Source organism: Roseovarius salinarum, from assembly GCF_002834145.1.
Lineage (GTDB): Bacteria > Pseudomonadota > Alphaproteobacteria > Rhodobacterales > Rhodobacteraceae > Roseovarius > Roseovarius salinarum.
The window spans coordinates 1-56024 of sequence record NZ_PHNT01000009.1 but is presented as its reverse complement, the minus strand read 5'-3'; the positions used below and the strand labels follow the sequence as shown (position 1 = coordinate 56024).

Sequence of the window (56024 nt, the reverse complement as noted above, 5' to 3'; positions counted from 1 at the left end):
TTGAGCAGGTATTGCAGCACCGTTTTCGCGCCCGTGTTATGTCAGGGGTCCGGGGTCATCAAATATGGCATGACGAAAGCCTTCGAAATCGACGCCTTGCACACCTTGGTGGCAGGCACAGAAGCAGGCAGCTTCGCCCGGGCGGCCGTTCAACTCGGCCGGTCGCACTCGGCGGTGTCGATGCGGCTCAAGAAGCTTGAGCAGCAAGCGAACACGCCATTGTTCCTGAGAAAGGGGCGCGGGCCGTCGGAGCTGCCGTCGCGCCCGAGACGGTGCGGCTCGACCGGCCGCCGCTTCCACGCTTGGAACTGCGGATGCTCGGCTCGCCGGACAACTCTCTGCCGGTGCGGGACGTGATGGCGGCACTGCACGGCGCGACATCCAGGCAGCTGGCCATGTCGGGAGCCATGGCATGACCATCCAGCGCCCCCGGATCGAGCTTTGGTTCGAATTCGCCAGCACGTATTCCTACCTCACGGTCATGCGCGCCGGGCCGCTGCTCGAACAGGCCGGGGTCGAACTGCTCTGGCGACCGTTCCTTCTGGGGCCGATATTCCAGGACAAGGGGATGCCGACATCCCCCTTCGTGATCGACCCGGTCAAGGGCGCCTACATGTGGCGCGACGTGGCGCGCCGGGCCGAACGATACGGGCTCGCCTTCCGGCGCCCGCCCAGCTTTCCCGCGAACGGCCTGTCGGCCGCGCGCATCATGACGGCCGCCCTGAACGAACCGTGGTGCGGGAACTTCGCGCGCGCGGTGTTTCGCGCGCAGTTCCAGCGGGGCGAGGACATTTCCGATCCCGGTGTGTTGGAAACGGCGATCACGGATTGCGGGCAGACCGCGACGCCCTGGCTGGAAAAGGCCACGACAGCGCCCGTCAAGGCACGGCTGCGGGAGCTGACGAACAAGGCGCGGGAACACGGAATTTTCGGCGCACCCAGTTTCGTGGTCAGCGGCGAGCTTTTCTGGGGAGATGACCGGCTGGAGGATGCAATTGAACATGCCACGCGCGCCAAGCCGTACCCTTGAGGGTCAATTGGTCCCGCGGCAACGGAAACCGGGGCGGGGATGTTTGCCGGAAACGACCGGCGCAGCAATCGACCGAACCCCGTCGAATGGCGGTTTCATGCGCGATACCTTCGAAACCGGGGTATTAGGTGCGCTTGGCCCCTCGCCTTGCCCATCGCCATGCCGGCCACTTTCAGTCGCCGGTGCACGCCGGTGTGGATGGCGTCCCCCCCCGGGGACCGATGACAAGGGTGTCGTTGCCGGTGTTTCGGGGGCGACGCACGCCTTCACGGTCCCGGGCTCAGAGCGCTACAATGCGCGCGGCGCCGATGCGCGCCGGGCCGGCCGGCGGCCCGGACAGGAACCGGCAGGAAGGAGGCAGACGGCATGACACTCACCCGACGGGCCACGATCCGGGGCGCCCTGGCCTCCATCGTCGTGCCCGGTGCCGCCCTCGCCGCGGACCCCACGCTGCGCACCATCCCCTCGAGCGGGGCACGCGTGCCCGCGGTGGGGCTGGGCAGCTGGATCACCTTCAACGTCGGCAACGACCCGGTCCTGCTGGACGCCTGTGCCGATGTCATCGCCGCCTTCGTCGACGAGGGCGGCGGCATGATCGATTCCTCGCCGATGTACGGCTCGTCGCAGGACACGATCGGCCACGGGCTGGAAAGGCTGGGATATCCCGGCACGGTTTTCGCCACCGACAAGGTCTGGACGAGCGCGGCCGACCGCGGCCCGGCCCAGATCGCACGGACGCGCGCGGCCTGGGGCGTGGACGGCTTCGACCTGTTGCAGGTGCACAACCTCGTCGCTTGGGAGGCGCACCTCGAGACGTTGTTCGAGATGAAGCAGGCCGGTCGGCTGGGCCACGTCGGCCTGACCACGTCGCACGGGCGGCGCCATGACCTTCTTGAACGGCTGATGCGCGACCACCCGTTGGATTTCGTGCAACTCACCTACAACCTGGCCGACCGCGCGGCGGAGGACCGGCTTCTGCCGCTGGCGCAAGAAAGGGGCATCGCCGTCATCGCGAACCGCCCGTTCCGGCGCGGCGCGCTGCCGCGCGCGCTGGAGGGGCGGCCGTTGCCCGATGTGGCCGCCGACCTCGGGGTGCGCACCTGGCCGCAGCTGCTGCTCAAGTTCATCATTTCACACCCGGCGCTGACGGTGGCCATTCCCGCCACCACGAAGGTCGCGCATGTGCGCGAAAACAAGGCGGCCGCGCGGGGGGCGTTGCCGGACGCGCGCATGCGCCGGCGCATCGTCGCCCACTTCGAAAACCTGTGACGGAGGCGTCGCTCGATTACGCGCTGTCCGACCTGCTGCTGTTTTCCGAGCGGGTCTACTGGCGGCTGTTCGTGCTTGAGAACGCGGCGCTGTGGCCCCTGCCCCTGATCGCGCCCGCCGCGATCGTCGCGGCGGTTCTGCTGCAGGTCCGCCGTCCCCCGACCGGCGTGCGCCTCCTGGCCGCGCTGCTCGCGCTGGGGTGGATATCGGTCGGGCTGAGTTTTGTCTGGTATCGGTACGCGCCCGTGAACTGGGCGATGGGTTACGTGGCACCCCTGTTCGCGGTGCAGGCCGCGCTTCTGACAGATCTGGCCGTGCGCGGACGCGTGCGCATGGCGCACAACCGCGTCCGCCGGGCGGCCGGGCGTGGCCTGGTCGTGGCGGCCGCGCTGGCCTACCCGGCCCTGTCGCTCGTCCAGGGCCGCGCGCTTGCCGGCGCAGAGGTGGCCGGGATCGCGCCCGATCCCACGGCTGCCGCGACGCTCGGCCTGGCGTTGCTGGCCCGCGACAGCTGGCGCGGACGGGCCGTGTGCGCGATCTCGCTTGCCTGGCTGGGTCAAAGCGCGCTGACGCTTTACGCCCTGGGCGGCCCGACCGCCATACCACCGGCACTGGCCATGCTGACGGCGCTGGCCGGGGTGATCGCGGACCGGGCACCCCCCGCCCGTTCGCGTTAGCGCCGCCACGACCTTTCGCCCGCCGAACCCGGCGCCGGCGGATCCCGCGCCGTTGACGGTGCCCGGAAACGCGCAACATTTGAGCCTGCGGCGTGCCCGGTTGCGTTTCGCGGTCGATTCCGGATTGCGGCCATGCCACGATCCGACGAAGATCGCGCCGCGAGTCCGCGCGCCGTTCCGCCGCGGTTTTCAACCGGATCTGTCAGGGCATGGCCCGGGAGGCCACGTGTCGAGACGCCAGGACGCAAACGGGCACGCAGAGCCCGCAGAGCCGCTGCGCTTCGAGGATGACCCGGGGGCGTCACACTCCGCGTGGATCGCTCTCGCGCTCGTCGGGCTGGTGGTGGGCTGGTTCGCAAGCGGGATGCTGATGCAGGACGACGCGCCGGGCACGCCGGCCAAGGCGCGTGAGAGCGCGCCGGTGCAGGTGGGTGTCGCGCCCTCGGCGGCCGAGACGGTCGCCGATGTCCTGGTGGTCGAGGGTCAGGCCATGCCCGACCGCAACACCGCGGTTCTGGCCGAGGCGCCCGGCAAGCTCGTCGAGGTGCCCGTGCGCAAGGGCGCGACGCTGCGCACCGGCGACATCATCGCGCGCCTGGACGCGACGGAGCGCGAGGCCGCCGTGCGCCGCGCCGAGGCCGAGGTTGACCGCGCGTCGCGCGCGTTCCGCAATGCCAAGACGCTGCTCGACCGCGGGGTCGGCACGGTTGACAGGGTCGCCAGCACGCGCGCCGCCTTGGCCGCCGCCGAAGCGCAGCTTGCCGCCGCCAAGGAGGCACTCGATGACACGACGATCCGCGCGCCCTTCGGCGGACGCCTCGAGGACCTCTCGATCAACGCCGGTGAATACGTGACGGCCGGCGCGTCGGTTGCGCGGATCGTGGACAACGCCCCGCTGACCGTGCGCGCGCGCGTCGCCCAGCAATCCGTGGAACAGGTCGGCGCCGGCCAGACGGCGCATGTCGCCTTCATCACCGGCGAGGAGCGGACCGGCACCGTGACCTTCGTGGGCGCGAATGCCGACCCGGGAACGCGCACCTTCCCGATGGAGGTGGAGGTCGCCAACGATGGCGGCAAGATCCCGTCGGGGGTGAGCGCTGAAATCCGGATCGAGACCGGCAAGACGAAGGCACACCGTGTCTCTCCGGCCCTTCTCGCGCTCGACGAGCGCGGCGCGCTCGGCCTCAAGACCGTCGATGACGACAACCGCGTGGCGTTCTACGAGGTCGATGTCATCAAGGCCGGCACGGACGGGGTCTGGGTGACCGGCCTGCCCGGGTCGGTGCGGATCATCACCGTCGGGCAAGGCTTCGTGCGCCGCGGCGAGCGGGTCGCCCCCCGCCCCGACGCGCGCGCCGGGCCCGCGAACGGCGCCGGGTCGCCATGAAGAGCCTGATCGACGCCGCCTTCTCGCGCAGCCGGGCGGTGCTGCTCGGCCTGGTGCTGCTGCTGGCCGTGGGGGCGGCGGCCTACCGCGGCATTCCCAAGGAGGCCGCGCCCGAGGTCCAGATCCCCGTCGCGATCGTGACCACCTCGCTCGAAGGGATCTCGCCGGCCGACAGCGAACGGCTGCTGATCCGCCCGCTGGAGGCCGAGCTCGCCGCGCTGGCGGGCCTCGACGAGATGACCGCGCAGGCCGGCGAGGGCTTCGCCTCGGTGGTGCTGGAGTTCGAGCCCGGCTCGGATGCCGAGGTCGCGCTGGACCGCGTGCGCGAGGCGGTCGACCGGGCCCGGAGCGAGCTGCCGTCGGATGCGCGCACCCCGGTGGTGCAGGAAATCAACACGGCGTTGTTCCCGGTACTGACGGCGGTGCTGTCCGGGCCGGTGCCCGAGCGCGCGCTGAACGGGATTGCCGACGATCTAAAGGCGCGGTTCGAGGCGCTCGAGGGCGTGCTGGAGGTCGATATCGCCGGCGCGCGCACCGAGGTGCTGGAGGTGCTGATCGACCCGACCGTCTTCGAGACATACGGCCTGTCCTTCGAGGAGCTGATCGCGCAGGTCGCCCGCAACAACCGGCTGATCGCCGCGGGCGCCATCGACACCCGCGCCGGACGCATCGTGCTCAAGGTGCCGGGGCTGATCGAGGATATCGACGACGTCATGGAGATGCCGCTGAAGGTCCGCGGCGATGCGGTCGTCACCTTCGGCGACGTCGCCGCGCTGCGCCGCAGTTACGAGGACCCGCAGGAATTCGCACGCTACGACGGACAGCCCGCGCTTGTGCTCGAGGTCACCAAACGGGTGGGTGCCAACATCATCGAGACGGTCGATGCCGTGCGGGCCGAGGCCGCGGCGGCCGCATCCGAATGGCCCGAGACGGTGCGCATCGCCTATCCCCAGGACCAGAGCACCGAGGTGGAGGACACGCTCAGCGAGCTCGAGACGAACGTGATCGCGGCCATCCTTCTGGTGATGATCGTCATCATCTGGGCGCTCGGCGTGCGCTCGGCGCTGCTCGTGGGGCTGGCCATCCCGGGCGCGTTCCTGTCTGGCGTGGCCGCGCTGTGGGCGATGGGGCACACGATGAACATCATCGTTCTGTTCTCGCTGATCCTCGTGGTGGGCATGCTGGTGGACGGCGCCATCGTCGTCGTGGAATACGCCGACCGCAAGCTGGAGGGCGCAGCGACCCCGCGGCAGGCCTACGCGGCCGCCGCCAAGCGGATGGCCTGGCCGATCATCGCGTCCGTGAGCACCACGCTGTCGGTCTTCGTGCCGCTGCTGTTCTGGAGCGGCGTGGTCGGGGAGTTCATGAAGTACCTGCCGATCACGGTCATCCTGACGCTGGCCGCGTCGCTCCTGATGGCGCTGGTCTTCGTGCCCGTCGTCGGCGGTGCGCTTGGGCGTCGGCGCCCGCAAACCGCGCATGCCAAGCGGGTGCTGCACGAATCCGAGCGCGGCGACCCCCGGCGCCTGCGGGGTGCGGCCGGCGTCTATGCCCGCTTTCTGGGGCGGGCGCTGTCGCGGCCGCTGACCGTCGTGCTGGTGTCCGTCGCGGCGCTTCTGGCCGCGCTCACCGCCTATGCCCAGCACGGCACCGGGATCGCTTTCTTCCCCGAGATCGAACCCGAGACACTGATCGTCGAGGTCCGCTCGCGCGACAACTCCTCGGTCTACGAACGCGACGACATCGTCCGACGCGTCGAGCGGCGGCTGGCAGGTCGGGAGGATGTCGAAAGCATCTATGCCCGCACCCTCCTGGGCGCCGAGGACGCCGAGGTGATCGGGCGCCTCACGCTGGAGCTGACGGAATGGGACACCCGCGCCCCGGCCAAGCGGATCGGGGAGGAAATCCGGACCGCCATGGCCGACATCGCGGGGATCGAGGTCCAGGTGCGCACGCCGAACATGGGGCCCACGCCCGGCAAGCCGGTGAACCTCGAACTGCGATCGGACGACGCGCAGGTGCGCGACGCCGCGGTCGAGGCCGTCCACGCCATGATGGACCGGATCGGCGGCTTCACCGACGTCACCGACACCCGCCCCCTTCCCGGCGTGGAGTGGCGCATCGACGTCGACCGGTCCGAGGCATCGCGCTTCGGCGCGGATGTCAGCCTGCTCGGGCAGGCCGTGCAGCTTCTCACGCAGGGCGTCGAGATCGCCGAGTACCGCCCCGAGGACGCCGACGCGCCGGTGCCGATCCGGGTGCGCTTCCCGGCGCCCGAGCGCACGCTGGCGGACCTCGGCGGCCTGCGCGTGCCGACGCGTGCCGGCCCCGTGCCCATCGGGAACTTCGTCCAACTGGAACCGGCCCCGCGCAGCGGCACGATACGCCGGGTCGACCAGACCCGCGCCGCGATCGTCGAGGCCGATGTCGCGCCCGGCCTTCTGGTCAACGACCAGGTCGCGGCCCTGCGCGCGGCGCTGGAGTCCGAGGGCCTGCCCGGCGAGGCGGCATGGTCGTTCAAGGGCCAGGCCGAAGAGCAGCAGGCGGCGATGGAATTCCTTGCAACCGCCTTCGTCGCGGCCATCGCCCTGATGTTCGCGATCATGCTGCTGCAGTTCAACAGCTACTACCAGGCGCTGGTCGTGTTCACCGCGATCGTGTTCTCGGTCACCGGCGTGCTTCTCGGCCTGCTGGTCACGGGGCGGCCCTTCGGCGTCGTCATGGGCGGGATCGGGATGATCGCGCTGGCCGGCGTGGTGGTCAACGACAACATCGTGCTGATCGACACCTACAACCGCCTGCGCGCGGCCGGCCAGGGCGCGCGCGAGGCGGCACTGCGCACAGGCGTGCTGCGCATGCGGCCGGTGATCCTGACCTCGGTGACGACCGGGCTGGGGCTGATGCCGATGGTGCTGGCGCTGACGGTGGATTTCTACAACCGCGACATCATCCACGGCGCGCCGTCGACACAGTGGTGGACCGAACTGTCGTCCGCGGTCGTGGGCGGTCTGGCCGTCTCCACGATCCTGACCCTCGTGGTGACACCCGCGCTTCTCGTTCTGGGTCCGGGCCAGCGCGCGGCGGCCGGCCCAACCTGAAGGGCGGACGCACAACTGTCCCCTTGCGCGCCTGGCGGACGACCCGTCGCCGTCCGGCCCCGGTTTGAGGGAGGGTCATCGGGTGGCAGGTTCCAGCCCTTAAGCGTCGAGGGCGTTCAGCGGTCTTGCGGAAAACCCAACCGCAGCCGCTCACCCCGGCGGGGCCGACCTTCGGTCGGCTCCATTTGCCAAGCCAAGCAGGATAATGCCCATTGATGCAATTCCTCCTGCTGCGGCGGCAACTCGACGGCCAGTCCAGCCGCGAAGGCTTGGAAGGCAGCTGCATTCAGGCTGTTCAGCCCGACCAGGACAGGAATACCCAGGGCAAGTGCATCCGCGATCACGGGGCGGACCCCCGCCTTCGGCTTCCAGCTTCCCGAACTTGTTCACAATCAGAATATCTGTACTTCCGGGGACCGCCTTGTCGTCAACGAGGGCAGGTAATCCTCGCGGAAACGCCGCGCCTTCTCAGGCGTGACGTCCTCAAGGCAGGCCACCCTGTCCTCATCACCAAGGAAATCCCTCAGATGACGCAGCGCCGTCTCGGCGTTCAAGATGGTCGTGCGCTGTAGCGGCTTATACCCACGACGGTTGCCCGGCTTTCGCTCCTCGAGGTACTGTGGAAACGCTTTCGAGATCGGGAAGCCCTTGCCGAACGCCACCTTGCCGAACCCTTGCAGCTTCTTGAGGGGAACCCCTCGACTCTCGGCTGCCTCGAGCCTGTCACCGAGAATGGACCCGACAGCGCCTTCATCGCTGCTGTCCTCGGCGACCATCTGACGCCATTCCAGGGCCTTCTCCAACGAGAAGTCATCTGCCCCATTGCCCGTGTCGGCGAGCTTCCTGATCTCACCTAGGGCCACGTCACGTCGCTTGCGTGCTTCAGGCAGGTGACGGGTCTTCAATCCGCGCCTGATCTCGCGGCCAAACGGCTTGCCGGTCCACGGGTTTTCCATTCCCACCAATTCCGGCGGCGTCACCATGCGGAACACCCAGCCGGTACCGGGGCCGCGCGGTTGAATCAGGTAGTGCATGTCCCCAGCCTCTTGCGTGTGGTCCATTCTGGACAACGGCTTGTTGGACATCGTCAGGATTTTTCTGCAAAATCAGTGACTTACCTGTCATGGCGGAGAGAGAGGGATTCGAACCCTCGAGACCCTTTCGGGCCTACACACTTTCCAGGCGTGCGCCTTCGACCACTCGGCCACCTCTCCGTGTCGGGGTATCTAGCGTTGCCGCCCCGGGATTTTCAAGGGGGAAATCGGCCGGAAATCGCCGTATCAGGCATCCAGGTGCAGGTAGACGCGGCGGTTCTGCCGGCCCTTCTTTTCCACCTTGCCCAGCCGCAGCCGGCCGATCTCGCCGGTTCGGGCGACATGGGTGCCGCCACAGGGCTGCAGGTCCACGGTCTGATCCCCCTTGCCGATGCGCACGAGACGGACCTGCCCTGCCCCGCGCGGCGGCGCGACGGACATCGTCTTGACCAGCGCGGGATTGGCCGCGAGCTCGGCGTCGGTGATCCAGTCCTCGGTCACCGGCAGGTCGAGGTCCACGAGCTCGTTGAGCTGCGCCTCGAGCGCGTCGCGGTCCTGCGGCGTATCGGCCATGTCGAAATCGAGCCGCCCCTTGCCCGCGCCGATCGACCCGCCGGTGACCGGCAGCGGGATCACCACCGACAGCAGGTGCAGCGCGGTGTGCACGCGCATGTGGAGACTGCGGCGGTCCCAGTCGAGCGTCTGCGTGACCGCTGTGCCCACCGCCGGCAGGGCCTGCGCCTCGGCCGGCACCAGCACGATCGCCCCGTCCTCGCCCTTGACCGTGGTGGCGACCTCCATCGCGCCGCCCGCCCAGGCGAGCGAACCGCAGTCGCCGGGCTGGCCGCCACCGGTGGGATAGAAACAGCTCCGGTCGAGCACCACCCCGCCCTCGGGCGTGTGGGCCTCTACCGTGGCCGCGGCCTCGGCAAGATGCGGGTCGTCGCGAAACAGCATCTCGGTCATGCGTCGCCTCCGTCTGCATCCGGGTCCGCCACGTCGGCCTCCTCGAGCGGCACGCGGGCCGGCTGATCGCCCGTGGGCGCGCGCGTTCCGCCCTCGGGCGTGCCACGCAACGTCTCGGGGTTGCGCAGCCAGATGTCCCGCTGCGGATAGGGGATCCCGATGCCCGCCTCGGCGAAACGGCGCGCGATCTCGTGGTTCATGTCGGACCTGACGTTCAGCACCCAGTTGATGTCGCGCAGGATCGCGCGGATCTCGAAGGTCAGCGCGCTGTCGCCGAAACCGGTCAGGATGACGTAGGGCGCAGGGTTGAGAAGCACCAGCGGGTGTGCCTCGGCCACCTCCTGCAGGATCGCTTCGACCTTGCCGGTGTCGCTGCCGTAGGCCACGCCGACCGGCACGATCAGGCGGCCCACCGTGTTGCCGCGGGTGTAGTTCGTCACCGTCCCGCTGATCAGGTCGGCGTTGGGCACGATCACGTCCGAGCGGTCGAAGGTCTCGATCCGGGTGGAGCGCACGCTGATGTCGCGCACGTAGCCGTGGGTGCCGCCGACCTCGATCCAGTCGCCCTCGGAGATCGGCCGCTCGATCAGCAGGATGATCCCCGAGACGAAGTTCGACACGATGTTCTGAAGGCCGAAACCGATGCCCACGGACAACGCACCGGCGACGATCGCGATCGAGCTCAGGTCGATCCCCGCGCTGGTGATGGCGATCACCGCCGCAAGGAATATGCCGACGTAGCCCACGCCCGAGACGATGGCCGTCTGGCCGCCCTGGTCGATGCGGGTCTTTGGCAGCACGGTGTTGCGCAGCGCGCCCTGCACCAGCCGGGTCAGCATGTAACCCAGCGCGAAGACAACGGCGAAGATCAGGAAGACCGTGGGCGAGATCCGCGTGCCGCCCACCGCGATGCCCTCGGTGAACCGGGTCCAGAGCTCGGTCAGGTCGGCGACCCGTGCCCCCCAGATCAGCGCGAAGGCCGGCATCGACAGCAACGCCAGGACGAACCCGCCCAGCACCGGGATGAGCGAATCCGCGGCACCGTCGGTGTCACCGCTGAGCAGCGCATAAACCTCGATCAGCATGCGCTGCAGCACCAGCAGGCCGGCCAACAGCATCAGCGACAGCAATGACGGCATGATCAGCGCCTTGGCCGCGGTCATGTAGCCCACGGCGGCCAGGCCCGGCGCGGCAATGCCGAGAATCACGAGCGCCCGGGCCAGAAGCCGGGCCATGCGCCCGCGGAACGTCTCGCCCGTGTCGTCCGCGGCGTCGTCGCGGCCGATCTGCAGCAGGATCCGCGCCAGACGCACCAGCAAAAGACCCGCCACCACGAGAACGGGAAACAGGATCACGTTCATCGCGGCCTGGGACCAGTCGGCGAAATCCGCGATCCCGTTCAGCACGCGGAACAGCGCGAACACGAAGCCAAGGGCCGTGCCGTAAAGCCGGCCGGCGTGGCGTTGCGCATCGTCGAGGTCCAGCGGCGGGCCACGCAGGTCGTGCGCGGGGAAGATCCGCAGCGCCAGCCAGCGTGCCAGCAGATAGACCGCCGCGGCCGGAACCAGCGCAGCCAGCAGCAGGTCACCCCGCAGCCCCACCAGCCCGCTGGCATAGATCGCCTCGACAACGGCATAAAGGCCCAGGAACGGCAGCAGGATGGTGCCCGTCGAAACGAGAAACGCCAGCAGCCAGCGGCCCGAGTGCGGCGGCCGGCGCAGGATCGCCCGGGTCAGCCGGTCGACCCAGCGGCGGCCGCGCGCCAGCAGAACGCCCCCGACCGCGAGCAGCAGCAATACCGCCGGCAGCGCCTCGTTGGTTTCGCCGCGCTGGACGGGGTTCGTCCAGGCCGCGACCACCTCGTTGCCGATGCCCCGAAGCGTGCCGAGCAGTGCCGAGACTCCGTCCGGCCAGTGCACCGGGTTCACCGGCGACGGTCCGAGTTCCAGCAGTTCCTCCGTCTGCCGGTCGCGGATGATCTGGTCGATTCCCTTGATCAGCCCGTCGGCGCGGCTGTGGGCGGAGTCCGCGCGCTTCACGGGCGCCCGCAATTCGGCGAGCCGTCGTTCGAGTTGTTCGCGCTGAAGCGCGATCTCCGGCGACTCGCCACCTTCCTCGGGTTTGGGCCCCAACGCCTCGAGCTGGCTCTGCACCGTCTCGATCGTGCTTTCATTGACATCGCGCGCGCCCGAGAACCTGTCGCGCCAGTTCACCAGTTCGGAGCGCAGCTCCTCGAGCGCAACGGTCGAGGCGCGGCCGGCCTCGATGGCCTCCTCGGCCCGGGTGGCCGTCTTTTCCCACTCCGTGTAGTCGATCTCGGAGCTGCCGGCCCCGGCGTTGTCCTCCTGCTGCTGCGCCTGTTGCGCCTGCACCCATAGCGGCGCACTTCCCGGCCCGAGCGGAACGAGCGCCGCGGCCAGCACAAGGGCAAGGAACAGCCGGAAAAGCATGGCGCTCACTCGACGAACACCCCGGGGATCGAGCGCGGCGCCTTCTCCAGCCAGTCCGGCGTCGGCAGCCCCTTCTCGCGCAGGAACTCGGGGTTGAACATCTTGGACTGATACCGCGTGCCGTAATCGCACAGGATGGTCACGATGGTGTGGCCCGGCCCCATCTCGCGCGCCAGCCGCATCGCGCCGGCCACGTTCACGCCCGAAGAGCCGCCCATGCAAAGCCCCTCGTCGGTCAGCAGGTCGAAGACCACCGGCAGCGCCTCGGCGTCCGGCACCCGCCAGGTGAAATCGGGGGTGAAGCCCTCGAGGTTGGCGGTGATGCGCCCCTGCCCGATGCCTTCGGTGATCGAGTTGCCGGGATTCTCCTCGCCGGTGTAGATCTTGTAAAGGCCCGCGCCCTCCGGGTCGGCCAGCCCCATCTTCACGCCCCTGGGTTGCAGCGCGCGCGCCACACCGGCCAGCGTGCCGCCCGATCCCACCGCGCAGATGAAGCCGTCGACCTTGCCGCCGGTTTGTTCCCAGATCTCGGGGCCGGTGGTTTCCTCGTGGGCGCGGCGGTTGGCGACATTGTCGAACTGGTTGGCCCAGATTGCCCCGTGAGGTTCGGTTTCTGCAAGTTTCTGCGCCAGCCGGTCGGAATACCGAACGTAATTGTTGGGATTGCTATAGGGCGCCGCGGGCACCTGGACCAGCTCGGCCCCCGCGAGGCGCAGCATGTCCTTCTTTTCCTCGCTCTGCGTCTCGGGCATGACGATCACCGTCTTGAATCCCATCGACGCCCCCACCAGCCCGAGCCCGATGCCGGTGTTGCCGGCGGTGCCCTCGACGATGGTGCCGCCCGGCTCCAGCACGCCGCGCTCGATCGCGTCGCGTATGATGTAGAGCGCCGCGCGGTCCTTGACCGACTGGCCGGGATTGAGGAACTCGCATTTGCCGAGGATCGTGCAACCGGTTTCCTCGCTTGGCCGGCGCAGCCGGATCATCGGGGTGTTGCCGACGGCCTCGGCCAGGTCCTGTGCAACCTTCATGGCGCACCTCCAGAACGGTGGTATCTGGTTTCCGGTGTAGGCGCTGCGCCGCGCGAACTCAAGCGGCGGCACGCAGGCGGGCGCGTTCCCGCGACAACCAGATCAGCGCCATGACCAGCGGGCCGACATTGGCCTCGCCGCTGGCGACAAGCTCCATCGCCGCCTCGAATTCCAGCACGTGGGTGCGGATGTCCTCGTGTTCGGTGGCCAGCCCGCCCTGCCCCTTGGCCGTCTCGGGCAGCGCGCAAATCCCGACGAAGTTGTGGAAGAACTCGGTCGAGCAGCCGGGCGAACAGTAGTATTTCGCGATGGGCTCCAGCCGGTCCAGGGCGACGCCGGTTTCCTCCAGGCATTCACGGCGCGCCGCGGCCTCGGGTGTCTCGCCGGGGTCGACACGGCCCGCGACGGGTTCCAGCGTCCAGGGGCGCGGGTCGCCGCGGCCGAAGGGGCCCATGCGGAACTGCTCGACCATCAGCACGCGGTCGCGCCCCGGATCGTAGGGCAGCACGATCGCCGCATCCATCGCGACGAAAACCTCGCGGCGCACCGCCTCGCCGGTGCCGCCGTCGAAGGTCGGATGGCGCAGGTCATAGGCCCGGGTGACGAAATACTCCGCGTGCGGGCTTTCCACCGACAGCACCTCGACGCTGTCGGCCGGGGTGGCGCTGCGCACCTGCGCCGGGGCGCCGCCCGAGGCGGCCAGCCGCGAATTCGCCCGGGCAAGGATCATCGGCATGCGCCGCGCCAGCGCGTCGGCGGAAAACCGGCCGTGATAGCCCATCGCCTCGTCGGCGGCCCGCAGCCACAGCGCGGCCCAGCGCGGCCGCCACGCCTGTTCACGCCAAGGCGATGCGCCGGCGCGGCGTCCCTCTGCCGGCAGGGGCACGAGCGCCTCCGTGCGCGCGCCGGATACCTCGACGGTCGCGCGGCGCAGCTCCAGCCCCATGCCACCGGCGAAGAACGCGAGCCGGTCCTGCCGATCCCGCGACAGCCCGGCCAGAAGCGCTGCGGGGGCGGCGGCACCTTCCCGGGCCACGGCCAGCGCCGTGCCGTCGTCCGGCTCGGCCACCTGCAACGCGCGATCGGGCAGCGTGGCCGGTCGCAGCGTCAGCTCCGCCTCTGGCACGCCCAGCACCCTGGCCAGCAGCGCGGAATGCCGCAAAGGCCCGTAAACCACAACATCCGTCATCGCGTCAGGACCACCGTTTCGATACCCATTCGGCCACGCCACCGGTGACGATGCCGCCCAGAAGGAGTGCGCCGATCACCCGCGCATCCAACAGGACCGCGCCGAACTCCACCGCGACGGCCGCCAGGCCCTCAAGCGCCTCCACCGGCCCGCCGTAATTGCGATCGAGCGCACGCGCGAGCATCTCGTTGATGCTCTGCACCAGCAGCCCCCAGAACACAAGCGCGGCCACGCCGCCAAGGCCGCTGCTGGCGGACTGGACATAGCCGTCGCCCGCGCGCCGGCCCGTGATCAGCCAGCCGCACAGCACGCCGAGGCCGAGGTTGACGTGGTTGAACCACCCGAAAACCGTCTGCTCGGGCATCAGTGGACGGATCAGCTCGGACACCCCCCACCCGACCGCGCCAAGACACACCGCCGCCGCGAGCTTCGCGGCGGTGGGCATGATGGCGGTGTCGGGCATTCAGGCGGGCTTGGCGATCGTGATCTGCGTCACGTCGCAGTTTCCGCTGCTGAAGGTGCTTGCGCAAGAGGTCAGGTAGAAATTCCACATGCGGCGGAACCGGTCGTCGAACCCCAGCCGGGCGATCTCGTCCCATTTCGCGTTGAAGGTGTCGTGCCAGCGGCGCAGGGTCTGGCTGTAGCTTTCGCCGAACTCGACCGACCGCGCGACGTGCAGCCCGGCGCGCTCGACCTCGCGCCGCAGGACCGACGGGCTGGGCAGCATGCCGCCCGGGAAGATGTATTTCTGGATGAAATCCACGCCCTTGCGGTAGGCCTCGAAACGATGGTCCTCGATGGTGATGACCTGCAGCGTCGCCGTGCCGCCCGGGCGCAGGCAGTCGCGCAGCTTGTCGAAATAGGTCGGCCAGTAACGTTCGCCGACCGCCTCGAACATCTCGATGCTGGCGATCCCGTCGTAATGCCCCCGCTCGTCCCGGTAATCCTGAAGCTTCAGGTGAACTTTGTCCGAAAGTCCTGAATTTTCAATGCGCTGCCTCGCATAGTTCAGTTGCTCCCGACTGATCGTCAGCCCGGTAACGCGCAGGCCGCGTTCGCGGGCGGCATATTCGGCGAACCCGCCCCAGCCACACCCGATCTCGAGGACATGGTCGCCGGGCTTGACGCCCATCTGGTCGATCAGGCGGGCATACTTGGCCTCCTGCGCACGTTCGAGACTTTCCTGGCCGGTCTCGAAATACGCGCTGGAATAGGTCATCGTGTCGTCCAGCCACAGCCGGTAGAACTCGTTGCCAAGGTCGTAATGGTGGGCGATGTTGCGCCGCGCCTGTCCGCGCGAGTTCGACCGCAGCCAGTGACGCAGCCGTTCGAAGGCGCGCACCAGCGCCATGCCGGGAAATCCGGCGTAGAGTTCATCGTTGTCTGCCGTGATGAAATCCATCAGCGCCTGCAGGTCCGGCGTGCTCCACGCCCCGTCGAGGTAGGCCTCGGAAAACCCCAGGTCGCCCTCGCGCACCAGCCGGGCGAAACAGTCGGGGTCGTGGACGTGCAGCTCGGCCACCGGGCCGGGCGCAGGACCATCGACGCGGAACCGGCGCCCGTCGGGCAGCACGAAGTCGAGCCGGCCGTGGCGGATGCGGCGGGCCGTCTGGAAGACGGGCGCGAAATAGCGTGGCAGGTTCCGTTCGCCCCGGGTGTCGGTTCTTGTCATCTCGTCTCCTCGTCGGTTGCCCGCACCGGGGCCGTTACGGTGGCAACGCGGCGCGCGCCGCCCTGTTTTTCAGAACGTCCTGTTCTCGTAGGCGTCGAGCGCGCGGCGGCGGCCCTCGGCCAGACCCACCACCGGCGTTTCCGGATAGGCCGCCTGCGGGGAAAGACCCCAGCGGCGGGGCACCGCCTCGAAGTAGCCCAGGGCGGTCCTGGCGGGCCGCGCCTGGCCCTCGGCGATCCAGCGGCGGACATAGGCGCCGTCGGGGTCGAACTTCCTGAGTTGCGTGTCCGGGTTGAACACCCGGAAATAGGGCGTTGCATCCGGCCCCGACCCGGCCGCCCACTGCCACCCCAGCGCGTTCGAGGCCGGATCCCAGTCGGTCAGGCAGTCGGCGAACCAGTCCAGCCCGATCTTCCAGTGGGTCAGCAGGTGCTTGGTCAGGTAGCTTGCCACCACCATCCGCGCGCGGTTGTGCATGGTGCCCGTGACATACATCTCGCGCATGGCGGCATCGACGAAGGGCACCCCCGTGCGCCCCTGTTTCCATGCGCGCGCTTGCGCGCTGTCACCGTCGCGGGACCACGGGAAGGCGTCCCATTCGCCGCGCCAGTTGTCCCGGGCCAGCCGCGGGGTGTGATAGATCAGGTGGTAGGCGAAGTCGCGCCAGGCCAGTTCCTTCAGCCAGTCCTCGGCACCGGCGTGCCCGTCGTGCAGCGCGCGCAGCGCCGCGTGCCAGCAGCGCCGCACCGATATCTCGCCCAGCGACAGGTTCTGCGACAAGCCGGACGTGCCGTCGGCCGCCGGAAGGTCACGCTGGGTCGGGTAATCGGCGATGGGGCCGCCGGTGAACCACGCCAGCCGGTCGCGCGCGGCGGCCGCGCCCACGCGCTGCCACGGCCGGCAGACGGCCGCGCCGCGGTCCATGGCAGCATCCATCGCCCAGGTTTCCAGCTGCTCGCTCGCCGGCCATGTTCCGGGCGCCGGCAGACGCGCCGGTGGGGCCTGCGGTTCGGGCACCGCGCGGTCCTTCACCGCGTTCCAGAAGGGCGTGTAGACGCGGTACATGCCACCCGTTTTCGTTTCCACCGTCCAGGGCTCGAACAGGACGTGGCCGGGATGGCTGTGGGCCGCGATTCCCTGCCCCTTCAACGCGGTCTTGACCCCGGTGTCGCGCGCGATGGCCTCCGGGTCATAGGCGCGCGTCCAGCGCACCGTGCCCGCCCCCGTCTCGGCCACGAGGTCGCGCAGCGCCGCCAGCGCATCGCCGCGGCGCAGGATCAGCCGGCTGCCCGCGTCTTCCAGTTGCCGCGCCAGGTCCGCCACCGCCAGCCCGAGCCGCCAGCGCGGGGCCGCGCCGAGGTTTTCCACCGTCTCGTCATGGATGAACACCGGGATGACCGGACCGCCGTCCGCGCAGGCCGCCACCAGCGCCGGGTGGTCGTCAAGCCGCAGGTCGCGCCGCAGCCACAGAAGTGTCGGTGCCGGTGTCGTCATGCCCGCCCCTTGCCGTTTTGCGGTATACGCGGTGGCCACATCCCTGGATCACAGCACCTCGTCCAGCGCGGCCAGCAGGCGGTCGACCTCCACCGGCGTGGTGTAATGCACGAAGCTCATCCGGAGCACGCCGCGTTCGGGGTCGACGCCCATCGCCCTGAGCGGGCGCACGGCGTAGAAATCCCCGCCGCCGGCCATGATGTCGTGCAGCGCAAGGTCGGCGGCCGCCACCTCTCCCGACCGGTCGAGCGCCACCGCCACCGTGGGCGCCCGCCCCTCGGCGCGGTCCGGACCCAGCAGGCGCGCGCGCGGGTGCGCAGCGAGGTAGTCCAGCAGCGGCTGCAACAGCCGGGTTTCGTGGGCGCGGAACAGGTCGTGCACGCCGGCCGCACGGCCGGCCGCGTCGCCCTCGATTCCGTGGTGCATCGCCAGCGCATCGACGTAGTCGGCCAGCCCCGCGCAGGCGGCCACCTGCGCGTGGTCGGGCCCGGCGGGCGTGAACCGCTTGTAGAGCGGCTCGGCGTTGAAGAAATGCCCCTGCTCGGGCAGCTGCAGCCCCAGGTCGCGCCGGATCACCATGACGCCCTGGTGCGGCCCGTAGGTCTTGTAGGCGGAAAACAGGTAGATGTCGGGGCCCATCTGGCCGATGTTGCACAGCCCGTGCGGCGCGTAGCTGACCCCGTCGACGCAGACGAAGGCGCCGGCGGCATGGGCGGCGGCGGTGATCTCCACCACCGGGTTCACCGCGCCGACGACGTTGGAGCAATGCGGGAAACACACGAGCCGCACGTTGTCGTCCAGCAGGGTCTCGAGGTCGGCGAGGTCCAGCAGGCCGCTGTCGGCGTCGATGCGCCATTCGCGGATCTCGATGCCGTCAGCCGCCAGCCGGCGCCACGGGCCCGAATTCGCCTCGTGGTCCTGGTCGGTCACGATGATCGCGTCGCCCGGCGCCAGCCACTGCCGGAACGCCTGCGCCAGCACATAGGCGTTCTGCGTGGTGGACGGGCCGAAGCTGACCTCCTCGGTCTCCACACCCAGCATGGCGGCCATGCGGGCGCGGGCCTCGTCCATCTCCGCCCCGGCGAGCCGGCTGGCATCGTAGGGCGCATAGGGCTGCACCTTGCGGCTGCGGTAGAACCGCGTCAGCCGGTCGATGACCGCCTGGCAGGCGTAGGAGCCGCCGGCATTCTCGAAGAAGGCCCGGCCGGCCAGCCCCGGTTCGTCGAAGGCGGGAAAGAGCCCGCGCGCGTAATCCGTATCCAGCATCATGGGATGCACCAAAGCGCGCGGCCGCGCCGGGGTCAAGCGGCCTTGGTCGGCGGGCCGGCAGAATCCGCGCCGGCGACCGGGCAATGAAAAAGGCCCCGGGCGATGCCGGGGCCTTGATCGTTGTGTCTCGAGGCCGCGTCAGCTCAAGGCGCGCTGCTTCTCCGACATCAGCCCGCGCAGGATGCCGTAGCACAACACGAGCAGGATGATGGTGAACGGCAGACCGGTGGAGATCACCATTGCCTGCAACGCCCCCAGGCCCCCGCCGACGAGCAGGGCGATCGCGACGAGCCCCTCGAAGGTGCACCAGAAGAAACGCTGCGAGACCGGCGCGTCGACCTTGCCGCCCGCGGTGATCGTGTCGATCACGAGGCTGCCGGAGTCCGACGAGGTGACGAAGAACACGATCACCAGGATCACGCCGATCGTCGAGGTGATCGCGGCAAGCGGCAGGCTCTCGAGCATCGCGAAGAGCGAAAGCTCGGGGCTGTAGCTGTCGATCACGTTGGCCTTCACCGCGCTGGTCTCGGGGTTGGCGATGATGTCGTTGATCGCCGAGCCGCCGAAGACCGCCATCCAGAAGATGCAGACGATGGACGGGACGATCAGCACGCAGGTGATGAACTCGCGCACCGTCCGGCCGCGGCTGACGCGGGCGATGAACATGCCCACGAAGGGCGACCAGCTGATCCACCAGGCCCAGTAGAAGGCCGTCCAGCCCTGCATGTAGCCTGTGTCCTCGCGCCCGTGCGGGTTGGACAGCGGCACGATCTCCTGCACGTAGGCGCCCAGGGTCGAGAAGAAGTCCGTCAGGATGCCCACGGCGCCGGCGGTGAACAGCACGAACAGCAGCAGCAGCAGCGCCACGACCATGTTGATCTCCGACAGCACCTTGACGCCGCCGTCGAGGCCGCGCAGCACCGAGACCAGCGCCACCGCGGTGATCGCGACGATCAGGATCACCTGCACGGTCACGTTGTTGGGCAGCCCGTAGACATAGCTCATGCCGGCGTTGGCCTGCTGTGCGCCGAAGCCCAGCGAGGTTGCCAGTCCGAACAGCGTCGCGAAGACGGCGACGGTGTCGATGATGTGGCCCCACCAGCCCCAGACGCGTTCGCCCAGGAGCGGGTAGAAGGCCGAGCGGATCGACAGCGGCAGACCCTTGTTGTAGGAAAACAGCGCCAGCGCCAGCGCCACGACGGCGTAGATCGCCCACGGGTGCAGCGCCCAGTGGAACGAGGTCGCCGCCAGCGCCATGCGCCGCGCTTCCTCGACGTTGCCCTCGATCAGCGCGCCGTCCTCTCCGAACGGGCGAACCGTGCCAAGAGGCTCGTCGCCCCACGGCGTGCCGAAGTAGTACGCCGGTTCCAGAACGCCGAAGAACATCAGGCCGATGCCCATGCCGGCGGCGAACAGCATCGCGAACCAGCCCGCGTAGCCGTAGTCCGGCGTGGCGTCGGTGCCGCCCAGCCGCACCGAGCCCCAGGGGCTGACGATCAGCAGCAGGCAGAAGATGACGAAGATGTTCGCGCCCCACAGGAAGAACCAGTCGAAGTTGCTGGTCAGGTAGGCGCGCATGCCCAGGTCGCAGAACGCCCCGGCCTCGCATCCTTCGACCTCGGCCGCGTCAACGCCGTTGAAGATGGCGTTGGCCGTCCCCGGCGCGGCCAGCGCGAAGATCACGAACGCGATCACCAACAGCCCCGAGATCACGAAAACGGGGTTGTGGATGTCGATACCGAACGGACCGACCTTGGTCTGGATGTTGTCCTGACCGATCCTGTAATCGGTCTCGATGATATCGGCGGCGCCTTCCGGCGTCGGGATACCTTCAATGTCTGTTTCATCGGCCATGTGAGGCCTCCCTGTTCGAAGTTTCTGTCACGCGGCGGTCACGCATGGCTCAGCCCCGCACGACCAGCACCGAGCACTTGGCATGCTCGGCGATCTTGCCGCCGTTCGACGGCCAGATGTAGTCGAGGATGTTGGGCATGTGGCTTTGCATCACCACCAGGTCGGCGCCCGTGTCGTCGATCGCCCGCAGCAGCGCGTCGTCGACATCCGTCGTCGGGTCGTGGGCGATAACGGGGTCGGCGGTGGCGCGGATGCCGTGCTTGTCCGCCTGCGCCTTGGCGAATTCCGCCAGCTTGCCCTTGTATTCCTGCGGATTGTGGGCCGTCGCACTCGGTGTGCCGGTCGTGACCCCGACGAAATGCACCTCCGCGTCGTAGTGCTTGGCCAGGTCCGCCGTGCACTGCAACGCCTTGGCCAGATCGCCCTCGTGGGCAAGATCGACCGGCGTCATGATCTTGTTGAACACGTCTCTCCCTCCTATTGCGCGCTTTGTGATTGGTAACCCGCCCGCCCCGGCCGGGCCGGGGGCGCGCGCATTCGTCTTGCTTGGGCTGCGCCATGCTGACGCACCCCGCGAAGCCCGACGGTAACGCGCCTTTCGCGCGGAAATCAACTGGCCGCGGCGTTTCGGCTTCCGAAAACGGCGCCGCCGGCACGCGGCGGCCATTATCAGGCGTTCACGTCCACCACAACCCGGCCGCGGACCTGACCTTTGAGGATGTCGCTGCCCAGCGTCGGCAGGTCCGACAGCGTGGCCGGCTGGACCATCGCCTCCAGCTTCTCCATCGGCAGGTCACGCGCGATGCGCGACCACGCGCGCACCCGGTTGTCGTAGGGCTGCATGACGCTGTCGATGCCCAGAAGGTTCACGCCACGCAGGATGAAGGGCGTGATCAGCGCACCCTCGATCGCCGGGCCGCCGGCAAGACCGACCGCGGCCACCGAGGTGCCGTATTTCATCTGCTTGAGCACCCGGCCCAGGATGGCACCGGCCACCGCGTCCACGCAGCCGGACCATTTCTCGGATTCCAGCGGCTTCTTCGTCACCTCGGTCAGCTCGTCGCGGGCCACGATCTCGGTTGCGCCCAGCCCCTCGAGATAGTCCGCCTGCTCGGGCCGACCCGTCACCGCGGCGACCTCGTGACCCAGCTGCGCCAGCACCGCCGTCGCCACGGACCCGACGCCGCCCGCCGCGCCGGTCACCAGCACCGGGCCGTGCCCGGGCGCCAGCCCGTGGTCCTCCAGCGCCTGCACGGCCAGCATCGCGGTCAGCCCGGCGGTCCCCACCGCCATCGCCTGGCGCGTCGTCAGCCCCTCGGGCAGCGGCACCAGCCAGTCGGCCCGCACGCGCGCCTTCTGCGCGTAGCCGCCCCAGTGCGCCTCGCCCACGCGCCAGCCGGTCAGCACCACCTTGTCGCCGGGGGTGTAGCGATCATCCGACGACTCCTCGACCGTGCCGGCGAAATCGATCCCCGGCACGTGCGGATAGTGCCGCACCAGCCCCCCGCCGGGGCCCACGCACAGCCCGTCCTTGTAGTTGACGGTGGAATACTCCACCGCGACCGTCACCTCGCCGTGCGGCAGGTCGTCCTCGCCGATCTGCTTCACCCCGGCCTGCGTCTTGCCGGTCTCCTCGTCCTTTTCCACGATCAGGGCGTTGAACATGTCATTCTCCTTTTCGGTTGAGGGGGCGGACCCCGCTTCATCTTGCTCGAAATACTCCGGGGAGCGGGAGGGGGGACCCCTCGCCCCGCGGCGACTGCCGGACGCTCACGCCCAGAATGCCGCGCGAACGGCCGCCGCCCGCACCCCGTCGGGCGCGGCGATCTCCAGTTCCGTGCCCGGTCCCCAGTGTGTCATGCGCACCATGCCGATGGCCACGTTGGTCCCGTGGTCGGGCGACCACGCGGCGGAACTGACGCGGCCCACCGTCTGCCCACCGGCCCTTATCGGCCACCACCGGTCACAGGTCGGCACGGCGGACCCGTCGATCTCGATCGCGCGGATCTGCTGGACGGGGCCCTCCTTGGCCACCCGCAGCAGCGCGTCCCGGCCGATGCACCCGATGGCCGATTGCGTGTCGCAGAACCGGCCCAGCCAGCATTCGTGCGGCGTGTTGTCGTCGGTCATGTCGTTGCCGTAGCTCAGCATGCCGCCCTCGATCCGCTCGATCAGGTTGGGGCAGCCCGCGCGCACGTCGAGGTCGGCGCCCGCCTCCATCAACGCGTGCCACAGCGGCATGCCGATGTCCGCGCCCTCCACGTAGATCTCGAAGCCGCCCTGCTTGGAATAGCCCGAGCGCGCGACCACCAGCTCGCGCCCTTCGAATTCGAACCGGCCGAAGCGGAAGAACCTCACCGCGCGCACCCCCTCGCCGAAGACGCGCGCGACCAGGTCCTCGGCCCGCGGGCCCTGCACGGCCAGCGGCGAGACGTCGGGCTCGTCCACCAGAACATCGAGACGCCAGCCGTTCACGATCCCCTTGACCCAGTAAAGCAGGTCGGAATCCGCGATCGAGATCCACCAGCGATCCTCGGCCAGCTTCACGGCCACGGGATCGTTGAGCATGCCGCCGGTTTCGTCGACGATCGGCACGTAGGCGCAACGCCCGGGGAGCATGCCGCGCAGGTCGCGCGGGGTGAGCATCTGCATCAGCCGCCCTGCATCGGGGCCGCGCAGTTCCACCTGCCGTTCGCAGGCCACGTCCCAGACCTGCACCGCTTCCTTCAGATGCTGGTAATCCTCCTCGATGCTGCGGAACACGGTCGGCAGCAGCATGTGGTTGTAAACGGTGTAGGCCCGGACGCCGGCCGCCTCGACGCCGTCGGAAAACGGCGTGCGGCGCAACCGGCGCGAAGGCGAAAGAAGGGGGGCGGTCATCTGCCTGGCTCCTCGGGCATGAGGAATAGATCGGTGTCGCCGGGGGGCGCCCCGGCGGCCGTCAGCATCGCGTGGACCTGTCCGCGGTGATGGGTCTGGTGGTTGAAGAAATGCGCCACGCACAGGCACTTGGGCCGGCTGACGGCCCGGCCCGCGGCACCCGAGTGCCACACCAGTTCCCCCGCCAGCGCCTCCGGCGTGATCGCCTCGGCCCAGGCCCGGATGCGCGCGTCCATCTCCGTGCGGCGTGTGGCGAACGCGGCCCAGTCATCGAACAGCGCCGGGCTCTGCGCGATACCGCCCGGCGGCCGGTCGCCGCCCTCGAGGCGCGCCATCCAGACCAGATCGGCCCACAGCACGTGGTTCAGCGTGCCCGCGATCGAGCCGAAAAAGGCACCGCGGTCCGCGCCCCGCGCGGCGTCGCCCAGCCCGTCGGCGGCCGCGACCAGGCTGGCGTTCTGCCACGCGTTGTAGCGGGCCATCAGCGCGCACCACTCCGGCGTGACGGTCATTTTCCCGGCCCGCTCCAGTCGATCTGGCAGATCTCGGCGCTGCGGCCGTCGAAATCCCAGACCCGGCCGTAGGCGCGCACGCGCCCCTTGTCGGCCTGCGCCACGGTGATGTCGGGCCCCATCCAGTACTTGGTGTTGGCCGCCACGACCTCGCCGCCGTCGGCACCGGCCACGGGCGTGATCGCCCCCTGGATCGCCTTGCCCACCATCAGCCGGCGCGTCCTGCCTTCCGTCTCGAAGACGATCGGCGCCCGCTCGGCGCCGAGGAACTCGCTGACGAGAACCTTGAACAGCCCCGTGGTGCCGCGTGCCTTTCCCGACATGATGGCCACCAGCCCGTCGAAGGCGGCCTCGTCGGCGCGCTCGTCGACATAGGCCGCGGCCTTCCAGTTGCCGCGCGCCATGCGCCCCGGGATCTCGAGCAGCAGCCCGACGTTCAGCCCGCCGAGGTCGCTATCGCCGTAATGGCCCTCGTCAATGCGGATGCCGGCCCAGCCCATGCAGGTGCCCTCGGTGGGCGGGTGGTTGCCCAGGCTGATCACGCAGGGGCAGAACACCGTGCAGTTGCAGTTGAGTATCAGCTCGCCACGGATCCGCCAGGGCACCGTGCCGGGCTCCGCCGCGGGTGCCGCCCGCGGCTCGGTCGTGTCACCATCCATGATCCTTCCTCCCTCTTTCGACCGTCATGTCACGATCGGCAGCGCCACGGCCGCCGCGATCAGCCCCGCGCCCAGCGGCCGGGTCAGCGGCCGGCCAAGCTCCGGCAGCTTTTCGGCCACCATGATGAGCGTCGCCAGCCCCATGAACGCGAGGCTCATCACCCCGCCGACGAAGGCCAGCAGCATCAGCGCCCAGCAGCAGCCCAGGCACACCGCGCCCAGCCGAAGCCCGTTGCGCCACGGCCCCTCGGCCCAGTGCTGCACGAAGAACGCCAGCGGGGCGCGGCACTTCGACAGGCAGGCCTCCTTGAGAGGGCTGAACTGGTAGAGCCCGGCCAGCGCCAGAAGCGCCGCCGACAGCCATGCCGACCGGCTGTCGCCGAAGGCGCTGACCAGCCCGCCGGCGAAGAACGCCATCTGCAGCGCCGCGGCCAGCGCCGAGAACCCCAGCCACACCGCGAAGTAGCCCGCCGCAAGACGCGCGAAGCCAGGCCGACCGGTGCCCGGCAGATCGTCGTAGGTGGCCAGCGCCGGCAGCGCCGTGGGCGCCATCATCGCCGCCGACATAAGCCCCCACATCGCGAAGACGCGCGCGAACCCGGCGGCGTCCGGGGTCACGCGGCACAGCGAAACAAGGAAATCGGTGCCGTAGACCGCGCCCGCCTCGCGCAGGGCCGCCGGCACGGCCATGGCATAGAGCGCGGCCCAGGCCGCCAGGATCAGCACGAACAGCACCACCCAGTGCGCCCCGCTCATCCGCCTGATGCCGGCTGCGATCATCGCCGCCTCCCCGCGACTCTCCCCTTGCCAATCAAATTGTCAGACATTTAAATGCCTGACAAATGAAAAACGCGCCCGACCCCAAGGCCGATCTCTCGGCCCAGATCGCGCAGGCGATCCGCGACGCCATCGTCGAGGGGCGGATGATCGTGGACGAACGCCTGCCGTCCGAGGCCGAGCTGGCCGAACAGTTCTCGGTCTCGCGGCCCACCGTGCGCGAGGCGCTCAAGCGGCTGGCCGCGCAGTCGCTGATCCGCACCGCGCGCGGGGCCTTCGGCGGCGCCTTCGTCAACCATCTGCGCTACGAGGACGCCTACGGCCAGCAGATCACCACCTCGACCCTGCTGCTGTCGATGAACGCCGTCAGCTTCGAGACCGCGTGCGAGGCCCGCTACGCGCTGGAACGCGCGTGCACGCCGCTGGCCGCCGACCGCCGCGGCCCGGACCACCTCGCCACCATGCGCGCAGAAATCCACCGGCAGTCACAGGCCGGGCTCAGCGACGAAGCGTTCTGCGCCTCCGACGTCGCCTTCCACCGCGCGCTCGTGGACGCCGCCGGCAACCCGGTGCTCAGCTACCAGCTCGCCGGCGCGGTCGAGGCGATGCAGCCACTGATGAACATGATCACCTTCACCGCCCGCTCCCGCGAAGCGATCGTGCGGCTGCACAGCCGCATCGCCGACGCCTTGCAGGCCCACGACGCGGCCGCCGCCGAATCCGCGCTGCACGAGCTGGAAGCCTACACCCAGACGCTGGGCCGCGACGTCATGGCCGCCCGCGCCGCCCGTGCCGGGCAGTGACCTCGCGCGCCCGCGCTTCATCTTGCCCGAAATACTCCGGGGGAGTCGCGCGCCAGCGCGACGGGGGCGGCGCCCCCGCCCGGCGCGCGCCGCTCAGCCGATCACGTCGAGCACCGTGCCGAAGGTGATCCGCGCCACGCGCAGCAGGTCCGTCACGGGCACGAACTCGTCGGGCTGGTGGCACCGGCGGAAATCGCCGGCACCGAAGTTGACGCAAGGCATGCCCGCGTCGCAGACGAAATTGCGCATGTCGCTGCCATAGGGCGGCCCCCAGACCTCCGGCTCGGCCCCGCCGAGACGGCGGATGTTGTCGGACAGCGCCCGCACCAGGGGGCTGTCCGACGGCGTCTCCGTCGCCTCGTTGAGATCGAGGAACGTCACCTCGCCGCGCAGCCCCGCGATGCCGCCCAGCGCACGGTCCAGCCGCGCGCGCAGATCGTCGCCCACCGCCGCCACGCTTTCGTGGGGCAGCATCCGCCGGTCGACCACCATCTCGCACCGCCGGGCGGTGGCGTTGTGCGTCTCGCCCGCCGTCATCCTCGTGACGCGGCAGGCGGGGCTGGCCAGCAGGTGGTGTGTCTGCCCGCCGACGATGGCATGCGCCGATTCCACCTCGGCCATGAAGCGCCGGGCGGCATGCAGCGCGTCCGGCGCATCGGGCTCCGCCAGCCCGCAATGCGCGGCGGGCCCCTCGATCACGACGCGGTGCCAGCACGCCCCGCGTGTGCCCGGGCCGATGCGGCTGTCGGTGGGCTCCATGGTGATGGCCATGTCGCCGGCATGGCCCATCGCCAGCAGGGTCTTCGTGCCGGGTTCGTCCATCTCCTCGCCCATAGGGAAATGCGCCAGCAGGGTGCCGGGCAGCCACGCGCCGCTGTCGTGCAGCGCCTTGAGCATCGCCATGATCGAGGCGAGCGAGCCCTTCATGTCGCACGCCCCCAGCCCGTAAAGCCGGTCTCCTTCCCGCGTCGCCTCGAAGGGCGGGCGCGTCCAGAGGTCCGGATCGCCCTCGGGCACCGTGTCCATGTGGGCGTTGAGCACGAAGGTCGGCCCCGCGCCGCAACCGGCCACCCGGGCCACCACCTGCGGGCGCGCGGGATCCGGCCGGTCGATCAGCTCCGCCTCGATGCCCCAGCCGGTCAGCGTGTCATGGATGAAGCGCGCACAGGCCGCCTCTTCCCCGGGCGGGTTGCGTGTGGGGATCGCCACCAGGTCGGCCGTCAGCTCGAGGATCAGCGCGTCGGAAAGCAGGCCCAGAATGGCCGTCTTCTGCTTCGTCATGTGGATCCCCTTCGCGCCGGTGCCACGCGCAACCTATCCGCCCGCACGGACGAGGCAAGCCCCGCCGGCCCGCTGACAGGCGCGGCGGGCAGGGATAGGATGCCGGCATGTCCGACGATTCCCTGCCCGCCGCGCCGCCACCCGCCGCCATCCTGGAGGCCGCGCTCTACGTCGATGACCTCGACACCGCCGCGCGGTTCTACGGCGGCGTGCTGGGGCTGGAAGAGATCGCGCGGGTGGAGGGGCGGCACATCTTCTACCGCACGGGCGACACGGTGCTTCTGGTCTTCAACCCCGACGCCACGGCGCAGGGGCCATCGAACCCGCGCCTGCCCGTGCCGCCGCACGGCGCCCACGGCCCGGGGCACCTGTGTTTCACCGCAAGCCGCGCGGAGATGGACGCTTGGTCGGCCCGGCTGGACGCCGCGGGCCACCCGATCGAGGCCGATTTCGACTGGCCGAACGGCGCGCGGTCGATCTATTTCCGCGACCCGGCCGGCAATTCGCTGGAGATGGCCGAGCGGCGGCTTTGGTTCGGCTGACGCGCGGCCGCGCCGGTTACCCGGCCGGCCCGCCGTCCTAGAACCCCAGCTTGTCGCGCATGAAGGCCAGTGCCACCTGCAGCCCGTCGGGGGCGATGCCGTGGCCGGTGCCTTTCATGACATGGGCATAGACGTCCTGCCAGCCGGCACTCTGCAACGCCTCGGCGGCCTGCGGCAGTGACTCGGGCGGCACCAGGTCGTCCTGGTCGCCATGCACCAGCAGCACGGGCGGGCGGCTGACCGCGTCGTCCTTCAACAGCTCGGGAGACAGCAGCTTGCCCGAAAAGCACACCAGCCCGGCCAGCTCGTCCTCGCGGCGCGGCCCGACGTGCAGCGCCATCATCGACCCCTGGCTGAAGCCGAAAAGCGCCACCTGCTCGGGCAGCACGTCCTCGTCGACCATCAGCGCGTCGAGAAAGGCGTTCACATCCGCCGCCGAGGCGAGGAAGGCGCGCTCGGCCTCGTCCTCGGACGTGCCGTCGATCCAGGGGATCGGCGCCCATTGCAGGCCAGAGGGCATGCCGGGGATCGATTCGGGCGCGTCTGGCGCCACGAAGAGCGTGTCGGGCAGGTGTTCGCCCAGCGGGTCGGCCAGCCCCATCAGGTCCGCGCCGTTGGCGCCGTAGCCGTGCAGGAACACGACCACCGAACGGGTGGAGCCCGACTGCGGCTCGCGGCGGCCGGCTTGCAGTACGCGTGTCATCTGATCCCTTCCCTGTCCTTGGCCACCCGGTAGTAAGACCACAGCAGCCGCGCGGCAACCGCCCGCCACGGCGCCCAGTCCGCGGCCATCTCGCGCAGCGCGCGTTCGCGGGGCCGGTCGGGCAGGCCGTAGAGCAGCCGTGCCGATTCCTGCAACGCCAGGTCACCGGGCGCGAAGACATCCGCGCGGCCGAGGCTGAACATGGCATAGATCTCGGCCGTCCAGACGCCGATGCCGGGTACCTGCGTCAACGTGGCGATCACCTCGTCGGTCGGCGCCGTGCGCAGCGCCCGGTAATCGATCCGAGCCTCGGCCAGCGCGCGGGCGTAGCGGATCTTCTGCCGGCTCAGCCCGGCGGCACGCAGGTCGTCGTCGCTGGCCCACATGATCTTGCGCGGGCCGGTCAGGCGCGCCGCCTTCATCCGGCCCCAGATCGCGTCGGCGGCGGCGGTGCTGACCTGCTGGCTGACGATGGCGTTGAGAAGTTGCGCGAACCCGTCGGGGCGCCGGCGCAGCGGGGGCGTGCCGGTCACCGACAGGGCGTGGGCCATGCGCGGACAGACCGACGCGAGGTGCGCGGCCCCCTCTTTCACGCAGGCGCGGCTTTCGATGATCCGGCCCGTCATGCCATCACCCCGGCGACCCATGACAGCGCCGCGTCGACGGTTTCCGCCCGCATCACACCCTCGGGCTGCGGCGGTCGGTCGATCATCGCGACGCGGATGCCCAGCGCGCGGGCGGCCTCGAGCTTTGGCCACGCCGCCGCGCCACCGGCGTTCTTGACCACCAGCCAGTCGACGCCCAGCCGGCGGAACAGGCGTTTCTCGTCGGCGACCGAGAACGGCGGCCGGCCGACCAGGAACGCGCCGTTGGGGAAGGGAAACGGCCCGTCGGGCGGGTCGATCTGGCGGCAGATCAGCCGGCAGCCCGACAGGTTCGCGAAATGCCCCAGCGTCTGCCGACCCGTCGCCAGGAACACGGTGGACCCGTCGGGGATATGCGCCGCCGCGTATTCTTCGGCCGCGATCATCGTCCACCGGTCATCCGGGCCGGGCACCCACGGCGGGCGCAGAAGCTGGCAACAGGGCAGGCCGAGCTCGGCGCAGACCCGTGCCGTGCGCGCCGAGATACGGTGCGCGAACGGGTGCGTCGCGTCCAGAACGGCGGTGATCCCGGCCTCGCGCAGGTAGCCGCGAAAGCCGGCCTCGCCCCCGAACCCGCCGGTGCGCGTGGGCAGGCCCAGCGCCGCGGGCGCGCGGGTGGCACCGGACAGGCTGGCCACCGCCGGCACCCCGCGCTCCGCCAGCGCGCGGGCAAGCTGCCGGGCCTCGCCGGTGCCGGCCAGAAGCAGCAGCGTCATGCCCCTGCCCTCGCCAGGACGGTGCCTGCGCGGTCGATCACGACGGTATCGACGTGCACTGTGCCGGGCAGCATCCCCTGCGCGGTGGCGCGCGCGCCCTCGGCCACCCGGTGTGCCATCTCGGGCCCGGCGATCGCGTGGGCCTCCAACGCGGTATTCGCGGCGGCGATGCCGGGCGTGTCGAGCGCCCGCGCCAGCGCGGCGAAATCCACCTGGCTGCGGCCGGAGTGCAGGTCGCGCGCGCCCTGGGCGAGCTTGGTCATCTTGCCGATGCCGCCTCCGATGGTGATCCGGGGCACCGGGTGTTTGGCAAGATATTTCAGCAACCCGCCCGCGAAATCGCCCATGTCGAGCATCGCCGCGTCGGGCAGGTCGTATAGCGCCTGCACCACGCGTTCGCTGGTCGCGCCGGTGCAGCCGGCGACATGGGTCAGCCCGTCGGCGCGCGCCACGTCGATGCCGCGGTGGATCGAGGCGATCCAGGCGGCACAGGAAAACGGCCGCACGATGCCGGTGGTGCCGAGAATCGACAGCCCGCCCTCGATGCCCAGCCGCGGGTTCCAGGTCTTCTCGGCCAGCGCCGCGCCCCCGGGCACCGACAGGGTGATTTCCACATCCGCCGCCCGGCCCAGGCGCACGGCCATTTCCTCGACCGTCTCGCGCATCATGCGCCGCGGCACGGGGTTGATTGCCGGCTCGCCCGGGTCGACCGGCAATCCCGCTTTCGTCACCGTGCCCACGCCCGCGCCCGCGCGGAAGGTCACGCCGCCGCCCGGCGCGGGCGCCACGCGCGCAACGATCAGCGCACCGTGGGTGACATCGGGGTCGTCCCCGGCATCCTTGACGACGCCGGCCTCGGCCCAGCCCTCGCCCGTCTCCAGGTGGGCGACATCGAACCGCGGGCGTTCGCCCTTCGGCAGGGTGATGCGCACCCGGTCGGGCCGCCCCTCGCCCCACAGCGCCATCAGGGCCGCCCGCGTGGCCGCGGTGGCGCAGGCGCCGGTCGTCCAGCCGCGGCGCAGGGGCGGATCGGGGGCATCGGCCATCGGGGCGGACTATAGGCGCGCGCCCGGCCAAGGCCAATCGCCGAAATGCGGTGGGCGCGCGATGTCGCCTTCGCCCCCCTGCCCGGTCGCTTGCGCCCTTTTCGCCCGGTCCAAAGGCGGGCATACAGGGGGCCATGGACGACTCGATCACGCTTCCCGGGGCCGATTGGCCCGTGCTCGAACCCGGCTGGGTCTGGCTGTGCGGCGCCGGGCCGGGCGACCCGGGCCTGCTGACGCTGCACGCCCTCAACGCGCTGCGGCAGGCCGACGTGGTGATCTACGACGCGCTGGTCGACGCCAGCATCCTCGACTGGGCCCCGGCCGCCGAGCACATTTATGCCGGCAAGCGCGGCGGCAAGCCCTCGGCCGACCAGCGCGACATCTCGCTGCGGCTGGTGGACCTGTCGCGCGCCGGCCGCCGCGTGCTGCGCCTGAAGGGGGGCGACCCCTTCGTCTTCGGGCGCGGCGGCGAGGAGGCCCAGACGCTGGTGCAGCACGGCGTGCCGATCCGTATCGTCCCGGGCATCAGCGCCGGCATCGGCGGGCTGGCCTATGCCGGCATCCCGGTCACCCACCGCGACGTGAACCAGTCGGTGACCTTCGTCACCGGCCACGACCAGTCGGGCGAGGCGCCCTCGTCGCTCGACTGGCGGGCGATCGCCGCGGGCAGCCAGGTGATCGTGATCTACATGGGGATGAAGCACGTAGAGCGGATTTCCGGGGCGTTGCTGGATGCGGGGCGACCGGCAGACGAGCCCTGCGCGGTCGTCACCGCGGCGACCACCGGCGAGCAGAACGTGCTCGAGACGACGCTGGGCACGATGGCAGGTGACATCGCCGCAAGCGGGCTGGAGCCGCCGGCGATCCTCTGCGTCGGCCGGTCGGTGCTGATGCGCCAGGCCCTGGACTGGCAGGCGATGATGGCCGGCCATCCGGCGCGCGACCTGGACCCGCTGGGCCGGGGCAAGCCGGCCGAATCGGCTTGACCGCGCCGCCGCGCCCGGGCGGAGGGCGCCGCCCCGGTCGCCCCGTGCCGCGGCGCTTCCGGCGCAACCGGACCGTGACGAAGGCAGGGTGGGCATGGGCCGGGGCCTGATCCTTGCCGCGCCGACCTCGGGATCGGGCAAGACCACCGTCACGCTCGCGCTGCTGCGGCTGCTGGCGCGCGAAGGCCGGGCCGTACGCGGGGCGAAGTCCGGGCCCGACTACATCGACCCGCGCTTTCACGAGGCCGCCTGCGGCGCACCCTGCCAGACCCTCGACGCCTGGGCGATGGGTCGGACGCGCCTGCGCGCGCTGGCCGCCGGTGACGGGCTGTGCATCGTCGAGGGCGCGATGGGGCTGTTCGATGGCGCCCCGCCGGACGGGCGCGGCGCCGTGGCCGACCTGGCACGGGGGCTGGGCCTGCCGGTCGTGCTGGTGGTCGACGCGGGCCGCATGGCGCAGTCCGTCGCGCCGCTGGTCGCGGGGTTCGCGGGCCATGACCCGCAGGTGCGCGTGGCCGGTGTCATCCTCAACAACCTTGGCAGCGCCCGGCACGCCGAGATGCTGCGCGCGGCGCTCGCGCCGCTGGGCCTGCCCGTGCTGGCCGAACTGCGCCGCGATGCGAACCTCGCCCTGCCCTCACGGCACCTGGGGCTGGTGCAGGCGGGCGAGCGCGCGGACCTCGACGCCTTTCTCGACCGGGCGGCCGACGCGCTGGGCGACACGCTGGACCGCGACGCGCTGGAGGCGCTGGCCGCCCCGCTGCCGGCGCCCTGCGCGCCCGCGCGCATGGCCCCGCCCGCGCAGGTGGTCGCGGTGGCGCGCGACGCGGCCTTCGCATTCACCTACCCGCACATGCTGGACGACTGGCGCGCACAGGGCGCCGAGCTGCGGGTCTTTTCGCCCCTGAACGACGATCCGGTGCCGGAGGCGGGGCACGTCTTCCTGCCCGGCGGCTATCCCGAGCTGCACGCTGGCCGCATCGCCGCGGCGGGGCGGTTCATGGACAGCTTGCGGGCGGCCGCGGAAACCCACCCCGTCTACGGCGAATGCGGCGGCTACATGGTGCTGGGCGCGGGGCTGGTCGACGCCGAGGGGCACCGCCACCCGATGGCCGGGCTGCTGGGGCTCGAGACCTCGTTCGCGGCGCGGCGGCTGCACCTGGGCTACCGCCACCTCGCCCCGCGCGCGGGGCCCTTCACCGGCCCGCTGGCGGGGCACGAGTTCCACTACGCCACCACGCTGCGTGCCGAGGGCGCGCCGCTTTTCGACGCGACGGACGCCACCGGCGCGCCGCTGCCGCCCATGGGGCTGGTGGCCGGGCGCGTGGCGGGATCCTTCGCGCATGTGATCGACCTGGCCGGCTGACACCCGCGCCGAAGGGTTGCCCCCGGCCGCGATCGGGTCTAGCAGACCGGCCATGACCGACATTCCCCTCGACCGGACGGAAGCGCGCGCGAAGCGCAACGTCACCGTGCTGGTGCTGGCACAGGCCGTTCTGGGCGCGCAGATGCCGATGATCTTCACCATCGGGGGTCTGGCCGGCCAGTCGCTGGCCGCGAACGCCTGTTTCGCCACGCTGCCCATTTCGCTGATCGTGCTGGGCTCGATGCTGGCGGCGACGCCGGTGTCGTGGCTGATGCAGCGTTTCGGACGCCGCGCGGGCTTCTTCCTGGGCGCGGGCGCGGGCGCGGCGGGCGGCGCGGTCGGCGCGCTGGCGCTCTACCACGCGTCGTTCCCGCTGTTCCTGCTGGGCAGCCTGATCACCGGCGTCTACATGTCGGCGCACAACTTCTATCGCTTCGCGGCCGCCGACACGGCGACCGATGCGTTCCGGCCCAAGGCCATCAGCTATGTCATGGCCGGCGGGCTGGCCGCGGCGGTGATCGGCCCGCAGCTTGTGAAGGCCACGAGCCAGGCCTTCGTGATCCCCTTCCTGGGCACCTACCTGGGCGTGATCGCGCTCAACGTCGCGGGTTCGCTTCTGTTTCTGTTCCTCGACATCCCCCGGCCGCCCGTGCCGTCCGAGGATGCGCCGCGCGGCCGTACCCGGTGGGAGCTGATCACCACGCCGCGCATCCTGGTGGCGGTGATCTGCGCGATGGTCTCCTACGCGCTGATGAACCTCGTGATGACCTCGACACCGCTGGCGGTGGTCGGCTGCGGCTTCGACGAGGGCAACGCCGCCGACGTCGTCTCGGCCCACGTTCTGGCAATGTACATGCCGTCATTCTTCACCGGACACCTGATCGCACGGTTCGGGGTGGAGAAGATCGTTGCCACCGGGCTCGTGATCCTTGCCGGGGCGGGGGCCGTGGCGCTGCAGGGCGTGGCGCTGGAGAACTTCTTCGTCGCGCTGATCCTGCTGGGGGTGGGCTGGAACTTCGGCTTCATCGGCGCCACCACCATGCTGGCCGGCGCGCACGAACCGCACGAGCGCGGGCGGATGCAGGGCCTCAACGACCTGCTGGTGTTCGGCGGCGTGACGCTCGCCTCGCTCGCCTCGGGCGGGCTGATGAACTGCTCGGGCGGGGACGCGCAGACGGGATGGATGTCGGTCAACCTCGCGATGGCGCCGTTCCTCGCGCTGGCGGGCGGGGCGCTGATCTGGCTGGTGATGCGCCCGCAGGACCCGCAGCCATGACCGACGACGACCTGCGCCCCGGCGAAACCACGGTGGCGGCGGCCGCGCCGGACGACGCGCGGCTGCGGTTCGTGGGGCAAATCCGCACGCCCTTTGCCACGCGCGACGCCTGCCCCCGGCAGGGCGACCCGGACGGGCCGGAATGCCGGATCGAGGTGGATGCGCCCTGGGACGCCGCGCTCGATGGCGTGGAGGCGTTCGCGCGGCTCGAGGTGCTCTACTGGCTCGACCGGGCGCGCCGCGACCTTGTGCGGCAAAGCCCGCGCGCGGACGGGACGACGCGCGGCACCTTCGCCCTGCGCTCGCCCATGCGGCCCAACCCGATCGGCAGCGCGATCGTGACGCTGGTGCGCCGCGACGGCGCGGTGCTGGTGGTGCGCGGGCTCGATTGCCTCGACGGCACGCCGCTGCTGGACATCAAGCCGCACCGCGGCGACCCGGCCGTGCGGCGCCGCGCCGAAGGCCGCGACACGTAACCCCCTACCAACGCCCCGTCGCCGCGCGCAGCATCAGCACCAGCCGGCTGCGGGCCGGGGCCACGTCGACCCGGCCCTTCGCCACGAGATCCGGGTTGCGCCGCACGCGCGACAGGATGGCGCCGCTGCGCCACGCCGGCAGCGCCGCGGGCCGCGCGGCGGCGGAAACACCCGCGCGCGCCGCCCGGGCGCGTTTCAGCCGCGCCAGCCCGTCCTGCGCCAGCCGGGCGATCGCCTCCGGCCGGCCGTCCACCAGCGGCACGCACCCCGCCTTTTCCAGTGCCGGGACGGCACGCATCCAGTTGGCCAGCCCCTGGGCATGGCCGGCGTCGCGCAAGGGGGCCGCGTCGGCAGGCCCCAGCGCGCGGGCGGCGGCGACCATCAGGTTCGCGGCGGTTTTCTCGATGTAATCCTCGAAATGGCCCTCGTCCTCGAAGGGGTCGCGGTAAAGGTCCCAGCGCCGCGCCGCGACCAGCGCGTCCAGCAGGCGCGCGCCTTCGGCGTCCAGCACGCGCGACAACGGCGTGGCCACCTCATGGCGCCGAACCGCCCCGCCGCCGGCGATTTCCTCCAGCGCGTCGCGCCACCACTGCAGCCGCATCTCGCCGATCATCGGCTCCGAGGTCATCCACGGCGCGCGCGAGACCTCGACGTTGAAGGCGTAGATCGCGAACAGCGCCGGGCGTGCCGCGGGCGGCGCCGCCATGGCCGCCGCGAACCGGTCGGGGTCGGCGCGCTCGACGCTCTGCGCGCAGGCGATAAGGTCGTCAGAGAGCACCCAGCATCTCCCGTATCAGCGTCTCGGTGCGCGGGGCATCGACCACGTCCAGGTGCCCGACCCCCGCAAGGACATGGTAGCGCCCCGCGTCGGTGGCGCCAGACATCAGCGGCTCATACGCCTCGGCACGGAAGCTTTCGTCGCGGGCGCCCGCGATCAGCAGGAACGGCGGCAGCGCCGCGACATCGGCCAGGAAATCGCGCCGCGGCGCGTAGGCCCTGTTCAGCCGCCAACTGTACGCCGTCGTCGCGGTGTGACCCAAGGGGCCGTCAAGCACCGCCCGCGGCATGGCGAATTGTATCGCCGTCAGGTGGTCGAGCGCGCGTATGCCGACCATGTTGAGCATCGAAAGGCCGACGATCCGCCGCGTCAACGGATGCGCCCAGCCGCCCGCGTTCGCGCGCGTCGTGGGCGCGTCGTGCTGCAGGAACGGCGCCAGCAGGATCGCGGCGTCGATCATGCCGCCGTGCCGCCCGCCGGCGAAGCGGACCACCAGCCCGCCGCCCGAGGAATGCCCCAGCATCACCACATTGCGCCCCGGCGCGACGTCGCCGATGGCGTGGGCGAGGTCGTCTTCCAGCTGCCCGACGTGATCCACGTCGCCCCGGCGCACGGGGTCGGCGCCGTGCCCGCGCAGGGTGACGGCACGCACCTCGGCCACGTCGCGCAGCGCCCAGGCCAGCCGGTCGAACTGTTGCCCGTGCCAGCCCGAGCCATGCACCATCACCACCAGCGGCTTGTCCGCCACGGCGCCCTCGGCGACGATCGTCACCGGGTGGGCCACGCCGTCGGGCGTGGCGTAGCTGTCGCGCATGAACGCCGGGTCCGAAACCGGCGCCTCGAATCCGTCGGCAAGCAGGCCCGAGAACTCCGGCCCGGTTGCCTGCGGCACCGGCCCGGGACGCTGCGAGGCGATCAATCCCAGCGCAACACCGAGATAGACCAGCGCGGATATCGCGACCGGCATCACGACCTTGCCGAGCAAGAGTCCCCCCTCTCGTGAAACGACGATGGCAGCGTGGCAGCCGCAGATCGCGCGGCGGGCACGCCCCCGGCGCGTGACGCCCCCGCCGCCGGGGTGGCGATGCGCGGCCGGGCGCCGCGCGCGGTCATCCCGGGCCGCCGTCGCGGCTGAGCTTCCAGACGATCGCGTCCAGCAGCGCCTCGAAACTGGCATCGACGATGTTGGCGCTGACCCCGACGGTGGACCAGCGCCGGCCCTGCCCGTCCTCGCTGTCGATGATGACGCGGGTGACGGCCTCGGTGCCGCCTTGCGTGATGCGCACCTTGAAATCGACCAGCCGCATGTCGGCGATCGCGTCCTGGTAGCGGCCAAGGTCCTTTGCCAGCGCCTTGGCCAGCGCGTTGACGGGGCCGCGGTCGCTGCCCGCCGCGTCCATCGACTCGCTGACCGACAGCTTCTTCTCGCCGTCGACCTTGACCACGACGACGGCCTCGGACAGCGACACCATCCGGTTGTACTTGTTCTTGCGCCGCTCGACCGTGACCTTGTAGCGCTTGACCTCGAAGAACTCGGGAAGCTGCCCCAGCTCGCGCCGCGCCAGCACCTCGAAGCTGGCCTGCGCGCTGTCATAGGTGTAGCCCTGCGCCTCGCGCGCCTTGATCTCGTCGAGGATGCGCGCGAGCGCCGGGTCGCCCGGCGCCACCTCGATGCCGGCCTCGGCCAGCCGCCGGCGCAGGTTGGACTGCCCGGCCTGGTTGGACATCGGGATCACCCGCGCATTGCCCACCGCCCCGGGATCGACGTGTTCGTATGTCGACGGGTCCTTGAGGATCGCGCTGGCGTGCAGCCCCGCCTTGTGGGCGAAGGCCGCCCCCCCGACATAGGCCGCCTGCCGCAGCGGCACCCTGTTGAGGATGTCGTCGAGCAGGCGACTGGCATGGGTCAGCCCGCGCAGCGCCTCGTCCGTCACGCCTGTCTCGAAGGCGCTGGCGAAGGGTTCCTTGAGCACCAGGTCCGGGATCAGCGCCGTCAGGTTGGCGTTGCCGCAGCGTTCGCCCAGCCCGTTGAGCGTGCCCTGCACCTGCCGCGCCCCCGCCTGCACCGCGGCCAGCGACCCGGCGACGGCCGTTTCGGTGTCGTTGTGGGTGTGGATGCCCAGCCGGCTGCCGGGAATGCCGGCGGCGATGACCTCCCCGGTGATTCGCCCGATCTCGGCGGGCAGCGTGCCGCCGTTGGTGTCGCACAGCACGATCCAGCGCGCGCCGCCCTCATAGGCGGCCAGCAGGCATTCGAGCGCGTACTCTCGGTTGGCCTTCCAGCCGTCGAAGAAATGCTCGGCGTCGAAGAGCGCCTCGCGGCCCTGCGCGACGACGTGCTCGACCGAGCGCGCGATGTTCTCGGTGTTCTCCGACAGCCCGATGCCCAGCGCGCGCTCGACGTGGAAATCGTGGCACTTTCCGACAAGGCAAACCGCGCCCGTGCCCGCGTTGAGCACGGCAGCGAGCACGTCGTCGTTGCCCGCGGATCGCCCCGCGCGCTTGGTCATGCCGAAGGCCGTCATGGTGGCGCGCGTGTCCGGGGCCGCGTCGAAGAAGGCGCTGTCGGTCGGGTTGGCGCCGGGCCAGCCGCCCTCGATGTAATCGACGCCCAGCGCGTCCAGCGCCTCTGCGATCTGGCGCTTCTCTTGGGTCGAGAAGCTCACGCCCTGGGTCTGCTGCCCGTCGCGCAGCGTGGTGTCGTAGATGTAAAGGCGATGCTTCGTCATGATGCAAACCCGTAGCGGCAATTCGCCGGGACGCTTGCGTCCCGGTTCGCCCCCGCCCCGCCCCCCAGGGCGGGGGCGAAATCGCCCCCACCCCCGGGCCGGGGGCGAACCTCTGTTCCAAGAACAGTCATTCCAGCCCCTCCAGCTTGGCGGGATCGAACCCGGTTCCGGGCACCAGTTCCACCCCGGTCTTGCTCATGCGCACCTCGACGCCAGCCTCGATCATGGCCGCCTTCAGCCTGTCGACCTCCGAGAAATCCTTGGTTTTCATGGCCGCCTTGCGGGCTTCGAAAAGCCGGTGTTCCCAGTCCGACAGATCCACGTCGGGGGCCGCCGCCCATTCCGGCACGCCGTCCCCCATCAGGCCGAGGAACTGAAGCGTGTGGCGCAAGGTCGCAACGTCATCGGCATGCGAGAGCTGATGACACTCCGCGATCGCGCCTGCCGTGTTGAGATCGTCGGACAAAGCGGTGATAACCCCTGTGCAAGGTTTCCCGGTGCCAAGGCCTCGCGCCGCTTGTGCGTACCACTTGCGCAAGATCCTCTCGGCCTCCTCCGCCTTCTTCGCCGTCCAGTCCATCGGCTTGCGGTAATGCGTCTGCAGGAACACGAAGCGGATCACCTCGCCCGGCACCGGCCAGCCGCCGTCCCAGTTGCCCTCCAGCAGGTCCCGCACGGTAAAGAAGTTGCCCTCGCTCTTGGCCATCTTCCGGCCTTCCACCTGCAGCATCTCGTTGTGCAGCCAGTAGCGGGCGAAGTCGCCTTCCGGGTGGGCGCAGCAACTCTGCGCGATCTCGTTCTCGTGGTGGGGAAACATCAGGTCGTTGCCCCCGCCGTGGATGTCGAAGCTGCCGCCCAGCAGCTCGTGGGACATCGCCGAGCACTCGATGTGCCAGCCGGGCCGCCCGCGGCCCCACGGGCTGTCCCAGCCCGGCAGGTCGTCGGCCGACGGCTTCCACAGCACGAAATCCATCGGGTTGCGCTTGTAGGGGGCGACCTCCACCCGCGCGCCCGCGATCATGTCGTCCACCGACCGGCCCGAAAGCGCGCCGTAGGCGTCGTAGCTTTCGACGTCGAACAGCACGTGCCCCTCGGCCTCGTAGGCGCATCCGCGCTCGATCAGCGTCTCTATCATGGCGATCATCTGCGGGATGTAGTCGGTGGCCCGCGGCATGTGATCGGGCTCCAGCGCGCCCAGCGCGCCCATGTCCTCGAGATACCACCGCGTCGTCTCCTCGGTGATCTCGGAGATGGGGCGCCCCGAGTCCTGCGCCCGCTTGTTGATCTTGTCGTCCACGTCGGTGATGTTGCGCACGTAGGTCACGTGCCCGGCACCGTAGACATGGCGCAGCAGCCGGAAGAGGACGTCGAAGACGATCACCGGCCGCGCGTTGCCAAGATGTGCGCGGTCGTAGACCGTGGGCCCGCAGACGTACATGCGCACGTTGTCCGGGTCGAGCGGCGTGAACGTCTCCTTCCGCCGCGTCCTCGTGTTGTAAAGCGTGATCGTCGTCATGAAACCCCTCGCGCGCGTCCCCGCGGCGGGCTTATCAACTAAGTTTCATGGATGGAATAGATGACGGCCCGCCCGAGATATCTCAGCCGGTAATGCAGATGGTGATGCAGATGCCCGCCGTCATGGACCGCAAGCCTAGGGCCCGCCCCGGCGCTTGGCAAGACCGGCGCGCCGGGAAATCCGATTGACAATCGCGGCGCGCTGCGGCTTGCCTCCGCCACGCGGGACACCGGGACAGCAGGAAGGAGACGCGCGATGGAGATGTCGAAACGGATCACCGGGCTGACGGGCGGCGGATCGGACGGCTGGGATATCTTCTATCGCGCGCGCGAGATGAAGGACGCGGGCACCGCCGTCACCGAGCTGACGATCGGCGAACACGACACCGGCACCGACCGGGCGATCCTCGACGCCATGCATGCCGCCGGGATGGCCGGGCATACCGGCTACACCATGTTCACGGGCAACCCCCGCCTGCGCGAACTGGTGGCCGAGCGCGTGACCGCGCGCACCGGCGTGCCGACGACAGCCGCGAACGTGCTGGTCGTCCCCGGCGGACAGGCCGGGCTCTTCGCGGCGCATCACGGCGCCTGCGACGAGGGCGACCGCGCGCTCTTCATCGAACCCTACTACGCCACCTACCCCGGCACGATCCGCGCCGTCGGCGCGCGGCCCGTGGCGATCGCCGCGCGGCCCGGGCGCGCTTTCCAGCCCGACCCCGACGAGATCGCGGCGCAGGCCCCAGGCGCGTCAAGCCTGCTCGTCAACACGCCCAACAACCCCACCGGCGTGATCTACACCCGCGAGACGATGGAGGGCATCGCCGGCGTCTGCCGCGACAACGACCTGTGGCTGATCTCCGACGAGGTCTACGACACCCAGGTCTGGCAGGGCGAGCACGTCACGCCGCGCGCCCTGCCCGGCATGGCCGAGCGAACGCTCGTCGTCGGCTCGATGTCGAAAAGCCACGCCATGACCGGCAGCCGCATCGGCTGGATCGTCGGCCCTGAGGCGGCGATCGCCCACCTGGGCAACCTTGCCACCCACACCACCTACGGCGTGGCGGGCTTCATCCAGGAGGCCGCCTGCTTCGCGCTGGAGCAGGGCGCGGCGTTCGAGGCCGGCATCGCCGCCCCCTTCCGCCGGCGCCGCGACATGGCCCTGAAGCTGTTGGAGGGGCAGAACGCCGTGCGGGTGATCCCCGCGCAGGGCGCGATGTACGTGATGCTCGACGTGCGCGCCACCGGCCTGTCGGGCGAGGGATTCGCCACCGCCCTGCTGGAGGAGGAACACGTCGCGGTGATGCCCGGAGAAAGCTTCGGGCCGGCGGCGGCCGGTCACGTGCGCGTGGCGCTCACGGTGGCCGACGACGCGCTCGCCGGCGCACTGCAAAAGCTGGTCGCCTTCGCGGCCCGCCGCGCCGCCGCCTGACGCCCCCTCTCACCTTGGCCGAAATACTCCCGCCGGAGGCCCTCCGAGGACGCGGCCAGGGGCCGCGGACGAGACATCGCGCGCGCGGCGAAGCCGCGCTCCGCCCGGTTCAATCGCCCAGCATCCAGGTGCCCTCGGGCCAGAAGGCGTGGAAGGCGAAGGCGAACATCACGTCGTGGGCCACCTTGCGGCCCTGCGCGTCGCGCACGCGCACGGTGCCCACCTCGCGGCCCTCGGCGATCCGTCCCGTGTCCAGCGCCGAGGCCTGGCCCTTTTCCCAGCGTATCGTGACGCCCGCTTCCGTGACGCCGCCGGCCTCGCGCACGCGGGTGAGCGGCCAGGCACGGTCGCCCACGCGCACCACGCGCGCCAGCGCGGGAACGCCGTGGGGCGGCTGTTCCCCGCTGTAAAGGAAAGGCCGCGACGCGCTGTCGTAGCCGCGGTAGGGGTTGTGGCCATAGCGGCGGCGATACTCCGGCTCGGCCATCACCAGCCCCTCGGGGTGGCGCGCGCGGAACTGCTGCCAGCTTTCCATCACCGCCGGGATCTGCTCGAGTTCCGTGCCCGTCATGTCGCCGACGATCGCCCGGGCGGTCGCCTGCTGCCACCAGCTTTCGGTCTGGCGGTCGTACATCACCATGTCCGAGTTGCGCAGCTTGCCCGAGACGCCGAAGCTCAGGGTGCCCCGGTCGACCCGGCGGTCGAAGACCAGCGCCGAGTTGCAGAGCGGGCAGAAGGTCACCGCCACGGGCACGCCGGCCACCGTGTCGTTCACGATCTCGTGCCAGGTGAGGTAGCGGATCGGGTAGGCGCGCGGTGTCGCGCCCTCGATCTCCAGCGTCAGGACCGGTTCGCGCCCGTCGATGCGGTCCTCCTGCGCGGCGGGGATGAAATCGGGGGCCGACAGCGCCGGGATGCCGTCCTTGCCCGGCCCGCCCGAGCGGATCTCGTCCCAGTCGTCGATCGCCGTCTTCTCGAAATTCGTGTCGGGCCATGCGTTGCGCCACGCGTTGGGCTCCGCGTGCAGCATCGCGGCGGCCAGAACACCCGCGACGGCAAGAAGGGTGGATCGGATCATCGGCGCATCCTCCTCGGGCAGTGCGTGCACGAAGGATGCCTTGCGCAAGGCCCCCTGGCCAGAGGCCCGCACGCGAACGTGACGACGCGCGAGCGCGCGGGCGCCGCGCGGGCCTCAGCGCCTGTTGCGCAGCTCCTCCATGTCGCGCACCGCCTCCATCCACCGCTTGTCGCTGAGCACGAAGCGGAAGGCGCGCTCCAGCTCGTCGACGGCCCGGCGCTCGTAATAGCGCCCGTGGGCGAGGATGATCCGTTCCGGTCCCCAGCCGATCATCGTCTCCACCGAATCGATGAGCGCCTGCTTGCCCTTGCGGAAAGTCCAGCGCATGTCGGGGGGCATCTTGCCGTCGTGGTCGTCGATGCCCGCCAGCCAGACCACCGGGCGCATCCAGGCCGGCAGTTTGGCGGTCTCGAAGTTCTCGATCAGGTCGGTGAGGATCAGCGTCGCGCTGGCGCGGTGAAAGAACACCGCCTCTCGGTGCACCGCGCTGCCCTGAACGATGATCTGGTCGATCTCGCCCGCCCATGGGTCCTCGGCGCGGTCCGGCCGCAGCGCGTGATCGACCTGCAGGGTCAGCCCCTTCGAGGCGGCGCGCTCCGCCACGCCCGGCGCCGCCCAGGCGGTGGCGCGCGGAAAGGCGGCCTGCCAGTCCGGCAGATTGGCATAATGGATCCAGTTGGGCGCGACCAGGTGCGCCACCGGGCCCAGCGCCGACAGTTCGCCCTGCAACCCCGCGGTCAGCCGCGTGGGCGAATGCACCCACAGCGCGCCACTTGCCAGCCGCACCACCGTCGCGCGGGTGGAAAACGGCAGCCCGTAGAACCGGATGGCCGGCCCGTCCACGATCCAGATGTCGTCGGCGAACGGCTTGAGCGTGTTCAGCGGCTCGTATCCCGTCGGCCGGTCCATCGCCGCCGCCTCAGTCCGTCACGGTCACGTCGGCCATCACGTCGGGGCGGCCCAGCACGGCGCCGTTGCGCCCTTCCCCGCGCTTGATGGCGTCGACGACATCCATGCCGTCGGTGACCTCGCCCACCACGGTGTATTGCCCGTTCAGGTGCCCCGCCGGGGCGAACATGATGAAGAACTGGCTGTTGGCGCTGTCGGGATCACGGCTTCGGGCCATTCCGAGCGTCCCCCGCTCGAAGGGGATGTCCGAGAACTCGGCGGCCAGGTCGGGCCGGTCGCTGCCGCCGGTGCCGGCGCGCGCCATGTTGCCGCCTTCCAGCTTGCCGAACTCGACATCGCCCGTCTGTGCCATGAAGCCGTCGATGACACGGTGGAACACCACGCCGTCATAGGCGCCTTCCTTCGCCAGCGCCGTGATCCGGGCGACATGGTCCGGCGCCACGTCCTCGAACAGGTCGACGGTGACGGTGCCGGCGGCTTCGCCCGCCACCTCGATCTGCAGGCCGGTGGCGAGCGCCGGCGCGGCCAGCAGCGCGAAAAGCGAGGTCAGTGTCTTACGCATCGGCGGCCACCTTCACGCTGAGCATCCGGTCGGGCCTTTGCGGCGGCTCGCCGCGGGCCAGCGCATCGACGTGTTCCATGCCCTCGATCACCTGGCCGTAGACGGTGTACTGCCCGTTGAGAAAGTCGTTGTCCTTGAAGCTGATGAAGAACTGCGAATTGGCCGAGTCCGGGTTCTGCGTGCGCGCCGCGCCCAGGGCGCCGCGCGCGTGGGGCACGTCGGAGAACTCCGCGGGCAGGTCGGGCAGCTCGGAGCCGCCGGTGCCCGCCATGCGCGGGTTGTAGTCCTTCTCCATGTTGCCGTTGGCCACGTCGCCGGTCTGCGCCATGAACCCGTCGATCACGCGGTGAAAGACCACGTTGTCATAGGCGCCGGCGCGGGCCAGTTCCTTCATCCGGGCGCAATGCTTCGGTGCCACGTCGGGCATCAGCGCGATCGTCACCGTTCCCCCCGGCAGGTCCATCACGATCGTGTTTTCCGGGTCCTTGATCTCGGCCATCCGGCCCTCCCTTCGCATCCTCGTCGGCCGCACACTATGACCGGTGCGCGCGAATGCCAAGAGCGGCGCGGTTGACCTGCCCGCGCCACCGCGCCAAGAGAGGGGCGCAGTTTCGCGGCGGCAAGCACGGAAGGGACGATCATGGGCTGGAAGACACTCGACGACATGGACCTGGCGGGCAAGCGCGTGCTCACGCGGGTCGACATCAACGTGCCGGTCGAGGACGGCCGCGTCACCGACGCCACCCGCATCGAGCGGATCGTGCCCACCGTCCGCGACATCCTCGAAGGTGGCGGCACGCCGGTCCTGATCGCGCATTTCGGCCGGCCCAAGGGCAAGGTCGTCCTCGACCTGTCGCTGCGCGTGACCCTGCCCGCGCTCGAGGAGGCGCTGGGCCGCCCCGTCACGCTGATCGAGACGCTCGAGGCGGCCGAGCGCGACACCGAGGAGGCCCGCGCCGCCGACATCCTGCTGCTCGAGAACATCCGCTTCCACCCCGGAGAGGAAGCCAACGATCCCGACTTCGCCGAGCGGCTGGCCGCCCTGGGTGACGTCTATTGCAACGATGCCTTCTCGGCGTCGCACCGCGCGCATGCCAGCACCGAGGGGATCGCGCATCACCTGCCGTCCTGTGCGGGCCGGCTGATGCAGGCCGAGCTGGAGGCGCTGGAGGCCGCGCTGAGCCATCCCGCGCGCCCGCTCATGGCCGTCGTGGGCGGCGCAAAGGTCTCCACCAAGCTCGACCTCCTGTCGAACCTCGTGGAGCGGGTGGACATGCTCGTGATCGGCGGGGGCATGGCCAACACCTTCCTCGCCGCGCAGGGCATCGACGTGGGCCGGTCCCTGTGCGAACACGACATGGCCGAAACCGCGCGCGAGATCGCGGCCAAGGCCGCCCGGTCGGGCTGCGAGATGCTGCTGCCGCGCGACGTGGTCGTCGCGCGCGAGTTCAAGGAAGGCGCCCCGCACGAGATCGTGCGCGTCGAGGACTGCCCGCAGGACGCGATGATCCTCGACGCCGGCCCCGACAGCGTGGCGCATATCCAGCAGGCGCTCGACCGCGCGCACACGCTGATCTGGAACGGCCCCCTCGGCGCGTTCGAGATCGCGCCCTTCGACACGGCGACCAACGCGGCGGCGGCGCATGCCGCCGGGCTCAGCCGGTCGGGCAAGCTCGTCTCGGTCGCCGGCGGCGGCGACACGGTGGCCGCCCTGAACAAGGCCGACGCCTCGGAGCAGTTCACCTACATCTCCACCGCCGGCGGCGCCTTCCTGGAGTGGATGGAAGGCAAGACCCTTCCCGGCGTGGCCGCGCTGCGCGCCTGACCGGCCCCGCCGCGTGGCGCGCCGCGCTTCGGTGTTAGCGCCACCACGATTGCACCGTGTCCGGTGCTTGCCTAGAAGCGGGCGAAGGGCGCGCTAGGCGCCAAGAATCCAGTTTTTCCGGGCGGAGCGGGACATGACGAAAGAAGACCAGAGACTGAAGATTCTCACAGGCAAGGGGTTCATCGCCGCGCTCGACCAGTCGGGCGGCTCCACGCCCAAGGCACTGCGCCTCTACGGGATCGGCGACGATGAATACAGCTCCGAGGCCGAGATGTTCGACCTCGTGCACCGGATGCGGGCCCGTATCGCGCAGGCGCCGGCGTTCAACGGTGACAAGATCATCGGCGCCATCCTCTTCGAAAAGACCATGGACCGGGAGATCGGCGGCAAGCCGTCGGCCGCCTACCTGTGGGAAGAGCGCGGCATCGTGCCGTTCCTGAAGGTCGACAAGGGGCTGGCCGGGGAACAGGACGGCGTGCGCCTGATGAAGCCGATTCCCGACCTCGAAGAGCTTCTCGGCCGGGCCAAGGCCGCCGGCATTTTCGGCACGAAGATGCGCTCGGTGATCGATTCGGCCTCGGAAAACGGTATCGCCGCCAACGTGGCCCAGCAGTTCGAGGTGGCCCGGACGATCCTGTCGCACGGGCTGGTCCCGATCATCGAGCCCGAGGTGACGATCTCCATCGCCGACAAGCGGCAGGCCGAGGACATCCTGCTGGCCGAGATCCGCAAGCACCTGGACGAACTGCCCGAGGGGCAGGAGGTGATGCTCAAGCTCACCCTGCCCGAAGTGGCCGACCACTACCGCCCGCTGGTCGATCACGACCGGGTGCTGCGTGTCGTGGCACTCTCCGGCGGCTACACGCGCGACGAGGCGAACGAACGGCTGGCGCAGAACGCGGGCGTCGTCGCCAGCTTCTCGCGCGCGCTGACCGAGGGGCTGTCGGTGCAGCAGAGCGACGCGGCGTTCAACGACACGCTGGCCAAGTCCATCGAGAGCATCCGCGAGGCCTCGCTCGCCGGCTGACCGGTCGGGGCGCGCTCAGGCCGCCCCGCCACCGAGGCGCTCGAGGATCGCCGCCTCGTCCACCGCGCCGGTCGCGCCCGCAAGCCGGCCGCGCCCCGCGCCCAGCCGGGTGGCGACGTACCCCTCGGCCACGGCGGCGGGCGCCTGCCGGATCAGCACGGACGCCGTCAGCAGCGTGGCGAGGCTTTCCGCGTACCACCGCGCATCGGCCTCGCCCGGCAGACGGGGAAACCGGTCCATGTGCGCGCGCAGCGCGGCGTCGTAACCCTCGATCCGCCCGGCTGCGGCCGTCAGTTCCGCGCTCAGCGCGTCTCCGGCCGCAGGCTCCTTGTGCAAAGTGCGCAGGATGTCCAGACAGATGACGTTGCCCGACCCTTCCCAGATCGCGTTGAGCGGCGCCTCGCGGTAGAGCAGCGGCATGCCCGTCTCCTCGACGTAGCCCGCGCCGCCAAGCACCTCCATCGCCTCGTAGACCAGCGGCGGGCACAGCTTGTTGCCCAGGAACTTGGCCAGCGCCACCGCCAGGCGGGCGAAGGCGCGGTCGGCCTCGTCGCGCCCGTCGAAGGCGCGCGCCACCCGCAGCCCCAGCGCCAGCGTTCCCTCCCAGTCGAGCGCGAGGTCGGCCAGCACCCGGCGCATCAGCGGCTGGTCGATCAGCCGCTTCTGGAATGCGCTGCGGTGGCGCACCCAGTGATCGGCCTGCGCCAGCGCCGCCCGCATCAGGCCCGCAGGCGCCATCGCGGTATCGAGCCGCGTGTGATGCACCATCTCGATGATCGTGCGAACGCCCGCGCCCTCGTCGCCCAGCCGGTGGGCCAGCGCGCCGGCGTATTCGATCTCGGCCGATGCGTTGGCACGGTTGCCCAGCTTGTCCTTCAGCCGCTGGATGCGGATGGCGTTGCGCCCGTCCTCCAGCCAGCGGGGGACGAGGAAACAGGTCAGCCCCGCGTCCGTCTGTGCCAGCGTCAGGAACGCGTCGGACATCGGCGCCGAGCAGAACCACTTGTGCCCCGTCAGCCGCCACGCGTCGCCGTCGCGGACGGCGCGGGTGGTGTTCGCACGCACGTCCGAACCGCCCTGTTTCTCGGTCATCGCCATGCCCATGGTCGCGCCCGCCTTGCGCGCCAGCGGCCTCGGCGCGCCGTCGTAGACGCGCGCCGTCAGCTTGGGCACCCAGGTGTCGAACAGCGCGTCGTCGGCGCGCAGCGCGGGCACGGCGGCATAGGTCATGGTCATCGGGCAGCACACGCCCGGTTCCACCTGGCTCATAAGGTAGACCATCGCGGCATGCGTGGCATGCCCGCCGGCCCCGCCTTCCCACGCCACCGACGCATAGCCCGCGCCGACGCCGGCCGCCATCAGGTCGTGGTAGGCGGGGTGGAATTGCACCTCGTCCAGTCGCCGCCCGCCCGGGTCGAAGGCCACGAGCTCGGGCGGCTGCCGGTTGGCGACCAGTCCCGCCGCCCGCATCGCGGCCGTGCCGATCCGCGCGCCGAAGTGTTCAAGCGCACCCCCGTCGGCCCCGGAGGCCTGCGCATGCGCCTGCAGCGCCGGGTCCGCGCCCCACAGGTCGATGTCGCCGCGCGCGGGCGGCTGGTTCGTGACCTCGTGGGTGGCCAGATCGCTGCGCGGTTGCGTGGCGGACATGCTTCTCGGCCTCCCTGCGGTATCCCGCCGCAAAGGCTATCGCGCGGCCCGCACCCTTGGAAAGGGGGATTCACAAAGCCCGCCGCCTGTGGCATGCTTCCCGGCGATCCCCGGCCACAAGGGGCACACGAGGCAGCGCAGTCATGACCAGCCGGAACCGCCCCGCCGTCGGGCCCATCATCTATGTCGCGATCGTTTTCGGGCTCGGGCTCTATTTCACCTTCGCCGCCGTGCAGGGGGACTATGGCCTGTTCCGCCGCGCCGAGATCGAGGCGGACCGCAAGGCACTCGAGTCGCAGCTCGCCGAGATCGAGGCGCGCGTGGCGCGGATGGAAAACCTGACGAAACGGCTGTCGGACGACTACCTCGACCTCGACCTTCTCGATCAGCAGGCCCGCGACGTGCTGGGCCTGATCCGCGCCGACGAGATCGTGATCCGCTGACGCACCCCCGGCCGGCCCGTCGCCCTGCCCCGACCGCCGCGCAGCCGCGCGCGTCTTGCCGAAGGATCAATCCGCCACCGTGCCGGCCGCGCAGATGAGACGGTAAAGGTGCCAGGTGGCATGCCCCAGCAGCGGCAGCACCAGGAACAGCCCGAGGAACAAAGGCAGCAGGGCCACAAGGGTCAAGGCCGCGATGAACGCCGCCCAGGCCAGCATCGGGACGGGGTTGTCCAGCACGCACTGGAAACTGGTGATCATGGCGGTGACGAAATCGACCTCGCGGTCCAGCAGCAGCGGCAGCGCGATCACCGTGATCATGTAGAGCAGGAGCGCGAAGGCCCCGCCCACCAGCGTGCCCACCGCCATCATGCTCAGCCCCTCGGGCGTCAGGTAGACAGCCCAGGAACTGGACACGTTGGTCATCGTCGACAGCCCCAGGAAAAGCGCGAAGATCATGTGCGCAAGGAAGAACCAGAACAGGAAGATCATGATGATGATCGCGCAGATCGACGGCAACTGACGCCGGCCTTGCTGGGCCACGACCCCGAAGATGCGGTAAAGGTCGAGGGGCCGGCCCTGCTCCAGCCGACGGCTGACCTCGTAAAGCCCCACCGCCGCGAACGGCCCCACGAGCGGAAATCCCACGGCCGCGAAGATCAGCCAGTAGGTGTGTCCCGTCGCCCAGGTGATCGCGGCCAGGATCAGCCCCACCGCCACGTAGGCGCCGGCGAAGACCACGCCGAAGCCCGGGGCGCGCCTCATGTCCGCCGCGCCGCGGCGCAACGCCTCGCGCAGCATGGCGAAACTCACGCGGCCCAGATCGGGCACGCCGTGGGGCGGCGACTGCGCCGCGGTATCCTCGGGCATGGTCATGCGGGAATGAGACCCCGTTTGGTCGTCCAAATCAAGCCCCGGGCGGGGCCTGCGCCGGCCAGTCGGTATGCAGGTGCCAGGCGTGGGCCAGCTCAAGCAGTTGGCGGTCACCGCCCGCGGGCCCGATCAGCTGCAACCCCATCGGCAGCCCCTGCGCGCCGAAACCCGCCGGAACGGCGATTGCCGGCAGCCCGGCAAGGCTGGCGGGAATCATCGCCTCCATCCAGCGGTGGTAGCTGTCCATGTCCCGCCCCGCGATGCGCGCGGGCCATTCGAGGTCCAGCGGGAAGGGCCAGACCTGCGCGGTGGGCAGCGCGATGGCGTCGTAGTCGCGCAACAGCCGCGCGGCAGACGCGAACCAGTCCGAGCGGGTGACGCTGGCGGCATGCACCTGCATCGCGCTCAGGCCGCGGCCCCGCTCGATTTCCCAGAGCGCGGCAGGCTTCAGGCGGGCGCGGGCGGCTGCGTCGTCATGCAGCGGCGAAAGCTTCGCGGCCACGGCCCAGCTGCGCAGGGTCGTCCAGCTGTCCCACAGCGCGGCGGCGTCGAAGGGCGCCGCGGGCGCATCGACGCGGCAGCCCAGGGCCTCGAACTCGCCCAGCGCCGCCTCGCACAGCGGCAGGATCCCCTCCGCCACCGGCCAGGCGCCGCCCCAGTCGCCCAGCCAGGCGATGCGGCGGCCGGTCACCGGCGCGTCGATCCCCGCATAGTCGCCCGGCGCCCGCCCGTGCGGCTGGCGCGGGTCGCGCCCGGCCATCACCGACAGCATCAGCGCCAGATCGCGCGGGCTGCGCCCCATCGGGCCGTTGGTCGAAAGCTGGTGCAGGAAGGTGTCGCCGGCCGGCTCGCCGGGCACCAGCCCCCAGGTGGGGCGCATGCCGTAGACGTTGCACCATCCCGCCGGGTTGCGCAGGCTGCCCATCATGTCCGAGCCACAGGCCAGCGGCAGCATCCGCGCGGCCAGCGCCACCGCCGCCCCGCCCGAGGAGCCGCCGCAGGTCAGGCGGCGGTCATAAGGGTTGGGCGTGGCGCCGTGCACCGGGTTGTAGGTCTGGCTGCCCAGCCCGAACTCGGGCGTGTTGGTCTTGCCCACCACGATCGCGCCGGCGGCGCGCAGGCGCGCGACGTGCAGGTCGTCATCCGCCGCCACCTGCCCGGCGAACAGCGGCGAGCCCTGCGATGTCGGCAGCCCCGCGGCATTGGCCAGGTCCTTGATGCCCAGCGGCAGCCCGTGCAGCGGCCCGCGCACCGGGCCGGCGTCCACGGCGCGCGCCTCGGCCAGCAGGTCGTCCGGGTCGCGCGGCGAGACGACGGCGTTCAGCGCGCCGTTGACCGCGCCGATGCGGTCGAGCGTCGCGCGCATCAGCGCCTCGGCGGACAGCGCGCCACGCGCGATCCGCCCCGCCTGCGCGGTGGCGTCGAGGGAAAGAAGCTCGTCCATGGCGCCATCTGGCCGCAGCGCGGGGGGTCTTGCAATCCCCGCGCTTCATCTTGCCGGGAAATACTCCGGGGGAGTCGCGCGCCAGCGCGACGGGGGCAGCGCCCCCGCCCGGCCCGCGGTCAGCCGTCCTCCCGCGCCTCGGCGCGCGACATGTTGGCCACGTCCTGCGCCAGCGTGGCGGCCATGAACTGGTCGAGGTCGCCGTCGAGCACGCCCTTGGTGTCCGATGTCTCGACCCCGGTGCGCAGGTCCTTGACCATCTGGTAGGGCTGCAGGACGTAGGAGCGGATCTGGTTGCCCCAGCCCGCGTCGCCCTTGGCCTCGTGGATCGCCTCGGCCTCGGCGTTGCGCTTGTCCAGCTCCATCTGGTAGAGGCGCGACTTCAGCGCCCTCATCGCGATCTCGCGGTTCTGGTGCTGCGATTTCTCGGAACTGGTCACGACGATGCCGGTGGGAATATGCGTCATCCGCACCGCCGAGTCGGTGGTGTTCACGTGCTGGCCGCCCGCGCCGGAGGCGCGCATCGTGTCCACCCGGATGTCGGCGGGGTTGACCTCGATCTCGATGTTGTCGTCGACCACCGGGTAGACGGCGACCGCGCAGAACGACGTGTGGCGCTTGGCCGCCGAATCGTAGGGCGAGATGCGCACCAGCCGGTGCACGCCGGTTTCCGACTTCAGCCAGCCATAGGCGTTGCGCCCGTTGATCCGGTAGGTGGCCGACTTTATCCCGGCCTCGTCGCCGGGGCTTTCGTCCTGCAACTCGACCGTGTAGCCCCGGCTTTCGGCCCAGCGGACGTACATCCGCGCCAGCATCGCCGCCCAGTCGCAGGATTCGGTGCCGCCCGCGCCCGCGTTGATCTCGAGATAGGCGTCGTTGGCGTCCGCCTCGCCGTCGAGCAGCGCCTCGAGCTCCTTCTCGTGGGCGCGGCGGGCCAGCTCGTGCAGGGCCGCCTCGGCTTCTGCCACCACCTCCGAGTCGCCCTCGGCCTCGCCCAGCTCGATCATGCCGGTCTGGTCCTCGAGCTCCTGGCGGATCGAGTCGTGCGTCTCGATCGCGTCGACCAGCGCCTGCCGGTCGCGCATCAGTTTCTGGGCCTTGTCGGGGTCGTCCCACAGCGTGGGGTCCTCGACGCGGGCGTTGAATTCCTCGAGCCGGTGCTGCGCGGTCTCCCAGTCCATGCGCTGGCGCAGCAGCTCCAGCGACTTCTCGATCTCGGCGACCGTGTTCTCGGTTTCCGCGCGCATGAAGTCCTCTCGTCTTGCGTCAGGTGGCGGTGATACCCCAGCCCCCGCGCGCGGGCAACCTCAGTAGAGTCCGCCGGAACTCATGCTGCCGAAGCTGGCGCCGCTGCCGGTCGTGCCGGTGCCCTCGCCGGCGGCGGGCGTCTCGCGCGCCTCGCGGGCACGGCGGCGTTCCTCGATGATCTTCAGGTCGTTGCCCATCGCGAAGCCGCCGTCGAACATGACGCCGAACACCGGTTCCTCGCCCAGCCGGAAATACTCGGCCACGACATGCGGCCCGCTGGCATCATCGGGCAGCCGCGCGCCGGAATAGCGGTCGATCTTGATGAAACGCCCGCCCGGCGGGACGCGGAACTTGCCGCCGCCGTATTTCTCGGTCGCCTCCGTCATGAACTGCTGGAAGACGGGGCCGCACATCGACGCACCGTAGGCGCCGGGGCCAAGGCTGCGCGGCTGGTCGTACCCGATGTAGCAGCCCGCGACGATGTTGCTGGTGAAGCCGATGAACCACACGTCGCGCGCGTCGTTCGTGGTGCCGGTCTTGCCGGCGACGGGCACCGGCAGATCCACACGGCCGGCGGCCGTGCCGCGCCGCACCACGCCCTGCATCATCGAGGTCAGCTGGTAGGCGGTGATCGCGTCGATCACCCGCTCGCGGTGCGAGATGATGCGCGGCGGCCGCCCCTCGGGAATCGCGGCGTCGTCGCAGTCCACGCAGCTGCGCGGGTCGTGGCGATAGACGGTCTCGCCGTGGCGGTCCTGCACCCGGTCGACCAGCGTGGGCTCCACGCGCTCGCCGCCGTTGGCGAACATCGCGTAGGCCGACACCATGTCGTAGAGCGTCGTCTCCTCGGACCCGAGCGCGTTGGCGAGGTAGTGCCCCATGTCCCCGTAGACGCCGAAGCGTTCGGCATAGCTGGCCACGACGCCCATGCCGACCTCCTGCGCCAGCCGGATGGTCATCAGGTTGCGCGACCGCTCGATCCCGGTGCGCAGCGGCGTCGGCCCGTAATACTCGTTCGAGGCGTTCTTGGGCCGCCAGACGCCGTCGGGCGTGTCCACCTCGATCGGCGCGTCCACGATGATCGTGGCGGGGGTGTATCCGCTGTCGAGCGCGGCGGCGTAGACGAACGGCTTGAAGCTCGACCCGGGCTGGCGCTTGGCCTGCGTGGCGCGGTTGAACACCGAGTGCTGGTAGGAGAACCCGCCCTGCATGGCGATGACGCGGCCGCTGTTCACGTCCATCGCGACGAAGCCGCCCTCGACCTCCGGCACCTGCCGCAAGCTCCAGCGCCGGAAGGTCCCGTCGTCGTCGGTGACGCGGCGGACGTGCACGACCTCGCCCACCTCGAAGGTCTCGAAGAAATCGCCGGGCAGCCACGCGATGTCGTCGCGGGGCACGGTGTGGGGCGTGTCGGTGTCGCTGGCGACGCCCTCGATGCCCAGCCGCATCCGCTGCGCCTCGATATCCAGGATCACCGCCGGATGCCACGTGCCGCCCAGTTCGATGTCGCGGGCGACCTCGGCCTCGGACAACGCGGCGCGCCAGGCCTCCTCGCTGGCCAGCGCGGTCTCGGGCAGGGTCACGCCGGTGCCGCGCCACTCGCCCTGCTGGCGGTCATAGGATTCCAGGCGCGTACGCAGGGCGCGGGCGGCCTCCACCTGCATCTCGGGGTCGATGGTCGCGCGCACGCTCAGCCCGCCGGTGAAGAATTCGCCCTCGCCGAAGTCGCGCGACAGCTGGCGGCGGATCTCGTCGGTGAAATAGTCACGCGGCGGCAGAGAGGCGCTGAAGGGCGCGAAATCGCCCTGCTGGACCGAGCGGATCGGCTTCTCGACCTCCTGCTCGTAGACGGCCTTCGAGATGTAGCCGTTCTCCTTCATCTCGCGCAGGACGAAGTTGCGCCGGTCCCGCAGGCGGCCGGTGTCGCGGACGGGATGGTAGTTGCTGGGCGCCTTGGGCATCGCCGCCAGGAACGCCGCCTCGTGCGGGGCCAGTTCGCCCAGCGACTTGTTGAAATAGCTCTGGGCGGCGGCGGTGACGCCGTAGCTGTTCTGGCCCAGGAAGATCTCGTTGAGGTAAAGCTCGAGGATCGCTTCCTTGTCGAGCGTCTCCTCGATCCGGGTGGCGAGGATGATCTCCTTGATCTTGCGCTCGATGCGCCGGTCGCCCGAGAGCAGGAAGTTCTTCATCACCTGCTGGGTGATGGTCGAGGCGCCGCGCACCACGTCGCCGCGGGTGCGGATCGCCTCGACGATGGCGGCGGCGATGCCGCGCGCGTCATACCCCGCGTGCTTGTAGAAATTCTTGTCCTCGGCGGAAATGAAGGCGTGCTTGACGAGGTCGGGGATCTCCTCGGCGGGGGTGAACAGCCGGCGCTCGCGCGCGAACTCGTCGATGATCCGCCCCTTGCCGGAATAGATGCGGCTGATCGTGGGGGGGGTGTAGTTGGCCAGCGACTCGTGGCTCGGCAGGTCCTGGCCGTAGATGTGGAAGACCGCCCCAAGGCTCAGCGCGACCATCATCACGCCGAGCGTGACAAGGCTGAAGATCGCCCCGAAAAAGGAAAAGATGGGTCTGAGCACGCCGCCCCCTGAACTGCTGGGTCGTCATATAAGCACCCGCCGCGGCGCCGTCAAAACACATCGTGACGCGCCTGCGCGGGAAACCGCGGCCGCGTCTACTGCCGCACCAGCTCGGCCGCGGCGGCATCGGCGATGCGCCACGCCTGCAGCGCCTCGCGCAGTGCCACGGCCATGCGGGCGCGCCAGTCCGGGTCGCGCAGGTTCTTCAGGTCGCGCGGGCTGGACATGAACCCCACCTCGAACAGCACCGACGGAATATCGGGCGACTTGAGCACCGAGAAGCCGGCGGCGCGGCGCGGCCGCGAATTCAGCGGCAAGCCACCTTCCTTGACACCCAGGACCAGCGCCCTGGACAGCCGGTCGGCGCGTGGGGCCGTCTCGGCGCGGGCCAGGTCCATCAGCACGTCGGCGACCACGTCGTCCTGTCCCGAAAGGTCGATGCCGGCCAGCATGTCGGCGCGGTTGTGCCGCTCGGCCAGCTTGGCGCTGGCCTTGTCCGAGGCGCTGTCGGAGAGCGTGTAGACGGTGGCGCCATGGGCGACCCCCTCGCGCAGGGCGTCGGCATGCAGTGACAGGAAGACGTCGGCGCGCGCGCGGTGCGCGGCCGCCACGCGGCGTTCGAGCGATACGAACCGGTCCGCGTCGCGCGTCATGATGACCTCGAAGCCGCCGGCGCGCAGAAGCTCCTCGCGCAGTTCGCGGGCAAAGGTCAGCATCAGCGCCTTCTCGGTGGTGCCGTCACGCTCGGCGCCGGGGTCGATGCCGCCGTGCCCGGCGTCCAGCACCACCCGCAGCGGCCGGTTGCCGCGCTGGCGCCGGCGCGGCTCGGCGCGCGCGGCCGGTGCCGG

Annotated in this window: 52 protein-coding genes and 1 tRNA gene; 16 read left to right on the top strand and 37 right to left on the bottom strand. The window is 70.5% G+C overall.

Annotated elements, in window-relative coordinates; genetic code table 11:
- Window positions 1-69: 69 nt before the first annotated feature.
- The 6 genes from CEF10_RS09915 to CEF10_RS09890 all read left to right on the top strand — a co-directional run bounded on the left by CEF10_RS09915 (window position 70) and on the right by CEF10_RS09890 (window position 7461).
- The gene (locus CEF10_RS09915; RefSeq protein WP_101068081.1) at window positions 70-357 is read left to right on the top strand and encodes a helix-turn-helix domain-containing protein; all 288 of its coding nucleotides are present in this window, start codon (window positions 70-72) and stop codon (window positions 355-357) included.
- 55 nt (window positions 358-412) lie between these two features.
- Window positions 413-1030, top strand: coding sequence for a 2-hydroxychromene-2-carboxylate isomerase (locus tag CEF10_RS09910; protein WP_101068018.1), 618 nt, complete (start codon window positions 413-415; stop codon window positions 1028-1030).
- A gap of 366 nt (window positions 1031-1396) precedes the next feature.
- Complete coding sequence (locus CEF10_RS09905) at window positions 1397-2299, top strand: aldo/keto reductase (protein ID WP_101068017.1); 903 nt, start codon at window positions 1397-1399, stop codon at window positions 2297-2299.
- Entirely contained in the window at window positions 2296-2976 is a 681-nt protein-coding gene (locus tag CEF10_RS09900) for a DUF6064 family protein (RefSeq protein ID WP_101068016.1), read from the top strand. The genes CEF10_RS09905 and CEF10_RS09900 overlap by 4 nt, the downstream gene beginning before the upstream one ends.
- Window positions 2977-3202: 226 nt before the next feature.
- Window positions 3203-4363, top strand: coding sequence for an efflux RND transporter periplasmic adaptor subunit (locus CEF10_RS09895; protein ID WP_157932998.1), 1161 nt, complete (start codon window positions 3203-3205; stop codon window positions 4361-4363).
- The gene (locus CEF10_RS09890; RefSeq protein ID WP_101068014.1) at window positions 4360-7461 is read left to right on the top strand and encodes an efflux RND transporter permease subunit; all 3102 of its coding nucleotides are present in this window, start codon (window positions 4360-4362) and stop codon (window positions 7459-7461) included. The genes CEF10_RS09895 and CEF10_RS09890 overlap by 4 nt, the downstream gene beginning before the upstream one ends.
- Before the next feature lie 116 nt (window positions 7462-7577).
- Here CEF10_RS09890 and CEF10_RS09885 read toward each other — a convergent pair whose 3' ends face one another.
- From CEF10_RS09885 to CEF10_RS09800, 18 genes are all read right to left on the bottom strand, one after another.
- On the bottom strand, window positions 7578-7805 hold the full coding sequence (locus CEF10_RS09885; RefSeq protein ID WP_332870146.1) for a DUF2478 domain-containing protein: 228 nt from the start codon (window positions 7803-7805) through the stop codon (window positions 7578-7580).
- A gap of 48 nt (window positions 7806-7853) precedes the next feature.
- The gene (locus CEF10_RS09880; protein WP_157932997.1) at window positions 7854-8495 is read right to left on the bottom strand and encodes a hypothetical protein; all 642 of its coding nucleotides are present in this window, start codon (window positions 8493-8495) and stop codon (window positions 7854-7856) included.
- Window positions 8496-8585: 90 nt separating this feature from the next.
- Window positions 8586-8675, bottom strand: a tRNA-Ser gene (locus tag CEF10_RS09875).
- A 66-nt stretch (window positions 8676-8741) separates the two neighbouring features.
- Complete coding sequence (locus tag CEF10_RS09870; protein WP_101068012.1) at window positions 8742-9461, bottom strand: alanyl-tRNA editing protein; 720 nt, start codon at window positions 9459-9461, stop codon at window positions 8742-8744.
- Window positions 9458-11911, bottom strand: coding sequence for a DUF3772 domain-containing protein (locus tag CEF10_RS09865; RefSeq protein WP_101068080.1), 2454 nt, complete (start codon window positions 11909-11911; stop codon window positions 9458-9460). Before CEF10_RS09865 ends, CEF10_RS09870 begins: the two co-directional genes overlap by 4 nt.
- Before the next feature lie 5 nt (window positions 11912-11916).
- On the bottom strand, window positions 11917-12942 hold the full coding sequence (locus tag CEF10_RS09860) for a cysteine synthase A (protein WP_101068011.1): 1026 nt from the start codon (window positions 12940-12942) through the stop codon (window positions 11917-11919).
- A gap of 58 nt (window positions 12943-13000) precedes the next feature.
- Window positions 13001-14131, bottom strand: coding sequence for an NUDIX domain-containing protein (locus CEF10_RS09855; RefSeq protein ID WP_232796466.1), 1131 nt, complete (start codon window positions 14129-14131; stop codon window positions 13001-13003).
- 4 nt (window positions 14132-14135) lie between these two features.
- Window positions 14136-14594, bottom strand: a complete 459-nt coding sequence (locus tag CEF10_RS09850) for a TrgA family protein (RefSeq protein ID WP_101068010.1) — start codon at window positions 14592-14594, stop codon at window positions 14136-14138.
- Window positions 14595-15803 (bottom strand): SAM-dependent methyltransferase, encoded by a 1209-nt coding sequence (locus CEF10_RS09845; RefSeq protein WP_101068009.1) that lies wholly within the window; start codon window positions 15801-15803, stop codon window positions 14595-14597.
- Window positions 15804-15872: 69 nt separating this feature from the next.
- On the bottom strand, window positions 15873-17297 hold the full coding sequence (locus CEF10_RS09840; RefSeq protein ID WP_101068008.1) for a cryptochrome/photolyase family protein: 1425 nt from the start codon (window positions 17295-17297) through the stop codon (window positions 15873-15875).
- A gap of 48 nt (window positions 17298-17345) precedes the next feature.
- Window positions 17346-18566 carry an aminotransferase class V-fold PLP-dependent enzyme gene (locus tag CEF10_RS09835; RefSeq protein ID WP_101068007.1) on the bottom strand — a complete coding sequence of 407 codons (1221 nt, stop codon included), beginning with the start codon at window positions 18564-18566 and terminating at the stop codon, window positions 17346-17348.
- A gap of 138 nt (window positions 18567-18704) precedes the next feature.
- Window positions 18705-20420, bottom strand: coding sequence for a BCCT family transporter (locus CEF10_RS09830; protein WP_101068006.1), 1716 nt, complete (start codon window positions 20418-20420; stop codon window positions 18705-18707).
- Window positions 20421-20469: 49 nt separating this feature from the next.
- Complete coding sequence (locus tag CEF10_RS09825; RefSeq protein WP_101068005.1) at window positions 20470-20886, bottom strand: universal stress protein; 417 nt, start codon at window positions 20884-20886, stop codon at window positions 20470-20472.
- Between the two features lie 203 nt (window positions 20887-21089).
- Window positions 21090-22085 carry an acryloyl-CoA reductase gene (gene acuI, locus CEF10_RS09820; RefSeq protein WP_101068004.1) on the bottom strand — a complete coding sequence of 332 codons (996 nt, stop codon included), beginning with the start codon at window positions 22083-22085 and terminating at the stop codon, window positions 21090-21092.
- A gap of 105 nt (window positions 22086-22190) precedes the next feature.
- Window positions 22191-23300, bottom strand: a complete 1110-nt coding sequence (locus tag CEF10_RS09815; RefSeq protein ID WP_101068003.1) for a dimethylsulfoniopropionate demethylase — start codon at window positions 23298-23300, stop codon at window positions 22191-22193.
- The gene (locus CEF10_RS09810; protein WP_232796465.1) at window positions 23297-23812 is read right to left on the bottom strand and encodes a DinB family protein; all 516 of its coding nucleotides are present in this window, start codon (window positions 23810-23812) and stop codon (window positions 23297-23299) included. Before CEF10_RS09810 ends, CEF10_RS09815 begins: the two co-directional genes overlap by 4 nt.
- Window positions 23809-24471 carry a DUF1326 domain-containing protein gene (locus CEF10_RS09805; protein ID WP_101068002.1) on the bottom strand — a complete coding sequence of 221 codons (663 nt, stop codon included), beginning with the start codon at window positions 24469-24471 and terminating at the stop codon, window positions 23809-23811. The genes CEF10_RS09810 and CEF10_RS09805 overlap by 4 nt, the downstream gene beginning before the upstream one ends.
- A 24-nt stretch (window positions 24472-24495) precedes the next feature.
- Window positions 24496-25251: a DUF2182 domain-containing protein gene (locus CEF10_RS09800; RefSeq protein ID WP_232796464.1), complete on the bottom strand. Its 756-nt coding sequence runs from the start codon at window positions 25249-25251 to the stop codon at window positions 24496-24498.
- A 62-nt stretch (window positions 25252-25313) separates the two neighbouring features.
- On the opposite strand from CEF10_RS09800, the gene CEF10_RS09795 reads away from it, so the two are divergent.
- Window positions 25314-26051, top strand: a complete 738-nt coding sequence (locus CEF10_RS09795; protein ID WP_101068001.1) for a FadR/GntR family transcriptional regulator — start codon at window positions 25314-25316, stop codon at window positions 26049-26051.
- A gap of 93 nt (window positions 26052-26144) precedes the next feature.
- Here the strand turns inward: CEF10_RS09795 and CEF10_RS09790 are convergent, their stop codons facing one another.
- Window positions 26145-27332: a M20 family metallopeptidase gene (locus CEF10_RS09790; protein ID WP_101068000.1), complete on the bottom strand. Its 1188-nt coding sequence runs from the start codon at window positions 27330-27332 to the stop codon at window positions 26145-26147.
- A gap of 107 nt (window positions 27333-27439) precedes the next feature.
- On the opposite strand from CEF10_RS09790, the gene CEF10_RS09785 reads away from it, so the two are divergent.
- On the top strand, window positions 27440-27874 hold the full coding sequence (locus tag CEF10_RS09785) for a VOC family protein (protein ID WP_101067999.1): 435 nt from the start codon (window positions 27440-27442) through the stop codon (window positions 27872-27874).
- A gap of 37 nt (window positions 27875-27911) precedes the next feature.
- Here the strand turns inward: CEF10_RS09785 and CEF10_RS09780 are convergent, their stop codons facing one another.
- The 4 genes from CEF10_RS09780 to CEF10_RS09765 are packed head-to-tail and all read right to left on the bottom strand — an operon-like array spanning window position 27912 to window position 30983.
- Window positions 27912-28577, bottom strand: a complete 666-nt coding sequence (locus tag CEF10_RS09780) for an alpha/beta hydrolase (protein WP_101067998.1) — start codon at window positions 28575-28577, stop codon at window positions 27912-27914.
- Window positions 28574-29203 carry a DNA-3-methyladenine glycosylase family protein gene (locus tag CEF10_RS09775; protein WP_101068076.1) on the bottom strand — a complete coding sequence of 210 codons (630 nt, stop codon included), beginning with the start codon at window positions 29201-29203 and terminating at the stop codon, window positions 28574-28576. Before CEF10_RS09775 ends, CEF10_RS09780 begins: the two co-directional genes overlap by 4 nt.
- Window positions 29200-29937, bottom strand: coding sequence for a cobalt-precorrin-6A reductase (locus CEF10_RS09770; protein WP_101067997.1), 738 nt, complete (start codon window positions 29935-29937; stop codon window positions 29200-29202). Before CEF10_RS09770 ends, CEF10_RS09775 begins: the two co-directional genes overlap by 4 nt.
- Window positions 29934-30983 (bottom strand): cobalt-precorrin-5B (C(1))-methyltransferase, encoded by a 1050-nt coding sequence (locus tag CEF10_RS09765; RefSeq protein WP_101067996.1) that lies wholly within the window; start codon window positions 30981-30983, stop codon window positions 29934-29936. The genes CEF10_RS09770 and CEF10_RS09765 overlap by 4 nt, the downstream gene beginning before the upstream one ends.
- A gap of 134 nt (window positions 30984-31117) precedes the next feature.
- On the opposite strand from CEF10_RS09765, the gene cobA reads away from it, so the two are divergent.
- The 4 genes from cobA (at window position 31118) to tsaA (ending at window position 35087) form a co-directional block, all read left to right on the top strand.
- Window positions 31118-31969: a uroporphyrinogen-III C-methyltransferase gene (gene cobA, locus CEF10_RS09760; RefSeq protein ID WP_101067995.1), complete on the top strand. Its 852-nt coding sequence runs from the start codon at window positions 31118-31120 to the stop codon at window positions 31967-31969.
- A 94-nt stretch (window positions 31970-32063) separates the two neighbouring features.
- Complete coding sequence (locus tag CEF10_RS09755; protein ID WP_101067994.1) at window positions 32064-33335, top strand: cobyrinate a,c-diamide synthase; 1272 nt, start codon at window positions 32064-32066, stop codon at window positions 33333-33335.
- 52 nt (window positions 33336-33387) lie between these two features.
- Window positions 33388-34611 carry an MFS transporter gene (locus tag CEF10_RS09750; RefSeq protein ID WP_101067993.1) on the top strand — a complete coding sequence of 408 codons (1224 nt, stop codon included), beginning with the start codon at window positions 33388-33390 and terminating at the stop codon, window positions 34609-34611.
- A complete protein-coding gene (gene tsaA, locus CEF10_RS09745) occupies window positions 34608-35087 on the top strand; it encodes a tRNA (N6-threonylcarbamoyladenosine(37)-N6)-methyltransferase TrmO (RefSeq protein ID WP_101067992.1) in 480 nt (159 codons plus the stop codon). The genes CEF10_RS09750 and tsaA overlap by 4 nt, the downstream gene beginning before the upstream one ends.
- 4 nt (window positions 35088-35091) lie before the next feature.
- On the opposite strand, the gene CEF10_RS09740 is transcribed toward tsaA, so the two are convergent.
- From CEF10_RS09740 to cysS, 4 genes are all read right to left on the bottom strand, one after another.
- On the bottom strand, window positions 35092-35865 hold the full coding sequence (locus CEF10_RS09740) for a squalene/phytoene synthase family protein (RefSeq protein ID WP_232796463.1): 774 nt from the start codon (window positions 35863-35865) through the stop codon (window positions 35092-35094).
- Window positions 35855-36850: an alpha/beta hydrolase gene (locus tag CEF10_RS09735; RefSeq protein WP_101067991.1), complete on the bottom strand. Its 996-nt coding sequence runs from the start codon at window positions 36848-36850 to the stop codon at window positions 35855-35857. The genes CEF10_RS09740 and CEF10_RS09735 overlap by 11 nt, the downstream gene beginning before the upstream one ends.
- A 124-nt stretch (window positions 36851-36974) precedes the next feature.
- On the bottom strand, window positions 36975-38594 hold the full coding sequence (gene cimA / locus CEF10_RS09730) for a citramalate synthase (RefSeq protein WP_101067990.1): 1620 nt from the start codon (window positions 38592-38594) through the stop codon (window positions 36975-36977).
- A 127-nt stretch (window positions 38595-38721) separates the two neighbouring features.
- Window positions 38722-40110, bottom strand: a complete 1389-nt coding sequence (gene cysS, locus CEF10_RS09725) for a cysteine--tRNA ligase (protein WP_101067989.1) — start codon at window positions 40108-40110, stop codon at window positions 38722-38724.
- 255 nt (window positions 40111-40365) lie between these two features.
- Between cysS and CEF10_RS09720 the strand changes: the two genes are divergently transcribed.
- Window positions 40366-41541 (top strand): pyridoxal phosphate-dependent aminotransferase, encoded by a 1176-nt coding sequence (locus CEF10_RS09720; protein WP_101067988.1) that lies wholly within the window; start codon window positions 40366-40368, stop codon window positions 41539-41541.
- A 109-nt stretch (window positions 41542-41650) separates the two neighbouring features.
- Here CEF10_RS09720 and CEF10_RS09715 read toward each other — a convergent pair whose 3' ends face one another.
- The 4 genes from CEF10_RS09715 to CEF10_RS09700 all read right to left on the bottom strand — a co-directional run bounded on the left by CEF10_RS09715 (window position 41651) and on the right by CEF10_RS09700 (window position 44589).
- On the bottom strand, window positions 41651-42619 hold the full coding sequence (locus tag CEF10_RS09715; RefSeq protein WP_101068074.1) for a DUF3179 domain-containing protein: 969 nt from the start codon (window positions 42617-42619) through the stop codon (window positions 41651-41653).
- Between the two features lie 114 nt (window positions 42620-42733).
- Window positions 42734-43528 carry a DUF4336 domain-containing protein gene (locus CEF10_RS09710; protein WP_101067987.1) on the bottom strand — a complete coding sequence of 265 codons (795 nt, stop codon included), beginning with the start codon at window positions 43526-43528 and terminating at the stop codon, window positions 42734-42736.
- A gap of 10 nt (window positions 43529-43538) precedes the next feature.
- Entirely contained in the window at window positions 43539-44090 is a 552-nt protein-coding gene (locus tag CEF10_RS09705; RefSeq protein ID WP_101067986.1) for a peptidylprolyl isomerase, read from the bottom strand.
- Entirely contained in the window at window positions 44083-44589 is a 507-nt protein-coding gene (locus tag CEF10_RS09700) for a peptidylprolyl isomerase (RefSeq protein ID WP_101067985.1), read from the bottom strand. Before CEF10_RS09700 ends, CEF10_RS09705 begins: the two co-directional genes overlap by 8 nt.
- 141 nt (window positions 44590-44730) lie before the next feature.
- Between CEF10_RS09700 and CEF10_RS09695 the strand changes: the two genes are divergently transcribed.
- Both CEF10_RS09695 and CEF10_RS09690 read left to right on the top strand, forming a co-directional pair.
- Window positions 44731-45915 carry a phosphoglycerate kinase gene (locus tag CEF10_RS09695; RefSeq protein WP_101067984.1) on the top strand — a complete coding sequence of 395 codons (1185 nt, stop codon included), beginning with the start codon at window positions 44731-44733 and terminating at the stop codon, window positions 45913-45915.
- Window positions 45916-46048: 133 nt separating this feature from the next.
- A complete protein-coding gene (locus tag CEF10_RS09690) occupies window positions 46049-46942 on the top strand; it encodes a fructose bisphosphate aldolase (protein WP_101067983.1) in 894 nt (297 codons plus the stop codon).
- 15 nt (window positions 46943-46957) lie between these two features.
- On the opposite strand, the gene CEF10_RS09685 is transcribed toward CEF10_RS09690, so the two are convergent.
- Window positions 46958-48589 (bottom strand): acyl-CoA dehydrogenase family protein, encoded by a 1632-nt coding sequence (locus CEF10_RS09685; RefSeq protein WP_101067982.1) that lies wholly within the window; start codon window positions 48587-48589, stop codon window positions 46958-46960.
- 143 nt (window positions 48590-48732) lie between these two features.
- On the opposite strand from CEF10_RS09685, the gene CEF10_RS09680 reads away from it, so the two are divergent.
- Entirely contained in the window at window positions 48733-49032 is a 300-nt protein-coding gene (locus CEF10_RS09680; protein ID WP_101067981.1) for an FtsB family cell division protein, read from the top strand.
- A gap of 66 nt (window positions 49033-49098) precedes the next feature.
- Here the strand turns inward: CEF10_RS09680 and CEF10_RS09675 are convergent, their stop codons facing one another.
- The 5 genes from CEF10_RS09675 to CEF10_RS09655 all read right to left on the bottom strand — a co-directional run.
- Window positions 49099-49905, bottom strand: a complete 807-nt coding sequence (locus CEF10_RS09675) for a DUF2189 domain-containing protein (RefSeq protein ID WP_408638446.1) — start codon at window positions 49903-49905, stop codon at window positions 49099-49101.
- Window positions 49906-49936: 31 nt separating this feature from the next.
- Entirely contained in the window at window positions 49937-51346 is a 1410-nt protein-coding gene (locus CEF10_RS09670) for an amidase (RefSeq protein ID WP_101067980.1), read from the bottom strand.
- Between the two features lie 119 nt (window positions 51347-51465).
- Entirely contained in the window at window positions 51466-52593 is a 1128-nt protein-coding gene (prfB, locus tag CEF10_RS09665) for a peptide chain release factor 2 (RefSeq protein WP_101067979.1), read from the bottom strand.
- 60 nt (window positions 52594-52653) lie between these two features.
- Window positions 52654-55176 carry a penicillin-binding protein 1A gene (locus tag CEF10_RS09660; protein ID WP_101067978.1) on the bottom strand — a complete coding sequence of 841 codons (2523 nt, stop codon included), beginning with the start codon at window positions 55174-55176 and terminating at the stop codon, window positions 52654-52656.
- Window positions 55177-55271: 95 nt separating this feature from the next.
- A partial coding sequence (locus CEF10_RS09655; protein WP_198586173.1) for an N-acetylmuramoyl-L-alanine amidase family protein occupies window positions 55272-56024 on the bottom strand: 753 nt, incomplete at its 5' end.

Coding starts and splice junctions, on each gene's coding strand:
- CEF10_RS09690 (WP_101067983.1), top strand. CDS start 46,049: ATGACGAAAGAAGACCAGAGACTGAAGATTCTCACAGGCAAGGGGTTC.
- CEF10_RS09830 (WP_101068006.1), bottom strand. CDS start 20,420: ATGGCCGATGAAACAGACATTGAAGGTATCCCGACGCCGGAAGGCGCC.
- CEF10_RS09805 (WP_101068002.1), bottom strand. CDS start 24,471: ATGGATGGTGACACGACCGAGCCGCGGGCGGCACCCGCGGCGGAGCCC.
- CEF10_RS09780 (WP_101067998.1), bottom strand. CDS start 28,577: ATGACACGCGTACTGCAAGCCGGCCGCCGCGAGCCGCAGTCGGGCTCC.
- CEF10_RS09670 (WP_101067980.1), bottom strand. CDS start 51,346: ATGGACGAGCTTCTTTCCCTCGACGCCACCGCGCAGGCGGGGCGGATC.
- CEF10_RS09865 (WP_101068080.1), bottom strand. CDS start 11,911: ATGCTTTTCCGGCTGTTCCTTGCCCTTGTGCTGGCCGCGGCGCTCGTT.
- CEF10_RS09765 (WP_101067996.1), bottom strand. CDS start 30,983: ATGGCCGATGCCCCCGATCCGCCCCTGCGCCGCGGCTGGACGACCGGC.
- CEF10_RS09845 (WP_101068009.1), bottom strand. CDS start 15,803: ATGACAAGAACCGACACCCGGGGCGAACGGAACCTGCCACGCTATTTC.
- CEF10_RS09915 (WP_101068081.1), top strand. CDS start 70: ATGACGAAAGCCTTCGAAATCGACGCCTTGCACACCTTGGTGGCAGGC.
- CEF10_RS09860 (WP_101068011.1), bottom strand. CDS start 12,942: ATGAAGGTTGCACAGGACCTGGCCGAGGCCGTCGGCAACACCCCGATG.
- cysS (WP_101067989.1), bottom strand. CDS start 40,110: ATGACGACGATCACGCTTTACAACACGAGGACGCGGCGGAAGGAGACG.
- prfB (WP_101067979.1), bottom strand. CDS start 52,593: ATGCGCGCGGAAACCGAGAACACGGTCGCCGAGATCGAGAAGTCGCTG.
- CEF10_RS09785 (WP_101067999.1), top strand. CDS start 27,440: ATGTCCGACGATTCCCTGCCCGCCGCGCCGCCACCCGCCGCCATCCTG.
- CEF10_RS09910 (WP_101068018.1), top strand. CDS start 413: ATGACCATCCAGCGCCCCCGGATCGAGCTTTGGTTCGAATTCGCCAGC.
- CEF10_RS09680 (WP_101067981.1), top strand. CDS start 48,733: ATGACCAGCCGGAACCGCCCCGCCGTCGGGCCCATCATCTATGTCGCG.
- CEF10_RS09790 (WP_101068000.1), bottom strand. CDS start 27,332: ATGACGAAGCAGAAGACGGCCATTCTGGGCCTGCTTTCCGACGCGCTG.
- CEF10_RS09685 (WP_101067982.1), bottom strand. CDS start 48,589: ATGTCCGCCACGCAACCGCGCAGCGATCTGGCCACCCACGAGGTCACG.
- CEF10_RS09675 (WP_408638446.1), bottom strand. CDS start 49,905: ATGACCATGCCCGAGGATACCGCGGCGCAGTCGCCGCCCCACGGCGTG.
- acuI (WP_101068004.1), bottom strand. CDS start 22,085: ATGTTCAACGCCCTGATCGTGGAAAAGGACGAGGAGACCGGCAAGACG.
- CEF10_RS09810 (WP_232796465.1), bottom strand. CDS start 23,812: ATGACCGTCACGCCGGAGTGGTGCGCGCTGATGGCCCGCTACAACGCG.
- CEF10_RS09755 (WP_101067994.1), top strand. CDS start 32,064: ATGGGCCGGGGCCTGATCCTTGCCGCGCCGACCTCGGGATCGGGCAAG.
- CEF10_RS09855 (WP_232796466.1), bottom strand. CDS start 14,131: ATGACGGATGTTGTGGTTTACGGGCCTTTGCGGCATTCCGCGCTGCTG.
- CEF10_RS09890 (WP_101068014.1), top strand. CDS start 4,360: ATGAAGAGCCTGATCGACGCCGCCTTCTCGCGCAGCCGGGCGGTGCTG.
- CEF10_RS09705 (WP_101067986.1), bottom strand. CDS start 44,090: ATGCGTAAGACACTGACCTCGCTTTTCGCGCTGCTGGCCGCGCCGGCG.
- tsaA (WP_101067992.1), top strand. CDS start 34,608: ATGACCGACGACGACCTGCGCCCCGGCGAAACCACGGTGGCGGCGGCC.
- CEF10_RS09710 (WP_101067987.1), bottom strand. CDS start 43,528: ATGGACCGGCCGACGGGATACGAGCCGCTGAACACGCTCAAGCCGTTC.
- CEF10_RS09750 (WP_101067993.1), top strand. CDS start 33,388: ATGACCGACATTCCCCTCGACCGGACGGAAGCGCGCGCGAAGCGCAAC.
- CEF10_RS09715 (WP_101068074.1), bottom strand. CDS start 42,619: ATGATCCGATCCACCCTTCTTGCCGTCGCGGGTGTTCTGGCCGCCGCG.
- cobA (WP_101067995.1), top strand. CDS start 31,118: ATGGACGACTCGATCACGCTTCCCGGGGCCGATTGGCCCGTGCTCGAA.
- CEF10_RS09840 (WP_101068008.1), bottom strand. CDS start 17,297: ATGACGACACCGGCACCGACACTTCTGTGGCTGCGGCGCGACCTGCGG.
- CEF10_RS09700 (WP_101067985.1), bottom strand. CDS start 44,589: ATGGCCGAGATCAAGGACCCGGAAAACACGATCGTGATGGACCTGCCG.
- CEF10_RS09800 (WP_232796464.1), bottom strand. CDS start 25,251: ATGATCGCAGCCGGCATCAGGCGGATGAGCGGGGCGCACTGGGTGGTG.
- CEF10_RS09850 (WP_101068010.1), bottom strand. CDS start 14,594: ATGCCCGACACCGCCATCATGCCCACCGCCGCGAAGCTCGCGGCGGCG.
- CEF10_RS09905 (WP_101068017.1), top strand. CDS start 1,397: ATGACACTCACCCGACGGGCCACGATCCGGGGCGCCCTGGCCTCCATC.
- CEF10_RS09775 (WP_101068076.1), bottom strand. CDS start 29,203: ATGACGGGCCGGATCATCGAAAGCCGCGCCTGCGTGAAAGAGGGGGCC.
- CEF10_RS09880 (WP_157932997.1), bottom strand. CDS start 8,495: ATGCACTACCTGATTCAACCGCGCGGCCCCGGTACCGGCTGGGTGTTC.
- CEF10_RS09695 (WP_101067984.1), top strand. CDS start 44,731: ATGGGCTGGAAGACACTCGACGACATGGACCTGGCGGGCAAGCGCGTG.
- CEF10_RS09770 (WP_101067997.1), bottom strand. CDS start 29,937: ATGACGCTGCTGCTTCTGGCCGGCACCGGCGAGGCCCGGCAGCTTGCC.
- CEF10_RS09870 (WP_101068012.1), bottom strand. CDS start 9,461: ATGACCGAGATGCTGTTTCGCGACGACCCGCATCTTGCCGAGGCCGCG.
- cimA (WP_101067990.1), bottom strand. CDS start 38,594: ATGACGAAGCATCGCCTTTACATCTACGACACCACGCTGCGCGACGGG.
- CEF10_RS09795 (WP_101068001.1), top strand. CDS start 25,314: ATGAAAAACGCGCCCGACCCCAAGGCCGATCTCTCGGCCCAGATCGCG.
- CEF10_RS09835 (WP_101068007.1), bottom strand. CDS start 18,566: ATGATGCTGGATACGGATTACGCGCGCGGGCTCTTTCCCGCCTTCGAC.
- CEF10_RS09720 (WP_101067988.1), top strand. CDS start 40,366: ATGGAGATGTCGAAACGGATCACCGGGCTGACGGGCGGCGGATCGGAC.
- CEF10_RS09815 (WP_101068003.1), bottom strand. CDS start 23,300: ATGACCGCCCCCCTTCTTTCGCCTTCGCGCCGGTTGCGCCGCACGCCG.